Annotated in this window: 51 protein-coding genes, 2 tRNA genes and 3 pseudogenes; 33 read left to right on the top strand and 23 right to left on the bottom strand. The window is 59.4% G+C overall.

Features of this window, described 5'->3' with window-relative positions; genetic code table 11:
• Positions 1–82: 82 nt before the first annotated feature.
• Both hemH and GTU76_RS26000 read right to left on the bottom strand, forming a co-directional pair.
• On the bottom strand, positions 83–1,108 hold the full coding sequence (gene hemH, locus GTU76_RS26005; RefSeq protein WP_016987199.1) for a ferrochelatase: 1,026 nt from the start codon (positions 1,106–1,108) through the stop codon (positions 83–85).
• Positions 1,109–1,121: 13 nt separating this feature from the next.
• The gene (locus tag GTU76_RS26000) at positions 1,122–2,024 is read right to left on the bottom strand and encodes a TIGR01777 family oxidoreductase (RefSeq protein ID WP_016987200.1); all 903 of its coding nucleotides are present in this window, start codon (positions 2,022–2,024) and stop codon (positions 1,122–1,124) included.
• 197 nt (positions 2,025–2,221) lie between these two features.
• Between GTU76_RS26000 and GTU76_RS25995 the strand changes: the two genes are divergently transcribed.
• From GTU76_RS25995 to GTU76_RS25940, 12 genes are all read left to right on the top strand, one after another.
• Positions 2,222–3,208: an NAD(P)/FAD-dependent oxidoreductase gene (locus GTU76_RS25995; RefSeq protein WP_180699939.1), complete on the top strand. Its 987-nt coding sequence runs from the start codon at positions 2,222–2,224 to the stop codon at positions 3,206–3,208.
• Positions 3,205–3,420: a TIGR02450 family Trp-rich protein gene (locus tag GTU76_RS25990; RefSeq protein ID WP_016987202.1), complete on the top strand. Its 216-nt coding sequence runs from the start codon at positions 3,205–3,207 to the stop codon at positions 3,418–3,420. The genes GTU76_RS25995 and GTU76_RS25990 overlap by 4 nt, the downstream gene beginning before the upstream one ends.
• Before the next feature lie 219 nt (positions 3,421–3,639).
• Entirely contained in the window at positions 3,640–4,602 is a 963-nt protein-coding gene (locus GTU76_RS25985; RefSeq protein WP_016987203.1) for a YbgA family protein, read from the top strand.
• Positions 4,602–5,543, top strand: a complete 942-nt coding sequence (locus tag GTU76_RS25980) for a MerR family transcriptional regulator (protein WP_016987204.1) — start codon at positions 4,602–4,604, stop codon at positions 5,541–5,543. The genes GTU76_RS25985 and GTU76_RS25980 overlap by 1 nt, the downstream gene beginning before the upstream one ends.
• A gap of 20 nt (positions 5,544–5,563) precedes the next feature.
• Positions 5,564–7,009 carry a deoxyribodipyrimidine photo-lyase gene (gene phrB / locus GTU76_RS25975; RefSeq protein ID WP_180699938.1) on the top strand — a complete coding sequence of 482 codons (1,446 nt, stop codon included), beginning with the start codon at positions 5,564–5,566 and terminating at the stop codon, positions 7,007–7,009.
• Positions 7,002–7,424 (top strand): nuclear transport factor 2 family protein, encoded by a 423-nt coding sequence (locus GTU76_RS25970; RefSeq protein ID WP_016987206.1) that lies wholly within the window; start codon positions 7,002–7,004, stop codon positions 7,422–7,424. Before phrB ends, GTU76_RS25970 begins: the two co-directional genes overlap by 8 nt.
• Positions 7,421–8,203: an SDR family NAD(P)-dependent oxidoreductase gene (locus GTU76_RS25965; RefSeq protein WP_016987207.1), complete on the top strand. Its 783-nt coding sequence runs from the start codon at positions 7,421–7,423 to the stop codon at positions 8,201–8,203. Before GTU76_RS25970 ends, GTU76_RS25965 begins: the two co-directional genes overlap by 4 nt.
• Positions 8,200–9,447, top strand: a complete 1,248-nt coding sequence (locus tag GTU76_RS25960; protein WP_016987208.1) for an NAD(P)/FAD-dependent oxidoreductase — start codon at positions 8,200–8,202, stop codon at positions 9,445–9,447. Before GTU76_RS25965 ends, GTU76_RS25960 begins: the two co-directional genes overlap by 4 nt.
• Entirely contained in the window at positions 9,444–10,259 is an 816-nt protein-coding gene (locus GTU76_RS25955; RefSeq protein WP_180699937.1) for a DUF1365 domain-containing protein, read from the top strand. Before GTU76_RS25960 ends, GTU76_RS25955 begins: the two co-directional genes overlap by 4 nt.
• A complete protein-coding gene (locus GTU76_RS25950; protein ID WP_180699936.1) occupies positions 10,246–11,511 on the top strand; it encodes an SAM-dependent methyltransferase in 1,266 nt (421 codons plus the stop codon). The genes GTU76_RS25955 and GTU76_RS25950 overlap by 14 nt, the downstream gene beginning before the upstream one ends.
• On the top strand, positions 11,504–11,995 hold the full coding sequence (locus GTU76_RS25945; RefSeq protein WP_016987211.1) for a DUF2878 domain-containing protein: 492 nt from the start codon (positions 11,504–11,506) through the stop codon (positions 11,993–11,995). The genes GTU76_RS25950 and GTU76_RS25945 overlap by 8 nt, the downstream gene beginning before the upstream one ends.
• A 53-nt stretch (positions 11,996–12,048) precedes the next feature.
• Entirely contained in the window at positions 12,049–12,354 is a 306-nt protein-coding gene (locus GTU76_RS25940; protein ID WP_180699935.1) for a YkgJ family cysteine cluster protein, read from the top strand.
• 132 nt (positions 12,355–12,486) lie between these two features.
• Here the strand turns inward: GTU76_RS25940 and GTU76_RS25935 are convergent, their stop codons facing one another.
• The 6 genes from GTU76_RS25935 to hemA all read right to left on the bottom strand — a co-directional run bounded on the left by GTU76_RS25935 (position 12,487) and on the right by hemA (position 17,847).
• On the bottom strand, positions 12,487–13,005 hold the full coding sequence (locus tag GTU76_RS25935; protein WP_093441419.1) for an acyloxyacyl hydrolase: 519 nt from the start codon (positions 13,003–13,005) through the stop codon (positions 12,487–12,489).
• A 112-nt stretch (positions 13,006–13,117) separates the two neighbouring features.
• Positions 13,118–13,909, bottom strand: a complete 792-nt coding sequence (murI, locus tag GTU76_RS25930) for a glutamate racemase (protein WP_016987214.1) — start codon at positions 13,907–13,909, stop codon at positions 13,118–13,120.
• Positions 13,902–14,657, bottom strand: a complete 756-nt coding sequence (locus GTU76_RS25925) for a molybdopterin-synthase adenylyltransferase MoeB (protein WP_134177944.1) — start codon at positions 14,655–14,657, stop codon at positions 13,902–13,904. Before GTU76_RS25925 ends, murI begins: the two co-directional genes overlap by 8 nt.
• Complete coding sequence (gene prmC / locus GTU76_RS25920; RefSeq protein ID WP_016987216.1) at positions 14,651–15,481, bottom strand: peptide chain release factor N(5)-glutamine methyltransferase; 831 nt, start codon at positions 15,479–15,481, stop codon at positions 14,651–14,653. The genes GTU76_RS25925 and prmC overlap by 7 nt, the downstream gene beginning before the upstream one ends.
• Positions 15,482–16,564: a peptide chain release factor 1 gene (prfA, locus tag GTU76_RS25915; protein WP_180699934.1), complete on the bottom strand. Its 1,083-nt coding sequence runs from the start codon at positions 16,562–16,564 to the stop codon at positions 15,482–15,484.
• On the bottom strand, positions 16,561–17,847 hold the full coding sequence (gene hemA / locus GTU76_RS25910; RefSeq protein WP_007951716.1) for a glutamyl-tRNA reductase: 1,287 nt from the start codon (positions 17,845–17,847) through the stop codon (positions 16,561–16,563). The genes prfA and hemA overlap by 4 nt, the downstream gene beginning before the upstream one ends.
• Before the next feature lie 182 nt (positions 17,848–18,029).
• Between hemA and GTU76_RS25905 the strand changes: the two genes are divergently transcribed.
• The 8 genes from GTU76_RS25905 (at position 18,030) to ychF (ending at position 24,952) form a co-directional block, all read left to right on the top strand.
• A complete protein-coding gene (locus GTU76_RS25905; protein WP_180699933.1) occupies positions 18,030–19,754 on the top strand; it encodes a tetratricopeptide repeat protein in 1,725 nt (574 codons plus the stop codon).
• Between the two features lie 3 nt (positions 19,755–19,757).
• Entirely contained in the window at positions 19,758–20,375 is a 618-nt protein-coding gene (gene lolB, locus GTU76_RS25900) for a lipoprotein insertase outer membrane protein LolB (protein ID WP_016987219.1), read from the top strand.
• 3 nt (positions 20,376–20,378) lie between these two features.
• The gene (ispE, locus tag GTU76_RS25895) at positions 20,379–21,230 is read left to right on the top strand and encodes a 4-(cytidine 5'-diphospho)-2-C-methyl-D-erythritol kinase (protein WP_016987220.1); all 852 of its coding nucleotides are present in this window, start codon (positions 20,379–20,381) and stop codon (positions 21,228–21,230) included.
• Positions 21,231–21,266: 36 nt separating this feature from the next.
• Positions 21,267–21,341 (top strand) — tRNA-Gln (locus tag GTU76_RS25890).
• Positions 21,342–21,386: 45 nt separating this feature from the next.
• Positions 21,387–22,328 carry a ribose-phosphate pyrophosphokinase gene (locus GTU76_RS25885; protein ID WP_003171603.1) on the top strand — a complete coding sequence of 314 codons (942 nt, stop codon included), beginning with the start codon at positions 21,387–21,389 and terminating at the stop codon, positions 22,326–22,328.
• Between the two features lie 142 nt (positions 22,329–22,470).
• Positions 22,471–23,073 carry a 50S ribosomal protein L25/general stress protein Ctc gene (locus GTU76_RS25880; RefSeq protein WP_016987221.1) on the top strand — a complete coding sequence of 201 codons (603 nt, stop codon included), beginning with the start codon at positions 22,471–22,473 and terminating at the stop codon, positions 23,071–23,073.
• Between the two features lie 171 nt (positions 23,074–23,244).
• Entirely contained in the window at positions 23,245–23,829 is a 585-nt protein-coding gene (pth, locus tag GTU76_RS25875) for an aminoacyl-tRNA hydrolase (RefSeq protein ID WP_008079560.1), read from the top strand.
• Positions 23,830–23,851: 22 nt separating this feature from the next.
• Entirely contained in the window at positions 23,852–24,952 is a 1,101-nt protein-coding gene (ychF, locus tag GTU76_RS25870; RefSeq protein WP_007912904.1) for a redox-regulated ATPase YchF, read from the top strand.
• A 185-nt stretch (positions 24,953–25,137) separates the two neighbouring features.
• On the opposite strand, the gene GTU76_RS25865 is transcribed toward ychF, so the two are convergent.
• On the bottom strand, positions 25,138–26,355 hold the full coding sequence (locus tag GTU76_RS25865; RefSeq protein ID WP_180699932.1) for an MFS transporter: 1,218 nt from the start codon (positions 26,353–26,355) through the stop codon (positions 25,138–25,140).
• A gap of 333 nt (positions 26,356–26,688) precedes the next feature.
• Here GTU76_RS25865 and GTU76_RS25860 point away from each other — a divergent pair, with 333 nt between their 5' ends.
• Positions 26,689–28,746: a methyl-accepting chemotaxis protein gene (locus GTU76_RS25860; protein WP_180699931.1), complete on the top strand. Its 2,058-nt coding sequence runs from the start codon at positions 26,689–26,691 to the stop codon at positions 28,744–28,746.
• A 115-nt stretch (positions 28,747–28,861) separates the two neighbouring features.
• Positions 28,862–28,938, top strand: a tRNA-Met gene (locus GTU76_RS25855).
• A gap of 68 nt (positions 28,939–29,006) precedes the next feature.
• Here GTU76_RS25855 and GTU76_RS25850 read toward each other — a convergent pair.
• Together GTU76_RS25850 and GTU76_RS25845 are read right to left on the bottom strand one after the other, a co-directional pair.
• Entirely contained in the window at positions 29,007–29,483 is a 477-nt protein-coding gene (locus GTU76_RS25850) for a helix-turn-helix domain-containing protein (protein WP_016985650.1), read from the bottom strand.
• 283 nt (positions 29,484–29,766) lie between these two features.
• Positions 29,767–30,876 carry a DUF2817 domain-containing protein gene (locus GTU76_RS25845; protein ID WP_016985649.1) on the bottom strand — a complete coding sequence of 370 codons (1,110 nt, stop codon included), beginning with the start codon at positions 30,874–30,876 and terminating at the stop codon, positions 29,767–29,769.
• A gap of 267 nt (positions 30,877–31,143) precedes the next feature.
• On the opposite strand from GTU76_RS25845, the gene ggt reads away from it, so the two are divergent.
• Entirely contained in the window at positions 31,144–32,976 is a 1,833-nt protein-coding gene (gene ggt, locus GTU76_RS25840; RefSeq protein ID WP_180699930.1) for a gamma-glutamyltransferase, read from the top strand.
• A 396-nt stretch (positions 32,977–33,372) separates the two neighbouring features.
• A complete protein-coding gene (locus tag GTU76_RS25835) occupies positions 33,373–33,741 on the top strand; it encodes a DUF6124 family protein (RefSeq protein WP_180699929.1) in 369 nt (122 codons plus the stop codon).
• A gap of 91 nt (positions 33,742–33,832) precedes the next feature.
• On the opposite strand, the gene GTU76_RS25830 is transcribed toward GTU76_RS25835, so the two are convergent.
• The 3 genes and pseudogenes from GTU76_RS25830 to GTU76_RS30655 all read right to left on the bottom strand — a co-directional run.
• A complete protein-coding gene (locus GTU76_RS25830; RefSeq protein ID WP_180699928.1) occupies positions 33,833–34,432 on the bottom strand; it encodes a flavin reductase family protein in 600 nt (199 codons plus the stop codon).
• Positions 34,433–34,598: 166 nt separating this feature from the next.
• Positions 34,599–35,036: pseudogene (locus GTU76_RS30660) on the bottom strand (methyl-accepting chemotaxis protein); the annotation flags it as partial.
• A 102-nt stretch (positions 35,037–35,138) separates the two neighbouring features.
• Positions 35,139–35,825, bottom strand: a pseudogene (locus tag GTU76_RS30655) (PAS domain-containing protein); the annotation flags it as partial.
• 329 nt (positions 35,826–36,154) lie between these two features.
• On the opposite strand from GTU76_RS30655, the gene GTU76_RS25820 reads away from it, so the two are divergent.
• On the top strand, positions 36,155–37,525 hold the full coding sequence (locus GTU76_RS25820) for a GntT/GntP/DsdX family permease (protein ID WP_180699927.1): 1,371 nt from the start codon (positions 36,155–36,157) through the stop codon (positions 37,523–37,525).
• A gap of 39 nt (positions 37,526–37,564) precedes the next feature.
• Here the strand turns inward: GTU76_RS25820 and GTU76_RS25815 are convergent, their stop codons facing one another.
• Positions 37,565–38,878 (bottom strand): MFS transporter, encoded by a 1,314-nt coding sequence (locus tag GTU76_RS25815; protein ID WP_016983597.1) that lies wholly within the window; start codon positions 38,876–38,878, stop codon positions 37,565–37,567.
• A 342-nt stretch (positions 38,879–39,220) separates the two neighbouring features.
• On the opposite strand from GTU76_RS25815, the pseudogene GTU76_RS25810 reads away from it, so the two are divergent.
• A pseudogene (locus tag GTU76_RS25810) lies at positions 39,221–40,637 on the top strand (short-chain fatty acid transporter).
• 36 nt (positions 40,638–40,673) lie between these two features.
• Here GTU76_RS25810 and GTU76_RS25805 read toward each other — a convergent pair.
• Both GTU76_RS25805 and GTU76_RS25800 read right to left on the bottom strand, forming a co-directional pair.
• Positions 40,674–41,018 carry a HepT-like ribonuclease domain-containing protein gene (locus tag GTU76_RS25805; RefSeq protein ID WP_180699926.1) on the bottom strand — a complete coding sequence of 115 codons (345 nt, stop codon included), beginning with the start codon at positions 41,016–41,018 and terminating at the stop codon, positions 40,674–40,676.
• The gene (locus GTU76_RS25800; RefSeq protein WP_026000487.1) at positions 41,015–41,305 is read right to left on the bottom strand and encodes a nucleotidyltransferase family protein; all 291 of its coding nucleotides are present in this window, start codon (positions 41,303–41,305) and stop codon (positions 41,015–41,017) included. Before GTU76_RS25800 ends, GTU76_RS25805 begins: the two co-directional genes overlap by 4 nt.
• A gap of 147 nt (positions 41,306–41,452) precedes the next feature.
• Between GTU76_RS25800 and GTU76_RS25795 the strand changes: the two genes are divergently transcribed.
• From GTU76_RS25795 to GTU76_RS25785, 3 genes are all read left to right on the top strand, one after another.
• Positions 41,453–43,153, top strand: coding sequence for an acid phosphatase (locus tag GTU76_RS25795; RefSeq protein WP_180699925.1), 1,701 nt, complete (start codon positions 41,453–41,455; stop codon positions 43,151–43,153).
• A 120-nt stretch (positions 43,154–43,273) separates the two neighbouring features.
• On the top strand, positions 43,274–44,446 hold the full coding sequence (locus GTU76_RS25790; RefSeq protein WP_016983593.1) for a hypothetical protein: 1,173 nt from the start codon (positions 43,274–43,276) through the stop codon (positions 44,444–44,446).
• 178 nt (positions 44,447–44,624) lie between these two features.
• Positions 44,625–45,149: an SET domain-containing protein-lysine N-methyltransferase gene (locus tag GTU76_RS25785; RefSeq protein WP_180699924.1), complete on the top strand. Its 525-nt coding sequence runs from the start codon at positions 44,625–44,627 to the stop codon at positions 45,147–45,149.
• Between the two features lie 8 nt (positions 45,150–45,157).
• Here GTU76_RS25785 and can read toward each other — a convergent pair whose 3' ends face one another.
• Positions 45,158–45,802 carry a carbonate dehydratase gene (gene can, locus GTU76_RS25780; RefSeq protein WP_007912954.1) on the bottom strand — a complete coding sequence of 215 codons (645 nt, stop codon included), beginning with the start codon at positions 45,800–45,802 and terminating at the stop codon, positions 45,158–45,160.
• A gap of 141 nt (positions 45,803–45,943) precedes the next feature.
• Between can and GTU76_RS25775 the strand changes: the two genes are divergently transcribed.
• Positions 45,944–46,348, top strand: a complete 405-nt coding sequence (locus tag GTU76_RS25775; RefSeq protein WP_016983591.1) for a hypothetical protein — start codon at positions 45,944–45,946, stop codon at positions 46,346–46,348.
• A gap of 129 nt (positions 46,349–46,477) precedes the next feature.
• Here GTU76_RS25775 and rimI read toward each other — a convergent pair whose 3' ends face one another.
• Both rimI and GTU76_RS25765 read right to left on the bottom strand, forming a co-directional pair.
• Positions 46,478–46,930, bottom strand: a complete 453-nt coding sequence (gene rimI / locus GTU76_RS25770; protein ID WP_016983590.1) for a ribosomal protein S18-alanine N-acetyltransferase — start codon at positions 46,928–46,930, stop codon at positions 46,478–46,480.
• Positions 46,923–47,672 (bottom strand): energy transducer TonB, encoded by a 750-nt coding sequence (locus GTU76_RS25765; protein WP_180699949.1) that lies wholly within the window; start codon positions 47,670–47,672, stop codon positions 46,923–46,925. The genes rimI and GTU76_RS25765 overlap by 8 nt, the downstream gene beginning before the upstream one ends.
• 232 nt (positions 47,673–47,904) lie before the next feature.
• On the opposite strand from GTU76_RS25765, the gene mksB reads away from it, so the two are divergent.
• From mksB to mksF, 3 genes are read left to right on the top strand one after another with little or no spacing between them, the layout of a single operon-like run.
• Positions 47,905–49,182, top strand: a complete 1,278-nt coding sequence (mksB, locus tag GTU76_RS25760) for an Mks condensin complex protein MksB (RefSeq protein ID WP_175553206.1) — start codon at positions 47,905–47,907, stop codon at positions 49,180–49,182.
• On the top strand, positions 49,172–49,873 hold the full coding sequence (gene mksE / locus GTU76_RS25755; protein ID WP_016983587.1) for an Mks condensin complex protein MksE: 702 nt from the start codon (positions 49,172–49,174) through the stop codon (positions 49,871–49,873). Before mksB ends, mksE begins: the two co-directional genes overlap by 11 nt.
• Entirely contained in the window at positions 49,870–52,710 is a 2,841-nt protein-coding gene (gene mksF / locus GTU76_RS25750) for an Mks condensin complex protein MksF (protein WP_180699923.1), read from the top strand. Before mksE ends, mksF begins: the two co-directional genes overlap by 4 nt.
• A 184-nt stretch (positions 52,711–52,894) precedes the next feature.
• Here mksF and GTU76_RS25745 read toward each other — a convergent pair whose 3' ends face one another.
• From GTU76_RS25745 to GTU76_RS25735, 3 genes are read right to left on the bottom strand one after another with little or no spacing between them, the layout of a single operon-like run.
• Positions 52,895–55,198, bottom strand: a complete 2,304-nt coding sequence (locus tag GTU76_RS25745) for a PqiB family protein (RefSeq protein WP_175553204.1) — start codon at positions 55,196–55,198, stop codon at positions 52,895–52,897.
• Positions 55,191–55,814 (bottom strand): paraquat-inducible protein A, encoded by a 624-nt coding sequence (locus tag GTU76_RS25740; RefSeq protein WP_016983584.1) that lies wholly within the window; start codon positions 55,812–55,814, stop codon positions 55,191–55,193. Before GTU76_RS25740 ends, GTU76_RS25745 begins: the two co-directional genes overlap by 8 nt.
• The gene (locus GTU76_RS25735; RefSeq protein WP_175553203.1) at positions 55,801–56,460 is read right to left on the bottom strand and encodes a paraquat-inducible protein A; all 660 of its coding nucleotides are present in this window, start codon (positions 56,458–56,460) and stop codon (positions 55,801–55,803) included. Before GTU76_RS25735 ends, GTU76_RS25740 begins: the two co-directional genes overlap by 14 nt.
• Positions 56,461–56,673: the final 213 nt, after the last annotated feature.

The raw sequence follows: 56,673 nt of genomic DNA, 5'->3' as shown, positions 1-56,673 counted from the left end.
TGACAGATAGCTAACGCGAGCAGGCTCACTCCTACAAGGTCAACGCAATACCTGTAGGAGTGAGCCTGCTCGCGATTTGCTTTTAGAGGGCCAGCGGCGCTCGTTCGCAGAGGGTTGCCAACGCCTTAGCCCATTGCCGGTCGTCATTCAGGCACGGCACCAGCACCAACTCCTCCCCCCCCGCTTCGCGGAACTGTTCCTTGCCGCGATCGCCAATCTCTTCCAGCGTCTCGATGCAATCGGCGACAAACGCCGGGCACATCACCAGAATCTTCTTCACGCCGTTTTTCGCCAGCTCATCCAGGCGCGCTTCGGTGTACGGTTCGATCCACTTGGCCCGGCCCAGCCGCGACTGAAACGACACCGACCATTTGCCATCCGGCAGGCCCATGCGCTCCGCGAACAACGCCGCTGTACGCAGGCATTGCGCGCGATAACAGGTGGCCAATACCGCAGGCGAAGCGTTCTTGCAGCAGTCTTCATTCTTGAAGCAATGATTGCCGGTCGGATCGAGTTTGGTCAGGTGCCGCTCAGGCAAACCGTGGAAGCTCAGCAGCAAGTGATCGTAATCCTGTTGCAGATGCGGCCTGGCGCTTTCGACCAACGCATCGAGGTATTCCGGCTGATCGTAGAAGGGTTGCAGCACCGACAATTGCACATCGAGCTTGTTCTGCCGGATCACCCGTTTCGCTTCTTCGATCACCGTGGTTGTGGTGCTGTCGGCGAACTGTGGATACAGCGGCGCCAGCGTGATGCGCTTGTGCCCCGCCGCGACCAGTTTCAGCAAACAGGTTTCAATCGAAGGCTCACCGTAGCGCATCGCCAACTCGACCGGGCCGTGGCTCCACTGCGCGGTCATCTGCTGTTGCAGGCGACGGCTGAGCACCACCAGCGGTGAACCCTCCTGCCACCAGATCGAGGCATAGGCGTGGGCCGATTGCTCGGGGCGCTTGATCAGGATCAGCGACACCAACAGACGCCGCACCGGCCATGGCAGGTCGATCACGTACGGGTCCATCAGGAATTGATTGAGGTAGCTGCGCACATCGGCCACCGAGGTGGAGGCCGGGGAACCCAGGTTGACCAGAAGCAAGGCGTGATCGGTCATGCAACGTCCTATTTCAGAGGCGGCTGGAGAGATCATCCAGGGCCGCGCGTAAATCCGTGAACTGGAAAGTGAAACCCGCTTCCAGCAAGCGTGCCGGCATAGCCTTCTGGCCGCCGAGCAACAACAAAGACATTTCGCCGAGGCCGACTTTCAGCGCCAGCGTCGGCATCGGCATGAACGCCGGGCGGTGCAACACGCTGCCCAGCGTTTTGGCAAATTCGCGATTGCGCACCGGTTGCGGCGCGCAGGCATTATAAGGACCAGCGGCCTGCTCGCGGTGCAGAAGAAAATCAATCAGGGCGATTTGATCGTTGATATGAATCCACGGCATCCACTGCCGACCATTGCCCAAAGGCCCGCCCAGCCCGAGTTTGAACGGCAGCAATAACCGCGACAAAAAGCCGCCCTCGGCCGACAGCACCAGACCCGTTCGCACCAGTACCACACGGATGCCCTGCGCTTCGGCGCGCAGTGCGGTTTCCTCCCAGGCGATGCACAACTGGCTGGCGAAATCGTCGATCACCGGCGGCGATTCTTCGGTCAACTCGCGCTCACCGCCATCGCCGTACCAGCCGATTGCCGATCCGGAAATCAGCAATGCCGGTTTCTGCGCGCGGGTTTCGAGCCAGGCCAACAGCGTCTCTGTCAGCGTGATACGGCTGCTCCACAGCAACGCTTTGCGGCGATGGGTCCATGGCCGATCGGCAATCGGCGCGCCGGCCAGATTGATGATCGCGTCCACAGGTTCCTCGCCGAGATCTTCCAGGCGCGCGATGCCGCGCACCTGTGCACCGCAAATCTTCGCGACTTTCTCCGGCTTGCGGCTCCACACCGTCAAGCGATGTCCCTGCCCCAACCAGTGTCGGCAGAGCTGACGTCCTATCAAACCAGTACCGCCGGTCAGCAATATGTGCATGACATCTTCCTCGCGTGGCGTTTAACCCGGATCACTAGTCTATTTTTATAAGCAGGGATCTTTTCTATCGGGCAGGCTCTATTGTTTAACCATAGGCCAAGCTGTCAGAACGAGAACGCTAGAAGTTATACCAAAAAACAAAATTGTACAGGTTTCATCCACGGCGTAGTCTGTACAGAAAGGTAAACGAGGCCCCTATGACTGTACCTATCGCAATCATCGGCACCGGCATCGCCGGGCTCTCCGCCGCCCAGGCTCTGACAGAGACAGGGCATACCGTGCAATTGTTCGATAAAAGTCGCGGCAGCGGCGGACGCATGTCGAGCAAGCGCAGCGACGCTGGCTCGCTGGACATGGGCGCGCAGTATTTCACTGCTCGCGACCGCCGCTTCGTCACTGAAGTGCAGCGTTGGCAAAGCCTGGGCTGGGTCGCCGAGTGGACGCCGCAGCTCTACACCTATCAGGGCGGGCAGCTGAATCTGTCGCCGGACGAGCAGACCCGCTGGGTCGGGACGCCGCGCATGAGCGCCATCACTCGTGGCCTGCTCAACGGCCTGGAAGTGCACTTTGCCTGCCGCATCACCGAGGTCTATCGCGGTGAAGAACATTGGCATTTGCAGGACGCCGAAGGTTTCACTCACGGGCCGTTCAGCCACGTCGTGATCGCCACGCCGGCGCCGCAAGCAACTGCCTTGCTGGCCGCGGCACCGAAGCTCGCCGGCGCGGCTGCCGGAGTGAAAATGGAGCCGACCTGGGCCGTTGCCCTCGCTTTCGAGACACCGCTGGATACACCCATCGAAGGTTGCTTCGTGCAAGACAGCCCACTCGACTGGCTGGCGCGCAACCGCAGCAAACCGGGGCGCGACAACACCCTCGACACCTGGGTGCTGCATGCCACCAGCGCGTGGAGCCGGCAACACATCGACTTGTCCAAGGAAGCGGTGATCGAGCAACTGCACGGTGCCTTTGCCGAGTTGCTGCACAGCGCCATGCCCGCGCCAACCTTCAGCCTCGCCCACCGCTGGCTCTACGCACGTCCCGCAACAGGCCACGAATGGGCGACGCTGGCCGATGCCGATCTGGGCCTCTACGCCTGCGGCGACTGGTGCCTGTCCGGGCGCGTCGAAGGCGCTTGGCTCAGTGGCCAGGAAGCTGCGCGACGTTTGCACGAACACCTGCAATGAACCGCATCAATCCGCGTAAATTGCTGCTGTCGAAATGGACAGCAGCACAGCCGCAGAATCGTGAAAAACATTTTCTGGTGACCGAGTTGTTCCGTGATGAGGAAGGCACGGTGCTGGCGGTTGAGTTGCAGGCGGTGTTGACCAAGCGTGCTGAGCGCCTCGATTGGCAGACACTACAGAACAACGCCGAATGGCTGCAGGGCTGGAAGTAAATACCGTCCCCTGTGGGAGCGAGCTTGCTCGCGAAGGCGGTGTGTCAATCAATGCATTTGTTGAATGTTAATGCGTATTCGCGAGCAAGCTCGCTCCCACAGTGAACGGCGTTCAATCCAAAAAGTTATACAAATCATTTGACTTGTACACCCATGAATCTATGCTGAGCAAAGTTGTACAGAGATCAACCTCTGTACAGGTATGGATTCGAGGTGCCCATGTCTGACTCTTGCGCAGCCAAACCAAAAATCGCCATCAGCGCCTGCCTGCTGGGCGCCGAGGTGCGCTACAACGGTGGACACAAGGAATCTCGCCTGTGCAGCCGCACCCTCACCGAGCATTTCGATTTTGTCCCCGTATGCCCGGAAGTGGCCATCGGCCTGGGCATCCCGCGCGAACCCATCCGCCTCGTCGGCGACGCTGAGCATCCACAAGCGGTCGGCACGGTGAACCGGGCGATCAACGTCACCCAGCCACTGGCCGAATACGGCGAGAAAATGGCCGCCGAACTCGATGACATCTGCGGCTACATCTTCATGCAGCAATCGCCGTCCTGCGGCCTGGAACGGGTCAAGGTCTACCACGCCAACGGTGCCCCGGTGAATGGCGGCGGACGCGGCATTTATGCCCAGGCGTTCTGCGCACGGCATCCGGATCTGCCCGTGGAAGAAGCCGGGCGCCTCAACGATCCGGTGCTGCGCGAGAACTTCATCACCCGCGTGTTCGCCTACAGCGAATGGCAACAAGTCCTCGCCAATGGCCTGAGCCGCCGCGCCCTCACCGAATTCCATTCGCGCTACAAATATTTGCTGATGGCGCACAACCCGCTGCAATACAAAGCACTGGGCAAACTGCTCGGCAACATGGCGCACACCGATCCCGCCGAACTCGGCCCGCGCTACTTCAGCGAACTGATGGCGGCATTGAAGAAATGCGCCACCCGTGGCACGCACTGCAACGTGCTGCTGCACATCAGCGGTTATCTGAAACAGGTAATCAGCGCCGAAGACAAACAGGAAATGCAACACGTCATCGGCCAGTACCGCCAAGGCATCGTGCCGCTGGTGGTGCCGTTGACGCTGCTCAAGCATCACTTTCGCCTCCATCCGGATTCGTACATCGCGCAACAGGTCTACCTGCAACCGCACCCGGAAAACCTCAGCCTGCGAAACGCAATCTAATGAACGACAAAATGGATACCAGCGCCCAGGAAGACCTTGGCGCGGATTTTAAAAAAGCCCTCGACGAGGGCTGGCTGCCGATTCGCGAAGTCGCTCGGCAGACCGGCGTCAATGCGATCACCCTGCGTGCGTGGGAACGCCGCTACGGGCTGGTCGTGCCGCAACGCACCCCCAAAGGTCACCGGCTGTATTCGGCCGAACACGTGCAACAGATTCTGACCATCCTCACCTGGCTCAACCGTGGTGTTGCCGTCAGTCAGGTCAAACCGCTGCTCGACACGCCACAGGCGTTCAGCGAAACGGTGGAAAACGACTGGCAGCGCTTGCGCCAGACACTGCTGGCGGCCGTCACGCAACTCAACGAACGCAGCCTCGACGACAGCGTCAATCAGGCTATGGCGCTTTATCCGCCACGCACGTTGTGCGAGCAATTGCTGATGCCGCTGCTGGCGGAACTGGAGCAGCGTTGGCAGGGCCAGTTCGGCGCGCAGATGGAACGAGTGTTCTTTTATTCGTGGTTACGCAGCAAATTCGGCACACGCATCTACCATAACAATCGTCAGTTGCATGGCGCCCCGCTGCTGTTGATCAATCATTCCGACCTGCCACTGGAACCTCACCTGTGGCTGTGCGCGTGGCTGATCAGCAGCGCCGATTGTCCGGTGCAAGTGTTTGACTGGCCGCTGCCGGCCGCCGAACTGGCGCTGGCGGTCGAACATCTGCAAGCCCGTGGCGTACTGCTGTATTCCAGCAAAGCCATGAACCTTGCGCAGTTGCCGAAACTATTGAACGGAGTCAGTTGCCCAAAAATGCTGGTCGGACCAACGGTATGCATCCACCACGCCGAGTTGTCCGTAAAAATCTCCGAGATGGCTGATGTGTTCCTGGCGGAAGATGCGCTTCTTGCGCACCAGGAACTCGTTAAGCGTGGGCTGATTTAATGGACGCCGTGAGTTCCGACATGCAATTGATCTGGCTGCGCAGCGACCTGCGCCAACATGACAACACTGCCCTCGCGGCTGCCGCAGCGCGCGGCCCGACGGTCGCCGTGTACCTGTTGAGCCCGCAGCAGTGGCTTGAGCATGACGATGCAGCGTGCAAGGTCGACTTCTGGTTGCGCAACCTGCGTGAGCTGAGCGCAAGCCTTGGCCAACTGAATATCCCGTTGCTGATTCGCACTGCAAGCCATTGGGATCAAGCCCCGGCGGAACTGCTCAAGCTCTGCCGGCAACTGAAGATAGCGGCGGTTCACGTCAATGAAGAATATGGCGTCCATGAAAGCCGTCGCGATGCAGCGGTGGCCGAAACACTGAAGGCCGAGGGCATCACGTTTCACAGCTATCTCGACCAGTTGCTGTTCAAACCCGGCAGCGTACTGACCAAGACCGAGAGTTACTTCAAGGTGTTCAGCCAGTTCCGCAAAGTCTGTTACGAACGCCTGCATCGCTCGATGCCGGCGCTGGTCAAGGCCCCAGGCAAACAAGCAAAACTAGCGATAGACAGCGACCCGATTCCCGACTCCGTCAAAGGCTTCGCCACACCGAGCCAAACCCTGCGCGATCTGTGGCCGGCCGGCGAACAGGAAGCCCGGCGCCGTCTCGACACTTTCACCGACGCGCAAATCGACTACTACCAAAGCGAACGCGACTTCCCGGCCAAGCCCGGCACCAGTCAGCTCTCGGCGTATCTCGCTGCCGGTGTGATTTCGCCACGGCAATGCCTGCACGCCGCCCTGCAAAGCAATCAGGGCGAGTTCGAGAGCGGCAAGGTCGGTGCGGTCACCTGGATCAACGAGCTGCTGTGGCGCGAGTTCTACAAACACATCCTGGTCGGCTATCCACGGGTCTCGCGGCACCGCGCGTTTCGCCCGGAAACCGAGGCCCTCGCCTGGCGTGATGCGCCGGACGATCTCGCCGCGTGGCAAGAGGCGCGCACCGGTTTGCCGATCATTGACGCGGCCATGCGCCAATTGCTCGAAACCGGCTGGATGCACAATCGCCTGCGCATGGTCGTGGCGATGTTTCTGACGAAAAACCTGCTGATCGACTGGCGCGAAGGCGAACGCTTTTTCATGCGTCACCTGATCGACGGCGATCTGGCAGCAAACAACGGTGGCTGGCAGTGGAGTTCGTCGACGGGCACCGATTCGGCGCCGTACTTCCGCATCTTCAATCCGCTGAGCCAGTCGGAAAAATTCGACAGCGAGGGCCTGTTCATCAAGCACTGGTTGCCGGAACTGGCCGACCTCAACAAAAAAGAACTGCACAACCCGGCCAACCTCGGTGGTTTGTTCGGTGCGGTGGATTATCCGTCGCCGATCGTCAACCTCAGCGACTCACGCCAACGGGCACTGGCAGCCTTCAAGAACCTGCCTGCGCGTACGTCTACAGGAGGCGACGATGAGTGAATTCCTGCGCCGCTTCGCCCGGCAATTCTCAGCGTTGAACAAAGACAACCTGCAAAGCTTGGGCGAGCTGTACAGCGATGACATTCACTTCACCGACCCGCTGCACGAGGTTCAGGGACTGGCGCAGTTACGCGACTATTTCGGCGAGCTATACGCCAACGTCAGCGAACTGCGCTTCGACTTTCATGGTTTCGACCAGATCGGCGACTGCGAAGGCTACCTGCGCTGGGTCATGAGTTATCGCCATCCGCGCCTGGCGGGTGGCCGTGTGATTCGTGTCAGCGGCTGCTCGCATCTGCTGTGGCACGACAAGGTTTATCGCCATCGGGATTACTTTGATGCCGGGGCGCTGCTGTATGAGCACTTGCCAGTATTGGGCCGGGTCATTGCCTGGCTGAAAAGGAGAATGGGATGAGTCGTACACCTCCACGGCGTTATTGGTTGACCGGGGCCAGCAGTGGCATCGGCGCCGCGCTGGCTGAAGAGATCCTGAAAACCGGTGCGCACCTGGCGGTCAGTTCCCGCCAGATCGCCCCGCTCAAGGTCTTGTCGCAACGCTATCCGGGGCAGGTATTGGTGGTGCCGGGGGATCTGACCAACAGCCAGACGGTGCGCGAAATCGGTGAGCAGATCGCCGTGGACTGGGGTTCGCTGGACTCGGTGATTCTCAACGCCGGCACTTGCGAATACGTCGATGCCAAACAGTTCGACTCCTCGATCGTCGAGCATGTGGTGCGCACCAATCTGCTCGCCAGCAGTTATTGCATCGAAGCCGCGCTGCCGCTGCTGCGCAAAGGTATCGCGCCGCACCTGATCGGCGTGGCCAGTTCGGTGACCTACTTGCCACTGCCACGGGCCGAAGCCTACGGTGCCTCGAAGGCCGGCTTGCGTTACCTGTTCGAATCGTTGCGCATCGATCTGGCCGACGAAGGCATTGAAGTCACCGTGGTCAGCCCCGGTTTTGTCGAAACTCCGCTGACCGCGAAAAACGACTTCCCCATGCCCTTGAGCTGGCCTGTGGATAAAGCCGCACGGCACATCTTCGCCAAGCTCAAGGATCGGCCATTGGAAATCGCCTTTCCGGCGCTGTTCATGGCCGCGCTGTGGCCGCTGTCGAAACTGCCGGCACGCGTCCAACTGGCGATCGGCAAGCGCATGGTGCGCAAGTCACCTCCGCTGACGGATCCGACATGAAAATCGCCATCGTCGGCAGCGGCATCGCCGGGCTTACCTGCGCCTACCTGCTCAATCGCCGCCATGAAGTCACGGTGTTCGAGGCGGGCGACTGGGTCGGTGGCCACACGCACACCGTGCCGGTGACCGTCGATGGCCGCCAATATTCGGTGGACACCGGTTTCATCGTGTTCAACGACTGGACCTACCCGAACTTCATCCGCTTGCTCGGGCAGCTCGGCGTGCCGTTCAAACCGACGGAAATGAGTTTCTCGGTGACCGACCCGGACACCGGCCTGGAATACAACGGCAACAACCTCAACAGCCTCTTCGCCCAACGCAGCAACCTGTTTTCGCCGGGATTCTGGGGCATGTTGCGCGACATCCTGCGCTTCAACAAAGAAGCCCAACGCGACCTCATCGAACTGCGCATCGCTGCTGACACCACCCTCGACGAGTACCTCAAGGCCGGCGGTTACGGCGAACGGTTCATCCTGCATTACATCGTGCCGATGGGCTCGGCGATCTGGTCGATGCCGATGGCAGAAATGCTCAACTTTCCGCTGCAGTTTTTTGTGCGATTCTTCAAGAATCACGGCTTGTTGTCGGTCAGTGATCGGCCTCAATGGCAAGTTATCGAAGGCGGCTCGAGCGCCTATATCGCACCGCTGACGGCAGCGTTCAAAGAGCGGATTCGTCTCAATTGCCCGGTAGCCCGGGTTGATCGTGACGTGCATGGCGTAGTTATCCACAGCCCGGCAGGCCTCGAACACTTCGATCAGGTGGTGTTCGCCTGCCACAGCGATCAAGCGTTGCAACTGCTGGCGGTGCCAAGCGACGCCGAACGCGCGATCCTCGGTGCCCTGCCCTACGCCGACAACGAAGTGGTGTTGCACACCGACACGCGTTTGCTACCGACACGCAAACTGGCCTGGGCGAGCTGGAATTATCGGCTCAGCGGCGCCGGCCATACCCACGCCGCCGTCACCTACGACATGAACATTCTGCAGGGCATTCAGAGCGACACCACGTTCTGCGTCAGCCTCAATCAGAGCGCCGGCATCAGCCCGGACAAAGTGCTTGCCCGTTACACCTACGCCCATCCGCAATTCAGCCTCGCGGCAGTGGCGGCACAGAATCGCTGGGGCGAACTGGATGGCGCGCAACACACGCATTATTGCGGCGCCTATTGGGCCAACGGTTTTCATGAAGACGGTGTGGTCAGCGCCTTGCGCGTGGCCGCCGCATTCGGGGAAACCTTATGAACAGCGCCCTCTACAGCGGCTGGATCGGCCATCGGCGTTTCTCGCCGCGCCGCCATGAATTCCGCTACCGGATCGGTTTGCTCTACCTCGATCTCAGTGAACAGGATGCAGTGCTTGCACTGTCGCCGCTGGCCGGGAGCAGCCGCTTTGCGCCCTTTTCGTTTCGCGAGACGGACTATCTGAAGGCATTCACTGGCCGAGGCATATGCCTGATCGATGCCGTGCGTCAGCAGGTCGGCATCGCCATCGGCCATGAACCGCAAGGCTCGATTTGCCTGCTGACCCAAGCGCGTAGCTGGGGGTTGTCGTTCAATCCGGTGAGTTTCTTTTATTGCCATGAGGCCGACGGGCAGCTGGCGGCGATTGTCTGCGAGGTCACCAACACGCCGTGGCGCGAGCGCTATCACTACGTGCTGCCGGCGCGTACGCCCGCCAACCTGCAGGATTTTCACCAGCACTTCGCCGTGGCCAAGGCCTTTCACGTTTCGCCGTTTTTGCCGCGCGACCTCGAATACCGCATGAGTTTCAGTCCCGCCGCGCAAGCCCTCGGCGTGCACATGGCCGACTGGCAGGGCGAGCACAAACTGTTCGACGCCACGCTCAATCTGCAACGCGAAAATCTTGATCGTCGCAGCCTGCATCGTTACTTGCGGCGCTTTCCGTGGATGACCGCGAAAACCGCCTTGGCGATTTACTGGCAGGCACTGCGCCTGCTGCTCAAACGCGCACCGATCTTTGCTCATCAGACTGCCGACGGCAGCTTTCAAACCGCCACTGTGCCTCCCAAGGAGCACCGCCATGAAATCCTCTAGTCTGTCGATCAGTCGGTTCAGCGCCAACAGTTTGACCGGATCGCTACTGCGCCGTGGCGTGCTGCGCCAATTGGCTCAGTTGAAAAACGGGCAACTGCTAGTGGTCGAGGATGGCGAACGGCTGATGTTCGGTACGCCCGGCAGTGCGTTGCTCGGGGAAATCCATGTGACGGATCCGGCCGTCTGGGGCATGGTCGCGGGCAACGGTTCGATTGGTGCCGGCGAAGCGTTTATCCACGGCTATTGGAGTTCGCCGGATCTGACAGCGGTGGTGCGCGTGTTCGTCAGCAATCTCGACGTGCTCGATGCCATGGAGGGCGGCCTGGCGCGCCTCGGCCGGCCGTTGGTGCAAGGCCTGCATTGGCTGAATCGCAATACGCGCAAGGGTTCGCAGAAAAACATCGCCGCGCACTACGACCTCGGTAACGACCTGTTCGAGCAGTTTCTTGATCCGACCATGATGTATTCGGCGGCGCAGTTCCTTACGCCAGAAGACAGCCTCGAACAGGCGCAGCTGAACAAACTCGAGCGGATCTGTCAGAAGCTCGCGCTCCAACCCAGCGACCATTTGCTGGAAATCGGCACCGGTTGGGGCAGCATGGCGCTCTACGCGGCGCAGAACTACGGTTGCCGCGTCACCACCACGACCCTCTCGAAAGAGCAGTACGCGTTTACCGCGCAACGCATCGAACAACTGGGTTTGCAGGATCAGGTCACGCTGCTGCTCAAGGACTACCGCGACCTGACCGGCGAATACGACAAACTGGTGTCGATCGAGATGATCGAAGCCGTCGGCCACCGCTTCCTGCCGACCTACTTCAAACAGTGCGCGCAGTTGCTCAAGAGCAACGGCCTGATGTTGATCCAGGCGATCACCATCCGCGAGCAGCGTTACGAACAGGCCAAGCGCGGCGTCGATTTCATCCAGCGCTACATCTTCCCCGGCGGCGCCCTGCCCTGCGTGCAGAAAATGCTCGAAGTGGTCAGCCGCGACACCGACATGAACCTGCTGCACATGGAAGATTTCGGCCTGCATTATGCAAAAACCCTACGCCTGTGGCACGAGAACTTCCGCCACGCCCATGGCCGTTTGAGCGAGTTGGGTTACGACGATTATTTCCTGCGTCTGTGGGAGTTTTACCTGTGTTACTGCGAAGGTGGATTCCTCGAACGCACCATCGGCACCGCGCAATTGCTGCTGGCCAAACCGGCTGCAATGACTGCGCCGCTGCTCGGGCGCTTCGATGCTTGAGCGTGTGGCCAATGCGGTGTTGTTCCAGATCGGCTGGCTGATCTGCGTACTCGGCGGCAACAGTTTGTGGCTGCTGGTGGCGCTGGCGGTGCTGGTCATCCATCTGCGCTGGATCAGCAGTTGGGCGGCTGAAGGCCGTTTGATGTTGAGCGTGGTGATTGTCGGCACGGCGGTGGACAGCGTTTTGCGCGCTTTGGGCGTGTTCGAATTTCAGGATTTGTCGCCGCTGATTCCACTGTGGCTGATGCTGTTGTGGGCGCTGCTCGCGACCACTTTGCGCCACTGCCTGGCATGGAGCGCCCGGCCGTGGTGGCTGGCGAGTTCCCTGGGTGCCGTCGGCGGCGCATTGTCGTACTACGCCGGCGGGCGGCTGGCAGGCGTGCAATTCCCCTACGGCGAGTTGCCCACCCTGATCGGCATCGGCCTGCTCTGGGCGCTGCTGTTTCCGCTGTTGCATGTGATGGCCCGGCGATTAAGCCACTGAGCGTCCGTCAGACCTTTCACACGCATGTCGACCACTGCCTTACACTGCCGGCCATGAAGACCATTCCCCACCATCAAATCACTGAACCGGCGGTCACCTGCTCCACTTGCGCGGCGTGCTGCTGTCAGCTTGAAGTCATGCTGATCACCGACACCGGCGTGCCTGATCGTTTTATCGATACCGATGAGTGGGGCGGCGAAGTGATGCTGCGTCTGGACGACGGCTGGTGCGCGGCGCTGGATCGCGACAGCATGATGTGCACGATTTACGAAAAGCGTCCGCTGATTTGCCGCGAGTTCGAGATGGGCGCGCCGGAATGCATTGAAGAACGCAAAGGCATCACGACCGCCTACCGCTGATTTTTGAGTTCACTGAAAACAACTGTGGGAGCGAGCTTGCTCGCGAAGGCGGTCTTTCATTCAACATCATCGTTGAATATGAAATAGCTTTCGCGAGCAAGCTCGCTCCCACAGGGGTGAGGCGTGTATCCGTTACAACGGCATTGTGTAATGCAGCGAGTAACTTTCTACCCCGTCGTTGTCACTGGCCAGGCCGGCGTTGGAATAGTGCGTCGCACGAATTCCGACTTCATGCCCGCCATTGAAACGCAGACCAAAACCGAAGCGGTCTTCAAACTGAAAAGAGCCGCCGAGATTATTGGATTCGTACTTGGTATTGGAGAACGCCGCGACGCCAATCCCCGCCTCCACATACGGTTTGACCGATTGACCGGCAAATTCGTAAACAAAGACCGGCGAGAACGACAGGCTGTTGTTACTGGAGGTCTTGTCGCCTTCCCAGTAAGTGTAGGCTCCGCTCCAGTAACCGGTCAGGCGACCGACATCACTCTGCAGCCAGCTCTTGTCCCAATCGAAATTCATGCCCAGGCGGTACGTCATGGTCGAATCGCTGGTGGCCCCCACCGCAAACTCAACACCTGCCGCTTGTGCAGTAAAACTTTGCCCCATCAGTGCGGCCGCAATCGCGGCCAAGCAGAATAGTCGCTTCACGTTGAAACTTCCTTTACCGGAACGATCGTTTGGTTTTCTCGATAACTCTTCGCTATAGAAGCTGGCGCCTGCTTAGAAGTTCAGCTGATTTTTTAGTTATTTCACAATTTTTTTACAAGTCGAAGTTTTGCACTTCACCAGCGTTTTGTCCGAGCAGTGGCAGGATGTTTTTAAAGTACTCAGGATCGGCGCTGGTCCAGAATCTGACCGGCTGGTTCGGGCCGGCAGCGAGCAAATCGCGCTCCGCCAAAAGCCGCTGAAGTTGCCGCGCTACAGCAGCACCGGTATCGATCAGACTGATGTCCGCAGGGATCATCGATTTGAGCATCGGCTTGAGAAAGGGATAGTGGGTGCAGCCCAGAATGATCGTGTCACAGCCGCTGGCCAACAGTGGCTCGACATAACCTTGCAGCAACTGAAGCAACTGCGCGCTGTGCAGATCGCCGCTCTCAATCAGCTCGACCAGACCGGGACATGGCTGAGTAATCACACGCACGTCAGTGGCAAAACGATCAAGCAGCGCAGCGAATTTGGCGCTCTGCAACGTGCCGGTGGTGGCGAGCACGCCGACCACACCGCTGCGGGTCGCGGCCGCCGCTGGTTTGACCGCAGGCTCCATGCCGACAATCGGCCAGTCGGGGAAATCCCGTCGTAAATCGGCGACCCCGGCAACCGTGGCCGTATTGCAGGCCAGCACCAACGCCTTGGCACCCTGCTCACGGAAAAAACCGGCCATCACGCTGCAGCGCTGGCGAATGAATTCCGGAGTTTTCTCGCCGTAGGGAATGTGCCCGCAATCGGCGACATAGAGCAATGTTTCATTGGGCAGCAAACGCTGGATTTCCGCCAGCACCGACAGGCCGCCGACACCGGAGTCGAACACGCCGATCGGCGCTTCACGCATGGCGCGAGCCACAGACGCTGCAACCTGGATCACGCTTGACGCGCAACTCACGGAAACGCGAGCCGAGGGCATCGATCAACAGCAAACGGCCCACCAGCGGTTCGCCGAAACCGACCAGCACCTTCAAGGCCTCCAGTGCCTGAAGGCTGCCGACCAGACCGACCAGCGGCCCGACCACACCCGCTTCGCTGCAGGTCAGTTCGGCTTCGCTGCCGTGCCCGTATAAACAGTGGTAGCAAGGGCTCTCGGCTCGACGCGGGTCGAACACCGACAACTGCCCTTCGAGTCGAATCGCCGCGCCGCTGACCAACGGTTTGCACGCAGCTACGCACGCAGCGTTGACGGCTTCGCGGGTGGAGAAATTATCGGAACAGTCGAGCACCAGATCCACCGCCGCCACGGCAGCAGCAAGGGAATCCTCGTCCAGTGCCTGACGGTGGGCGATCAGTTGGATTTCTGGATTGATCGCCGTCAAACGCTTGAGCGCCGAGTCGACCTTGCTCATGCCGACGCTGTCGGTGTCGTGAATGATCTGGCGTTGCAGGTTGGTCAGATCGACCGTGTCGAAATCCGCCAAGTGCAACTCACCGACACCCGCCGCTGCGAGGTACAGCGCAACCGGCGCACCGAGTCCGCCGAGGCCAACGATCAGTACACGACTGGCCTTGAGCTTCAGCTGCCCGTCGATGTCGATGTGTTGCAGCAGAATCTGCCGGCTGTAGCGCAGCAATTCCTGATCATTCAGCACGGCAGGCGCCCCAGACTGATGCGTTGATGACCGCCCAGATCGGTGCGGCTGTGGACTTCTTCGAAACCGCGCGTCAGCAGCAGATCGCGTACGGCTTCGGCTTGATCATAGCCGTGCTCGAGCATCAGCCAGCCAGCGGCCTCCAGATGAGCCGGGGCCTGATCGACGATCAAGCGCAGATCGTCGAGCCCGTCCTCACCAGCAACCAGCGCGCTGGCCGGTTCGAAGCGCACATCGCCCTCGACCAGATGCGGGTCGGTGGCGGCAATGTACGGCGGATTGCTGATGATCAACTGGAAACGCTGACCTTCAAGCGCGCTGAACCAATGGCTGCTCAGCACCGTGGCGTTGTTCAGATGCAGTCGCTGGCGATTGCGTTCGGCCAATGCCACGGCTTCAAGCACGCGATCCACCGCCGTGACTTTCCACGCCGGACGTTCGCTGGCCAAGGCCAGGGCAATCGCACCGCTACCGGTGCCAAGGTCGAGCACTTTCGCCGGGGTCGCGGGGAGCAATTCCAGCGCTGCTTCCACCAACAGTTCCGTGTCCGGGCGCGGGATCAGTGTGTGCGGTGCGACTTCCAGATCGAGTTTCCAGAAACCCTGCTGACCGAGAATGTAGGCCACCGGCTCACCGCCACGGCGGCGTTGCAGGTACTCGGCAAAGGTCAGCGCCGCTTCACTCGGCACGATGCGCTCGGGCCACGTATGCAGGAAGCTGCGCGACTTGCCCAATGCGGCGGCAAGGAGCAATTCGGCGTCCAGACGCGCGGTGGGCGAGTCCGGCAGTTCGGCGGCGCGCAACAGGCTGGCAATGATGGTCATTTATTCACCTATCGCGGCGAGTTGGTCAGCCTGGTATTCGGCCAACAACGGCTCGATCACCGCTTCAACGCCACCGGCGAGGATTTCATCCAGCGAGTACAGGGTCAGGTTGACGCGATGGTCGGTGACCCGGCCCTGGGCATAGTTGTAGGTGCGAATGCGTTCGGAACGGTCGCCCGAGCCGACCAGCAATTTACGCTCGCTGGCGATCGCGTTGGCCGCCGCTGCGGTTTGCTGATCGTTGAGTTTAGCCGCCAGCCACGCCATCGCCCGGGCACGGTTCTTGTGCTGGGAACGTTCTTCCTGACACTCAACCACGGTGCCGGTCGGTATGTGCGTGATGCGGATCGCCGAGTCGGTGGTGTTGACGTGCTGGCCACCGGCCCCGGAAGAGCGGTAAGTGTCGACGCGCAAATCCGCCGGGTTGATCTCGATGGCTTCGCGCTCGTCCGGCTCGGGCAACACCGCCACGGTGCAGGCCGACGTGTGGATGCGGCCCTGGGATTCGGTGGCGGGTACGCGTTGTACGCGGTGCGCGCCTGATTCGAATTTCAGTTTGCCGTAAACGTTGTCGCCTTCAATGCGCGCGATGACTTCTTTATAGCCACCGTGTTCGCCTTCGTTTGCCGAAAGAATCTCCACACGCCAGCCACGACGTTCGGCGTAACGCGAGTACATGCGGAACAGGTCGCCGGAAAAAATCGCCGCCTCGTCGCCACCGGTGCCGGCACGGATTTCGAGATAGACGTTGCGCCCGTCATTCGGATCCTTGGGCAGCAACATGCGCTGCAGATCGTCTTCCAGAGTGATCAGCAACTCCTTGGCTTCGCGAACTTCTTCCACGGCCATTTCACGCATGTCCGGGTCGTTGTCCTTGAGCAGCGCCTGAGCGCCTACAAGATCGCTTTGTACGCCGAGCAGCTTTTTATAGGCGTGCACGACCGGTTCGAGTTCGGCGTATTCCTTGGAATAAGCACGGAACCTGGTCTGATCGGCAATGACTTCACCGTCGCCGAGCAGCGCGGTCAGTTCCTCGAAACGGTCCTGGAGGACATCCAGCTTGTTGAGCAGTGACGCTTTCATTGCGGTTTTTTATCCGAAAAGCTATCCGGTGAGCCCTCAAGGGCAAAGAGTTCCTGGGCCATGGCCAGCGCATCGAGGCGGCCTTCGGCAGAAAGCTTTTTCAATTGCACGCTGGGCGCATGCAACAGTTTATTGGTCAGGCCACGGGCCAATTGCCCGAGCACGTCCTCGGCGTTGCCGCCGTTGGCCAGCAGGCGCAGGGCTTTTTGCAGCTCCTCGTCCCGCAGGCGTTCGCTCTGTTGACGATAGGCCTTGAGCACATCGACCGCCGCCAGCTCGCGCAGGCGTACCATGAAATCGTCGGCGCCGACCGAGACCATCTCTTCAGCGGCCTGCGCTGCACCCTGTCGACTTTTGAGGTTTTCGGCGACCACTTCGTGGAGATCGTCGACGCTATAAAGGTAAACGTCGTCCAACTCGCCGACTTCCGGCTCGATATCCCTGGGAACGGCGATGTCGACCATGAAGATCGGCTTGTGCTTGCGCAGCTTCAGCGCACTCTCGACCGCGCCCTTGCCGAGAATCGGCAACTGACTGGCGGTCGAACTGATGACGATATCGCTGCGCACCAGTTCTGCCGGGATGTCCGACAGCAGCACCGCGTGAGCGCCGAACTGTTCGGCCAGCAGACTGGCGCGCTCCAGCGTGCGGTTGGCGACGACGATGCGCTTGACCCCCAGCTCGTGCAAATGGCGGGCGACCAACGTAATGGTCTCGCCGGCGCCGATCAGCAGAGCCTGGCTGCGTTGCAAATCACTGAAAATCTGTTTGGCCAGGCTGACGGCAGCAAACGCCACTGATACCGGGTTTTCACCGATCGCGGTGTCAGTGCGCACCTGTTTGGCGGCATTGAAGGTCGCCTGAAACAGTCGCCCCAACAACGGGCCGATGGTGCCGGCCTCGCGGGCCACGGCGTAGGCCGATTTCATCTGACCGAGAATCTGCGGCTCGCCCAGCACCAGCGAGTCGAGCCCGGAGGCGACGCGCATCATGTGACGAACTGCCGCATCATCTTCATGCACATAAGCACTCGCGCGCAGCTCATCGAGGCTTAAATGGTGATAGTCGGCCAGCCAGCGCAGCACGATATCGGCAGAAAGCTGATCCTGTTCTATATAAAGCTCACTGCGATTGCAGGTGGAGAGGATCGCGGCTTCGCGGCTGTCGGTCAGTCGGCAGAGCTGCTGCAAGGCCTCCACCAGCTGTTCAGGCGTAAAAGCCACGCGCTCGCGGACGTCTACTGAAGCAGTCTTGTGGTTGATACCGAGTGCAAGGAAGGCCATTCAAGGTCGCTGATGGTGACGTGAAGCCGGCAATTGTCCTACTTCGAAAGATTCAGAACAACTACCGCTGACTATTGTCCCAATCGTCAGCCCCTATAATGGGCACAATTGAGTCTCGGTTATGTTTGGCCGAAAGCTTGTGTCATGATGATCCGACCGCAGGTTAGTCGTCCTCTTCCTATATGAATAGATCTTCCGCGTTGCTCCTCGCTTTTGTCTTCCTCAGCGGCTGCCAGGCCTTGGCTCCCGTTTCGCCGGACGGTACGCCGTCGGTTGAAGACACCACGCCCGCGCCTGAAAAGCCCAAGGTTTACAGCTCGTTCAGCGAGGAAACCGTTTTCAGCCTGTTGAGCGCCGAACTCGCCGGCCAGCGCAATCGTTTCGACATTGCCCTGGACAACTACGTGACCCAGGCCATCAACACCCAGGATCCGGGTGTGTCCGAGCGTGCGTTCCGTATCGCCGAATATCTGGGCGCCGATCAACCGGCCCTTGATACTGCGCTGATCTGGGCGAAAAACGCCCCGGACGACCTCGAAGCGCAACGCGCCGCCGCCGTGCAACTGGCGCGCGCCGGGCGTTATGACGACTCGATGGTCTATATGGAGAAGGTTCTGCAGGGCAAGGGCGATACTCACTTCGACTTCCTCGCGCTGTCGGCGGCAGATACCGATCAGGAAACCCGCAACGGTCTGATGAAAAGTTTTGACCGGTTGTTGCAACGCCATCCGAATAACAGCCAGTTGATCTTCGGCAAGGCCCTGCTCTTGCAGCAGGACGGCGACAACAAAGCCGCATTGACCCTGCTCGAAGACAATCCGCCGGATGACGGCGAGATCGCGCCGATTCTGCTGCGCGCACGCCTGCTGCAAATTCTCAACCGTGGCGACGAAGCACTGCCTCTGCTGCAAAAAAGCATCAAGAAGTACCCGGACGACAAACGCCTGCGCCTGACTTATGCGCGCATGCTGGTCGAACAGGATCGCATGGACGACGCCAAAGCCGAGTTCTCCAGCCTTGTGCAGCAATACCCGGAAGACGACGAACTGCGTTACTCGCTGGCATTGGTCTGCCTGGAAGCCAAGGCCTGGGATGAGGCCAAGGGTTACCTGGAAGACCTGATTGCTCGCGAAAGCCACGTCGATTCGGCGCACCTGAACCTGGGGCGCATTGCCGAAGAACGCAACGACCCGCAAGGCGCCCTTATCGAATACGCCCAGGTCGGCCCGGGCAACGACTATCTGCCGGCGCAGTTGCGTCAGGCCGATATCCTGATGAACAACGGCAAGACCGCTGAAGCGCAAAGCAAACTCGCCGCTCAACGCGACGAACAACCGGACTACGCGATTCAGTTGTACCTCATCGAATCGGAAACCCTGTCGGCCAATAAACAGGACGACAAAGCCTGGAAAGTATTGCAGCAAGCCTTGCTGCAATACCCGGACGATCTGAATCTGCTGTACACCCGGGCCATGCTCGCGGAAAAACGCAATGACCTGGCGCAAATGGAAAAAGACCTGCGCCTGATCATCAAGCGTGATCCGGACAACGCCATGGCGCTCAACGCTTTGGGCTACACCCTGTCCGACCGCACCACTCGCTACGCTGAAGCCAAAGCGCTGATCGAGCAGGCGCACCAGATCAACCCGGAAGACCCGGCCGTACTCGACAGCCTCGGCTGGGTGAATTACCGCTTGGGCAATCTGGATGACGCCGAGAAATATCTGCGTCAGGCGCTGGAGCGCTTCCCTGATCACGAAGTCGCCGCGCACCTGGGCGAAGTGTTGTGGACCAAGGGTAACCAGCGTGAAGCCAAACAAATCTGGGGCAAGTTCCTCAAGGATCAGCCCGACAGCACCATTCTGCGCAGCACCATCAAGCGCCTGACCGGATCCGAGACTCTTTAACTCATGTTTTTGCGCCACGTTATTGTTTTCAGCTTCATCGCCCTGCTCGCTGGCTGCTCGGGTTTTGGCACTCGTGAATCGGTCGAGGGCCACGGCAGTCCGGCTCAATGGGCCGCGAACAAACAACAGCTGACTGGCCTCGATGGCTGGCAGATCGACGGCAAGATCGGCATCCGCGCACCGAAAGATTCCGGTAGCGGCACGCTGTTCTGGCTGCAACGTCAGGATTACTACGACATCCGCTTGTCCGGCCCGCTGGGTCGCGGCGCCGCGCGACTGACCGGGCGTCCGGGCAAGGTCTCGCTGGAAGTCGCCAATCAGGGCCGCTATGAATCGCAGTCCCCGGAAGCCCTGCTCGAAGAACAGCTTGGCTGGAAACTGCCCGTGTCGAATCTGGCCTGGTGGGTACGTGGCCTGCCCGCTCCGGACAGCAAAAGTCGCCTGAACCTGGACGCCGACAGCCGTCTGGCCAACCTGGAACAGGATGGCTGGAAAGTCGAATACACCGCTTACACCGAACAGAACGGTTACTGGTTGCCGGAACGCATCAAGCTGCACGGCACTGACCTGGACGTAACGCTGGTGATCAAGACCTGGCAACCGCGCAAGTTGGGGCAATAACGCATGACCGCTGCACGCCTGACCCTGCCTTCGCCAGCCAAACTCAACCTGATGCTGCACATTCTCGGTCGCCGTGAAGACGGTTATCACGAGTTGCAGACGCTGTTTCAGTTTGTCGATTACGGCGATGAAATCACTTTTGCCGTGCGTGATGACGGTGTGATTCAACTGCACACCGAATTCGCTGGCGTGCCGCATGACAGCAACCTGATCGTGCGCGCGGCGAAAATGCTTCAGCAACAGTCTGGCTGTTCGCTCGGCATCGATATCTGGATTGATAAAGTGCTGCCCATGGGCGGCGGTATCGGTGGCGGCAGTTCGAATGCGGCGACGACTTTGCTCGGTCTGAACCATTTGTGGCAGTTGGGCTGGGACGAGGATCGCCTGGCCACGCTGGGTTTATCCCTGGGTGCCGACGTACCGGTTTTCGTCCGTGGCCATGCGGCTTTCGCCGAGGGTGTGGGCGAAAAACTGACCCCGGTCGATCCCGAAGAACCGTGGTATCTGGTGCTCGTGCCGCAAGTCTCTGTAAGTACGGCAGAAATTTTTTCAGATCCTTTGTTGACACGTAACACGCCGCCCATTAAAGTGCGCCCCGTTCCCGAGGGAAACAGTCGAAATGACTGCTTGCCGGTGGTTGCAAGGCGTTATCCAGAAGTACGTAACGCATTGGATTTGTTAGGTAAATTTACCGAAGCAAAGCTCACCGGAACTGGAAGTTGTGTGTTTGGGGGCTTCCCAAGCAAAGCTGAAGCTGATAAAGTCTCGGCCCTTCTGACAGAGACCCTTACAGGGTTTGTAGCCAAAGGCAGCAACGTTTCGATGTTGCACCGCAAGTTGCAAAGTCTGCTCTAAAGGAACCAAGTGCTCGGCACTTGATGCAACAGATACAGGGGCGTCGCCAAGCGGTAAGGCAGCAGGTTTTGATCCTGCCATGCGTTGGTTCGAATCCAGCCGCCCCTGCCATTTTCTATACTCATCCAGGTTACCCTCAGCCTCTAGGTACTGCGCGTGTCCAAGATGATGGTCTTTACGGGGAACGCTAACCCCGATCTGGCTCGGCGTGTTGTACGTCAGCTGCATATCCCTCTCGGTGACATCTCTGTCGGTAAGTTCTCCGACGGCGAAATTACTGCCGAGATCAATGAAAACGTTCGCGGTAAAGACGTTTTCATTATTCAGCCGACTTGCGCTCCGACCAACGATAACCTGATGGAACTGGTAGTGATGGCTGATGCCTTCCGCCGCTCCTCGGCTACTCGTATCACTGCTGTTATTCCTTATTTTGGTTATGCCCGTCAGGATCGCCGTCCGCGTTCCGCACGTGTGGCTATCAGCGCGAAAGTCGTTGCTGACATGCTTACCGTAGTCGGCATCGACCGTGTTCTCACGGTTGATCTGCATGCTGACCAGATTCAGGGTTTCTTCGATATTCCGGTAGATAACATCTACGGCTCCCCGGTTCTGGTGGATGACATTGAAGATCAGCGCTTCGAAAACCTGATGATCGTGTCCCCGGACATTGGCGGCGTCGTGCGTGCACGTGCTGTTGCCAAATCCCTGGGCGTGGACCTCGGGATCATCGACAAACGCCGTGAGAAAGCCAATCACTCTGAAGTGATGCATATCATCGGTGATGTCGAAGGGCGTACCTGTATTCTGGTTGATGACATGGTCGATACCGCCGGCACTCTGTGCCACGCGGCCAAGGCCTTGAAAGAGCATGGCGCAGCCAAGGTCTTTGCCTACTGCACACACCCTGTGCTGTCGGGTCGGGCCATCGAGAATATCGAAAATTCCGTGCTGGACGAGTTGGTGGTAACTAACACCATCCCGCTGTCCGCTGCAGCACAGGCCTGTGCACGTATCCGTCAACTGGATATCGCACCGGTTGTTGCCGAAGCGGTTCGCCGCATCAGCAATGAAGAATCGATCAGCGCGATGTTCCGTTAAGGGCCCTGCCCTTCGCGAAATGTCCCGTTGACGAAAAGCGCCCCGCCCCGGCATTCCTGCCGGGGCGGGGCTTTTTTGCCCATACCGTGTTTGGCGCTGGTCGCAAACGCCACTCCGGTCATGGCTATTTTGGAGATACAAAATGAACGATTTTACTCTGAATGCTGAAGTGCGTTCCGACCTGGGGAAAGGTGCGAGCCGCCGCCTGCGTCGTCTCGCCGCTCTGGTTCCAGCTGTTGTTTACGGTGGCGAAAAAGCCCCTGAATCCATCAGCATGCTGGCCAAAGAAGTTGCCAAACTGCTCGAAAACGAAGCGGCTTACAGCCACGTTATCGAACTGAACGTTGGCGGCAAAAAGCAGAACGTCATCATCAAAGCTCTGCAACGTCACCCGTCCAAGGGTCACGTTCTGCACGCTGACTTCGTACGCGTCGTAGCCGGTCAGAAACTGACCGCTATCGTGCCTGTGCACTTTGTCGGTGAAGAAGCTCCGGTCAAGAAAGGCGGCGAGATCTCGCACGTCCTGAACGAAATCGAAGTAACTTGCCTGCCGAAAGATCTGCCTGAGTTCATCGAAGTCGACCTGTCGGCTCTGGAAATCGGCGCAATCGTCCACCTGTCCGACCTCAAAGCCCCTAAAGGCGTTGAGTTCGTTGCACTGGCTCACGGTGACGACAAAGCTGTTGCAAACGTACACGCTCCACGCGTTGCTCCAGAAGCTACCGAAGAAGGCGCAGCAGAGTAATTCACTCTGTTCAGCCTGAGTGAGCAAGTAACATCGCGGACTGGAACGTAGCGAGAAAGCGGGCGAGAACGCGGAGTTTACATCCATGGTAAATGAGCATTTTTCGTCCACTTTCGCCGCTTTCCCTGATCGCGGCGATGTTACTCACCACTCAAAGGAAGGGCCCCTATCGTGACTGCCATCAAACTGATCGTTGGCCTGGGAAATCCAGGCGCCGAATACGACCAGACCCGGCATAACGCAGGGGCCCTTTTTGTTGAGCGCATCGCCCACGCACAGAATGTGAATCTTGTGGCCGATCGCAAATATTTTGGCCTGACCGGGCGCTATTCGCATCAGGGTCAGGATGTTCGTCTGCTGATTCCCACCACTTACATGAACCGCAGCGGCCAGGCCGTGGCGGCACTCGCCGGATTCTTCCGCATCAAGCCTGAAGAAATCCTCGTGGCGCATGACGAACTCGACTTGCCTCCGGGCGTTGCCAAGCTCAAGCAGGGCGGCGGCCATGGCGGTCACAACGGGTTGCGCGACATCATTGCGCAACTGGGCAATCAGAATACGTTCTACCGCCTGCGGCTTGGCATTGGCCACCCGGGCGTCGCCAGTATGGTTTCAAATTTCGTCCTGGGTCGTGCGCCACGCGCCGAACAGGAAAAACTCGATGCCAGCATCGACTTTGCCCTCGGCGTGCTGCCGGATATCCTCGCCGGTGAATGGAACCGCGCGATGAAAAACCTGCACAGCCAGAAGGCCTGACTCTACTCCGAGGGGAAACACCATGGGATTCAATTGCGGCATCGTCGGCCTGCCTAACGTCGGCAAGTCCACCCTGTTCAACGCCCTGACCAAATCCGGTATCGCGGCCGAGAACTTCCCCTTCTGCACCATCGAGCCGAACAGCGGCATCGTGCCGATGCCGGATCCGCGTCTGGAAGCCCTGGCGGCCATCGTCAATCCGAAGCGCATCCTGCCGACCACCATGGAATTCGTCGACATCGCGGGCCTGGTAGCCGGCGCCTCGAAAGGTGAAGGCCTGGGCAACAAGTTCCTCGCCAACATCCGCGAAACCGACGCGATCGCTCACGTCGTGCGCTGCTTCGAAGACGAAAACGTGATCCACGTTTCCAACAGCGTCGACCCGAAGCGCGATATCGAAATCATCGACCTGGAACTGATCTTCGCCGACCTCGACAGCTGCGAGAAACAACTGCAAAAAGTCGCGCGCAATGCCAAGGGCGGTGACAAGGACGCAGTCGTTCAGAAAGCTCTGCTGGAGCAATTGATCGCGCACTTCACCGAAGCCAAGCCGGCGCGCAGCCTGATGAAGAACATGAGCGCCGACGAAAAAGCGGTGATCAAGGGCTTTCACCTGCTGACCACCAAACCGGTCATGTACATCGCCAACGTCGCTGAAGACGGTTTCGAGAACAACCCGCACCTGGACGTGGTTCGCGCCATCGCCGAAGAAGAAGGCGCCATGGTTGTTCCGGTCTGCAACAAGATCGAAGCAGAAATCGCCGAGCTCGATGACGGTGAAGAGAAGGACATGTTCCTCGAGGCCCTGGGCCTGGAAGAGCCTGGCCTGAACCGCGTGATCCGCGCCGGCTACGAAATGCTGCACCTGCAGACCTACTTCACCGCCGGTGTCGAAGAAGTCCGCGCCTGGACCGTCAAAGTCGGTGCCACCGCACCACAAGCTGCTGGCGTGATCCACACCGACTTCGAGAAAGGCTTCATCCGCGCCGAAGTGATCGCCTACAACGACTTCATCCAGTACAAGGGCGAAGCCGGTACCAAAGAAGCCGGTAAATGGCGTCTGGAAGGCAAGGATTACATCGTCAAGGACGGTGACGTAATGCACTTCCGCTTCAACGTGTAAGCGTTGCGCCCAAGAAAAAGCCGCGTTTGATACGCGGCTTTTTTGTGCCTGAAATATTTTCCGCCGCACCACCAACCCCGTGTAGGAGTGAGCCTGCTCGCGATAGCGTTCTATCAGCTACAGATGTGCTGACTGACACACCGCTATCGCGAGCAGGCTCACTCCTACAATGGGAAATGTGTGAATCAGGCCTTTTTGGTGCGCGGCAAGAAGATCGCCAACACCCCAAACAACGGCAAGAACGAGCACAGGAAATACACGTACTCGATCCCGTGCACATCCGCCAGATGCCCCAGCAGCGCCGCGCCAATCCCGCCAAAACCAAACATCAAACCGAAGAACACCCCGGCAATCATCCCGACATTGCCCGGCACCAGTTCCTGCGCGTACACCACAATCGCCGAGAACGCCGAGGCCAGAATGAAGCCGATCACCACGCTGAGGACGCTGGTCCAGAACAGATCGACGTGAGGCATCAGCAGCGTGAACGGTGCCACGCCGAGGATCGAAAACCAGATCACCGCTTTACGGCCGATCTTGTCACCGATCGGCCCGCCGAAGAACGTCCCCGCCGCCACTGCACCGAGGAACAGGAACAGGTGCAACTGCGAACTGGCCACCGACAGGTCGAACTTCTCGATCAGGTAGAACGTGAAGTAACTGGTCAGACTGGCCATGTAGAAATACTTCGAAAACACCAACAGCCCCAACACCACCAACGCACTGGTCACCCTGCCCTTCGACAGCCCGTGAGTCGCGGCCTGACCGGCCTTGAGCTTGAACAGGTTCAAGTGATGGGCATACCAGCGACTGATGCGGTACAGCACGAACAGCGCAAACACTGCGAACAAGCCGAACCACGCCACATTGGCTTGACCGAACGGAATGATGATCGCCGCCGCCAGCAACGGGCCGAACGCGGAACCGGCGTTACCGCCCACCTGGAAAGTCGATTGCGCCAGACCAAAGCGTCCGCCCGAGGCCAGCCGGGCAATCCGCGAGGCTTCAGGGTGGAACGTCGAGGAACCAATACCGATCAGCGCCGCCGCCAGTAGAATCAACGGGAAACTGCCGACCATCGACATCATCACGATGCCAATCAGCGTACAGATCGAACCGGCCGGCAACAGCCACGGTTTCGGGTGCCGATCGGTGTGGTAACCGACCCACGGCTGCAAGAGCGAGGCGGTCAGTTGAAAGGTCAGGGTGATCAGGCCGACCTGAGTAAACGTCAGGCCGTAATTGGCCTTGAGCATCGGATAGATCGATGGCAAAACCGACTGAATCAGGTCGTTGATCAAATGCGCCAGCGCCACTGCGCCGATGATACGCATCACCAAAGGACTGCTTTGCGGAGCAGCGGGCGCCGAGGCAGCGGCGTTCTGAACGTTGCTGATAGCCATGGAAGTTTCCGGACAGCAGATGGGTGCACACAGGCAGGTGCGTCAATGTGCCATTTTTCAGTGCGTCAGCGCCATCCCCTTAGCCAGCTAACTAACTGACTGACCGTCGACAGCAAGGTGATAGCGCAACGCCATGGTCTGAATCTTGCCTTGCTCTATCCCTTGAACGCGGCGTCCTTACAAAGGGCACCGACAATGGGAAGTTTCGCTACAGAGCCGGCCTACAGAGCGGGCGAGAGTGAACTTTCGAGGCCTTTTAGCAGGGCACAACATCCAGGTCGCACGACCGCGATGCACGCCATTGGTGCGTGGTGTCCAGAGGAGTCATGGGGCATGCAGGCTTTCCTTTCACCGGGGATCAAATTGCTGGGGCGGTTTGGCTTCGCAGGTAAATTCCAGTTGTTGTTTCTGCTGTTCATTCTGCCGCTGGCGGGTAGCCTGTTGATGATCGGCCAGGACTATCGCGACAAACTCAATCTGATTTCCGGCGAACGTGCCGGTGTGCGCCAGTTGCTCGCGCTGGATGCGCTGGACAACCTGCTCGCCGCCCAACGTGACCGCGCTGCCCGTTGGCGCGCCACCGAAACCAATCGCCAACCAACACCTGCCACGCTCGCCGCCATGAGCGCGTTCGACGCAGTGCAACCGGCAGTTCTGCAAGCCACCACAGATTTGGGCAACGCGTTGAAAAACGAAGGTGCCGAAGGCGAAACCCTCACCCGCTTTCAAGCGCTGCAAACTGCATTGAACGGTCTGGATTCGAAAAGCCTCAGCGGTGTCGGTTGGTGGCCGGACGGTTACGACCGCTTCACCAACGCCCTCAGCGCCCTGCAAGCGTTGCGCGAGCAGATCGTCATGGACAACCGCCTGACCCTCGCGCCGTGGCTGGAAACCTACCTGCTGACGCAAATCTCCACGCAGCACGCGCCGGACCTGATCGAACGCGTCGGCCGCCTCGCTGCGGTCGGTCAGGCCTCGGTCGTCTCTGGCCAATTCACCCTGCAAAGCCGTTTGCAGTTGCGCGATCTGCGCAGCCGCATCGGCGATGCCCGCGAGCAACTGGTCAAAACCGCCACGCTGCTCGAAGCACGCCTGCCGAAAGATCAGCAGAACTGGGCCAGCCAATATCATGACAGCCTGAAACGACTTGATAGCGGCCTGAAGGTGCTGGATGACGGCGTGTTCGGCGGCAGCATCACGCTCAAACCGGACGACTTTGAACGCAACCTCGATGCCCTGCTGACCGACCTCGCCGCCCTGCGCCAGCAGTCGCTGGTGTCGCTGGACCAACGACTGGATGCCTACCACAGCTCGGCGATCCGTCAGTTCATTATCGTTGCAGCCATTTTCGGCTGCCTGCTGCTCGCGGCGCTGTATCTGTTTATCTGCCTGCAAGCCTCGATCCGCCGCAGCGCCAGCGGCATCACCCTGCTCGCTGAGGCCCTGCGCGATGGCAACCTCAGTCTGCAAGTGCCCGTCGTGGGCCGAGATGAATTGGCGGCGATCAGCACCGCACTCAACGTTGCCGTGGTGCAACTGCGCACGAGCATGCTCGGCGTTGATCACGAAACCTCACAACTGAGTCACGCCGTGCGCAGCCTCAACGAGCACTCCAGTGGCGCCCTTGGTGAAGTCGAGGCGCAGCAGTTGCAGATCAGCCAGATCGCCGCAGCTGCCACGCAGCTGGCCGCGACGTCGCAAGGCGTGGCGCAGAGTTGCGAACAGGCCTCCGGCAGCGCCCAGCACACCCGGCGCATCGCCGCCGACAGCAGCCGTGACAGCCAGCGCACCACGGCGAGTATTCAGCAGCTCAATCAGCGTTTGAATGAAACGGCTGCGGCGTTGGGTCGGGTCAGCGAGCAAGGTCAGCAGATTCAATTGGTGGTCGACACCATTCGCGGTGTTGCCGAACAGACCAATTTGCTCGCGCTCAACGCAGCTATCGAAGCCGCACGCGCGGGTGAACAAGGTCGCGGTTTTGCCGTGGTCGCCGACGAAGTGCGCAGCCTGTCACAGCGCACACAATCTTCGACAGCGCAGATTGCCGGCACCGTCGACAGCCTGCGCGCGACGGTCAACGAAGCCGTGAGCCTGATGGAAGCTGCATGCGGCCAGGCGCAAACCGATGCCGAGTCGGTGACCGGTCTCGGTGAACGCCTGGGCGAAATCGCCAGCGCCGTGCAGAGCGTCACCGACACCTTGGCGCAGATCGCCACAGCGGTTGAAGAGCAAGCGAGTACCGCAGATGAAGTCAGCGGCAATATTCAGCAGGTCGATCAGGCAGCCGTGCGTTTGCTTGAAGGCGCACGGGCGGTGAACCTCGCAGCGGACACCCTGAGTCAGGGCAGCCATGCCTTGAGCGCCAATACGGCAAGATTTCAGCTGCGTTGAGGCCCTGCCCGGCCCGGATTTTCCGGGCTGGAGGATAAGCGGTTGAAAATAAGAAGAAATATTTTAAATTTACGCTTGACGCTTTTCCATTTCAGGGGAATAATGCGCGCCACTTGGCTACATAGCTCAGTTGGTTAGAGCATAGCATTCATAATGCTGGGGTCCGGGGTTCAAGTCCCTGTGTAGCCACCAAGTACTAAAAACGGCTTACCGAAAGGTAGGCCGTTTTTTTATGCCTCGAGAAAAGTCTCGGTAATCTGTCACTTCAAAATATCCTTCTCTTCGTTGCTCGCTTTGGTCGCTGCCTGTGCGATCAGGGCGTCAAGCATCTGCGCAATAACCTTCTGCTGGACCTTCGAAAGTTCATTGATGGACTGCAGCCGTCGATACCACGTCGAGGTCAAGCTGCGTCTGGGCGTCTCCGTGTACGAGGGAACCCCGAGCAGGTCTTCAACAGGCACGCGCAGCGCAAATGCCATCTTCACCAGCGTCGTGACCGGCATGCTGCGCGTGCCCTCCTCGTAGCCCTGAAAGGTTTGCCGGGAAAGACCTAAAGCCCGTGCAAACCGCGTCTGTGTGATCTCGTGCACTGTGCGTAAGTGAGCAATGCGACTGCCCATCGCCACCAGAAAATCGCGGTCCTCATTGGAAACACTCATGACAATGGCCGACTGAAAATAGAATTGAATGGCAACGGACTTATCCCTTTCATCTGAAATCCATCCTGGAAAAAACAACAGAAAACATCCTCAGGTAAAGGCGCGTAAGTTGTCGACCTGAAAAGTCTGTAGGAGAAATGCAGAGCAACCGCCAAGCTGGAGCGAAGTACTACAGGCGCGAAATGCCTTTTCATTCGACTGAATCGGTACCGAGCGATCAGGTTGAAAAAACGCTGTAGGAAACGGGTTCGATCCAGGTATGAATTAGATCGCGCACCACAAATACAAAAAACGGCTTACCGCAAAGTGAGCCGTTTTTTGTGCCTGTGAGGAAAGTGCCGACAGCAAAGAGACTGATGATTTATTGCGAGCAGTTTTCCAACGCCGACAACCCTTTCACCCAGATCTGCCGCGTGCGCAAACCGACCATTGCACGCCAATCCGGATCAGCCGGATAGAACTGCTCCAGCAGATTCAACTTGATCGCCCGCCCCGTGGCATCCAGCGGATCACCATACAAATGCAGCCAATGGTCATCGCGCAGATGCCGATGCACATCCGGCCCCGGATACGTCCCGCACTCGATCACGAACGGCATCAACTGCACGTCCGGTAAAGCATTGAGCAACGCCTGCGAGGTGTACCCGGTAGCCGTCGCCGCGACACCGGTTTCGCTCAAGGTGTCGGCGCCGGTGTGCAGGGTGTAAAGCCATGGGCCATAAATTGCCTGGGCCTGCGCGAGTGCCGGGTAAGGCGCCTGGGTGATGGTCAGCAACATCGGATGGCCGTATTCGCCAGCGCCGGTGTGCAGGTCGAAACACATCACGGTTTCAGCGCCAGCCAGATGCTTTTCGATGATTTGATGCAAAGTGCGATTCGACCAGCTCGGCGCACGACCACCGTAAAACAGTCCGTCGGGATGGCTGTGCTGGCCGCCCTCGACAATCGACATCACCGCCGGCCAGCCGTGTTCGTTGATCTGCGCATCGAGCAAGGCATCCGCGCGTTGGCGCTCGGGGCCGCGCAAATCGGTGCAGGCGTAGATTTCATGCAGTGCGGCGTACGCGCGGTTATCCGGTAGCGGCCCGGTGAAATCCAGGTGATTGCGGTTGAGGTCGATGTTGTCTTCGTTGACCCGGCGCAACCACGCAGTGCCCCATGGGTTGATCAGGTGCACCATGACCACCGCGACATCCTTGGGCAGTGAGCCGGGTTCGAAGGTTTTCAGCCAATCGATCTGACAGTCCGAGCCGTAATAGCCCTCGACGCCGTGCGTACCGCTGAGCGCTACCAGACGACGTTTTGCCTGCGGATCGCCGAGCACGGCGACGTCGGTACTCAGGGGTTCGCCGAATGGCCCGCAACGCGGATGGGCGTACGAGGTGAGCGTGGCGCCGGCAGCATTGGCGGCGGCGATGAACTGTTCGCGTTGATCGCGGTAGCTGGATTCGGTGGGGAACTCGCTGTGCATGTTCGGCCTCTTGTGATTTTTATGCCATTACCTGTAGGAGTGAGCCTGCTCGCGATAGCGGTGGTTCAGTCAACACTGATGTTGGCCGTAATGACGCTATCGCGAGCAGGCTCACTCCTACAGGGGATGTTGGTGGTCCATAAATTTGCGATTGACCCTAGCGAACATCCGCCCTGAAAAGAAAGACAAAAATGCCCATCGGTTTGCGTCGCGACCGAGCGGTCGATAAAGTCCCTCAGACTTTTATCCCACGGACGGAGAGCCCGCGTGTTTTCAGCCTTGCCCTTGAGACGCTTTCGCCTGCCAGCCCTGACGCTGATCATCAGCGCCCTGACCCTCACCGCATGCAACGCCCCGCCCTCCTCGACCTTGCCGCTGGCACCGGAAGCTGCTTCCGGTTTCCGCACCGATCTGCAAACCCGTCACGCCAGCCAACACATGGCCGCCGCTGCCAATCCCTTGGCTGCGGAAGCCGGGCGCGAGATGCTGCGTCAGGGCGGTTCGGCGATTGATGCGGCGATTGCGATGCAAGCGGTGTTGACCCTGGTTGAGCCGCAATCTTCCGGGATCGGCGGCGGCGCAATGATCGTGTTGTGGGATGGCAAACAGGTGCGCACGTATGACGGCCGCGAAACCGCGCCGGCCGGCGCCACCGAGAAGCTGTTCTTGCGCGCCGATGGGCAACCGATGTCGTTCCCGCAGGCGCAGATCGGCGGTCGCTCGGTCGGCACGCCGGGCGTGTTGCGCGCACTGGAGATGGCGCATCAACAACACGGTCGCCTGCCGTGGGCGAAGCTGTTTGATCCAGCGATCAAACTGTCCGAGCAAGGCTTTGCGATCTCTGCGCGTTTGCACTCGCTGCTGGAATCAGATCCAGTCATCCGCCAGTCGCCTGATATGGCCAAGTATTTCCTCAACGCCGATGGCAGCGTCAAAGCCGTCGGCACACGTCTGCAAAACCCGGCGCTGGCAACAGTGCTCAAACGCATCGCCAGCGAAGGCGCGGACGCGCTGTACAAAGGCCCGATCGCCGAAGAAATCGTCGCCAAGGTGCAGGGCCACGCCAACCCCGGCAGCCTGTCGTTGAACGATCTGCAGCGCTATCAGGCCAAGGAACGTGCGCCGCTGTGCACCGATTACAAGCGCTGGCAGGTCTGCGGCATGCCGCCACCGTCGTCGGGCGGCATCGCCGTGGCGCAGATTCTCGGCACATTGCAGGCGCTGGAAACTCGCGACCCACGTCTTTCCCTGACGCCACTGAAACCGCAGAAGACCGATAAACCGGCCGGGATCGAACCGGATCCGCAAGCCGTGCATCTGATCGCCGAAGCCGAACGTCTGGCCTACGCCGACCGCGCGCAATACGTCGCCGACACCGACTTCGTGCCGGTGCCGGTCAAAGGCCTGGTCGATCCCGGATATCTCGCCAGCCGCGCCAGCCTGATCGGCGAACGCAGCATGGGCAGCGCCAAACCGGGCACGCCACCGGGTGTGCAGGTTGCCTACGCCCCGGACCGTTCGCCGCTGCGCATCTCCACCTCGCAAGTGGTCGCGGTGGATGACCTCGGCGGCGCCGTGTCGATGACCACCACCATCGAAGCCGCGTTCGGTTCGCACCTGATGGTTCAGGGCTTCTTGCTGAACAATCAGATGACCGACTTCTCGTTCATCCCCGAAGAGAACGGCCAGAAAGTTGCCAACCGCGTCGAATCTGGCAAACGTCCGCGCTCGTCGATGGCGCCAACGCTGATCTTTGATCGCCACAGCGGCGAATTCGTCGCCACGGTCGGCTCGCCCGGCGGTTCGCAAATCATCGAATACGTGGCGAAAACCACCGTCGGCCTGCTCGACTGGAACCTCGACCCGCAAAGCGCCATCAGCCTGCCCAACTTCGGCAGCCGCAACGGCCCGACCGAACTGGAACAAGGCCAGTTCAGCCCGGCGCTGATTCAGGTACTGAAAGACAAAGGGCATGCGGTCAATGAAATCGACATGACCAGCGGCACCCAGGCCATCGTGCGGGTCAAGGATGCACAGGGGAAAGCGTCGTTGGAGGGTGGCGCGGATCCACGGCGTGAAGGGGAAGCGTTGGGGGATTGAGGGTAGTACGCAAAGAGAAAAGGCTTACCGTGAGGTAGGCCTTTTGCTTAGCACACCGCGTATTTCAAATCGGGATGTTTAAAAGCTGCGAGGCAAACAGAGAACCGTCCCACAAGGTTTTCAGGTTGTCCGTCGGACGTCAGCTCTCTAGCCTGTACTCGTCGCTGCCAATTCAGTGACCGGGATTGGAAACCCCGAGTAGAACCGAGCGCACAAGCGCCTTTCATAACGTATCCTTGCGCACCTTCATGGTGTGCACTCCGTTATGGCGGCTGTGCGCGGGAGACCTTCGGGTCAACCGGGTTCTCCGTTCCCCGGGTTTCCAACCTGCGTACAGCTGCCACCTATTCGTTCGGAAACCGAATCGGCCAGCTCCTATCCTGATCGGAGAACACCATGAAAAAACCAACACCCAATCCCCCCGAAACAAACACCGACCCAACATCCCCGTACGCAACGATCGACAGCAAAAAACTCAACGAAGCGGCCGACCGCGCCCTCGACCACTACCTCAAACCGACCATTCAAATCATGGCGTCCACCCGCGTCGCTGAACCCATGTACCTCGCCAACCCGGTTTACGACACCGAATCGCTGCTGGCCAATGCCAGTGAGTCCTTGGGTTCGGTCACCGAGATGCTCAACAATTTCGCCGCCGTGCTGGATACCGCGCACCGCAAGACCGCGCTGGGTATCGCGCAAATCGTCATGCTGAGTGAGTTGGCGGTGAATCAGGCGCTGGATAACGTTCAGCCGACGGCGTAATTACTTCGACGTATAAAAAATCCGATGCCCGCAAAGGCATCGGATTTTTTTTGATTGGGCCAAAGGTCAAACATCAACGCAAAGCTATTATTCAAACCGTTAGCGTCTTGCCATCCACCGCATCACCAATCTTCAGGAAATGCCCGCCCGCCACGTGGTGCAAGGTGCGCAAACCGTCATGCCCTTCGAAATGCCAGCGCCCTTCGCTGAATACGCGTTCATCGGCGTGGGCGGCGATGACTTCGGCGAGGAACAGGTCGTATTGCTCGTGATTGCGCGGCTCCGGGAGCAAACGGCATTCAAGCCAGGCGACGCAGCCGTCGAGCAGCGGCGCTTCGACTTGTTCGCCATTGAAGGTCTGTAAGCCGTAAGCCTGAAATTTGTCTTGTCCTTGGGTTTGGGTGATGTCCAGGCCAGAGGTATTGCCGACGGTTTGCACGATGTCGGCCTGATCGACGCACGGGACGTTGAGCACGAAGGTGCCGGACGCTTCGAGCAACTGGCGGGTCCAGGTGGATTTATCGAGGACGACGGCGACTTTCGGCGGTTCGAAGTCCAATGGCATGGCCCAAGCGGCAGCCATGATGTTGCGCTGGCCGTCGTGGGCGGCGCTGACCAGCACGGTCGGCCCGTGATTGAGCAAACGGTAGGCTTTGTTCAGGGGCACCGGGCGGCGGTGGGAAGCGCTCATGGGGTCTGCTCCGGGGGAAAAGGAGCCGATTGTAGCGCTGCCACTGAAGAAACACAGAACCTGTGGGAGCGAGCCTGCTCGCGAAAGCGGTGTGTCAGTCAACAGCACTGCTAAGTGAACTGACGCCTTCGCGAGCAGGCTCGCTCCCACAATGGATCAGTGGAGATTAGTGGGAGAGTTGATTGGCGAACTGGCCGACAGCATTCACGACCTTCTGCGCACCATCCTGAATCTCGACAATCACCGTGCCCGCCTCGGCCGCCAGCGCCAGCCCCTGTTCGGCCTGAAGCTTGCCATCGGTCATCAGGGCCACGGCGTTGCGCGCCATTTCCTGGTTTTGCCGCACCACGGTGACGATCTCTTCGGTCGCCTGGCTGGTGCGCGAGGCCAGCTGTCGCACTTCGTCGGCCACCACGGCAAAACCCCGGCCCTGCTCACCGGCGCGCGCCGCCTCAATGGCAGCGTTGAGCGCCAGCAGGTTGGTCTGTTCGGCGATGCCGCTGATGGTTTTGACGATGGTACCGATCACCTGCGACTGCTCGTTCAGTGCCTCGATACCCTCACCGGCAGCCTGCATGTGCCGCGACAGATCACGCATCACATTCACCGCCTCGGTGACCACGGTGGTGCCACGTTGCGCGGTGCTGTCGGTTTGCTGCGAGGTGCTGTAGGCGATGCTGGCCGCGTCGGCGACGGCTTGCTCGCGGTTGACCTGATCGGTGATCACCGTGGCGAACTTCACCACTTTGTACAGTTTGTTGTTGGCATCGACCACAGGGTTGTAGGACGCCTCCAGCCACACCGTACGACCATGGCTGTCGACACGCTTGAAGCGGTCAGCGACGAACTCGCCATTGTTCAGACGACGCCAGAAATTCTGGTACTCGGCGCTGTTGTATTCTTCCGGAGCGCAGAACGTCCGGTGATGTTTGCCCTTGATCTGCGCCAGGCTGTATCCCATGCCGCTGAGGAAGCGATCGTTGGCGTTCAGCACGTTGCCGTTGAGGTCGAATTCGATCACAGCGGTCGAACGCACCAACGCACCGATCAGGTTTTCATGTTCACGAGAAGCTTCAATGGTGCGGGTCAGGTCGCTGGCGAACAGCGAAATGTGCTTGATCCGCCCATCCGAAGAACGTACCGGTTGCACGATCGAACGCAGCCACGCTTCTTCACCATTGCCACGCAGCAGGCGCACGGCACCGGCGAAATGTTCGCCGCGGTTCATGGCGTTTTTGAAGCGGTGATGGAATTCATCGGTTTTAACGTGGGCCGGGACGATGTCTTCAATCGCCCGACCGATCAGGTCCTGGCTCTTGTAGAGCATCTCGGTGAGGAAGTTCTGGTTGACCGACTGAATGCGCCCGTCGGGCTCAAGGGTCAGCACCAGCATCTCGCTTTCCAGGCTTTCCTTCACTTGCACAAGGCTGGAGAGTTCTTCACGAAGAGCGGCCAGCTCTTGCTTCAAGCGTTTGTTGAACATGGGGAAGTACCGATGGGCAGGATAGAAAGCGGGATGCAGCCTAACCATCGGCCTTGAAAATCTTTTCTGAAGAGCGCTCGCGACCGGTCAGTCAAAAATAATCTCGATAGGCCATCACCCCTCTCTACTTGCCTACCGGGAAGGTACAAAACCCAACGCTCTGGCCCGGCCACTTCAGGTATTCTCAAGGCAAATTGCAACAACATGTTGCAGCTATCCGCCCGATAAGGAGTCCCGTTTTGGATTTATCGACCGCTGCCTGGATGGTTCACGACACCCGCCTGATTCTCTGCTGCCTGCTGGCCATTGCGACGATCATCGTGTTGATCAGCGCCACCAAACTTCCGCCGTTTCTATCGATCCTGATTGGCACTTTCATCGCCGGTGTCGGCGCCGGTTTACCGCCCGAAGACGTGGCCAAGGCGTTCAGCAAAGGCGCCGGGGCAACTCTCGGTGAGGCTGGGATCATCATTGCGCTGGGTTCGATGCTCGGTGCACTGATGGCCGAATCAGGTGCCGCTGACCGTATTGCCTCGACCTTGCTCGGGCTGGGCAAAGGCAAGTCGCTGCCGTGGGTGATGGCGCTGGTGGCGATGGTGATTGGCCTGCCGCTGTTTTTTGAAGTGGGTCTGGTGATGATGGTGCCGATCATCTTCGTCATGGCTCGCCGTTCGGGTCAGCCGCTGTTGAGAATCGCGATTCCGGCGCTGGCCGGGATGACCACGCTGCATGCCTTGATGCCACCGCACCCCGGGCCGTTGATCGCCGTCAGCGCGTTGCATGCCGATCTTGGGCTGACCATGTTGCTCGGTTTCAGCATCGCCATTCCAGCGGTGATTCTGGCCGGGCCGCTGTACGGCAACTGGTTGTCGAAACGCATGCACGTCGATGAGCCGGCAGAGCTCGGCGCCCTGTTCAGTGCGCCGCCGAAAGCGCCGCGCCAGCCGAGTTTCGGCATGTCGCTGCTGATCATTCTGTTGCCGGTGCTGCTGATGCTCGGCAGCACCCTGGCGAAAGTCGCGATGAGCCCGGAAAGCAGCGTCGCCCTGAGCCTGAAGTTCCTTGGCGAACCGTTGGTGGCGCTGGGCATTGCAGTGATGGCGGCGGTGATCTGCCTCGGCTGGGCCAACGGCATGCCGCGTGAAGACGTCGGTGGCACCTTGCGCAAAAGCCTCGCGCCGATTGCCGTGCTGTTGCTGACCATCGGTGCTGGCGGCGGCTTGAAGCAGACCTTGCTGGATGCCGGCGTCAGCCAGACCATCAGCAAAGTCGCTGAAGGCGCGCACATGCCATACCTGTTGCTGGCCTGGCTGATCGCCGTGGCCTTGCGTCAGGCCACGGGCTCGGCGACGGTCGCGACCACGACGACGGCGGGGATTCTGGCGCCGATGATGGCGGGTCTCGCCGCAACGCAGAGTTCGTTGGTGGCGCTGGCGATTGGCGCCGGCTCGGTGTTCTTCTGCCACGTCAACGACGCCGGCTTCTGGATGGTTCGCGAGTATTTTGGCTTGCAACTGAAACAGACGATCTGGGTCTGGTCGATCCTGCAAACCATCGTCTCGGTGGTGGGCTTGATCGGGACGTTGCTGTGGTGGCACTGGCTGACGTAACGGCCTCGGCGGGTTGGCGCCGAGGCCGTTAACTCGTCTTCAGGAACAAGGCGCCACGGATTGGCTGCCGACTCGGGGCATGCGCGAGCCGAAATAGGCCGCACTGACGATGCCGACCGTGCCCATCACCGCGCAGAACATCACACAAATCCATGGGCTCCACGGCATCAGACCGATCAGCAGCAGCGGCGTGATGCTTGCCCAGGCGGCGTAGGCGATGTTGTAGGTGAAGGAAATGCCTGACACGCGAATACGCGCCGGGAACAAGCCGACCATCACCGAGGGCACCGCACCGACCACTCCGCACGCCAGACCGGCAATCGCGTACGCCATACCAATCCACTCGCCACCGCTGATCAGGCAGCCGTAAAGCACACCGATGCCCAAAGGCAGCAGCAGGCTATACAGCATGACCGTGCGCCACGCGCCAATTCGGTCGACCAGCAATCCGGCAATCACGCAGCCTATATTGAGAAACACGATGCCCAATGCACTGAGGGCGAAGGTGTGGCTGGCGGTCATGCCGAAGGTTTTCTGCATCATGGTCGGGGTGATCACTACGAACACCACCACTGCCGAGGTCAATACGCAGGTCAGCAACATCGCCGGCAACATCGCCAATCGATGCTCACGCAGTACTGTGCGCAACGGCAGTTCGACCCGCGCTTCACGCTGCGCTTCCATGGCTATGAACACCGGGGTTTCGCTCAGCCAGCGGCGCAGGTAAACGCCAATCACGCCAAACACGCCACCGAGCAGGAACGGATAGCGCCAGGCGTAATCGAGGATTTCCGCCGGGGTGAAGACTTGTGCGAGAAACGTCGCGGTCAATGCGCCGATCAGGTAACCGAAGGTCAGCCCGGCCTGCAAAAAGCCCAAGGCGTAACCGCGATGGCCGGCCGGCGCGTGCTCGGCGACAAACACCCACGCGCTCGGCACCTCACCGCCCACCGCCGCACCTTGCAGGATGCGCAGCGCCAGCAACAGCAGCGGCGCGAAATAACCGATCTGTGCATAAGTCGGCATGATCCCGATCAGCAGACACGGCAGCGCCATCATCAGAATGCTCAGGCTGAAGACTTTCTTGCGCCCCATTCGGTCGGCGAAATGCGCCATCAGGATTCCGCCCAGCGGCCGCGCCAGGTAACCGGTGACGAAAATCCCGAAGCTCTGCAGCAGGCGCAGCCATTCGGGCATTTCCGGCGGGAAGAACAACTGGCTGAGGGTCAGGGCGAAGAATACGAAAATGATGAAATCGTAAATCTCCAGCGCGCCGCCAAGGGCCGCGAGGCCGAGGGTCTTGTAGTCGGAACGGCTGAACGGCGCAGGTTTGGCCGGGAAGTGGGCAGTCATGGCAAAGAACTCGGAAACAGGCAAAAAACCAAGGCGCCCATGGTCTACGCAAATGGGCGGATGGACAACCCGTTAGACCATAGTCCCGGTTTTGCAAAACCTGCTCACAAAGCATCGGCAGTTGAATTACTGTTATTGCCTGTCCAGCGGGTTAGTCCCTGTCTCCGACAACCGAAGAAACACCTGTGGGAGCGAGCTTGCTCGCGAAGAGGCCGGTACATTCAGGATCTATGTCGACTGACCTGCCGCCTTCGCGAGCAAGCTCGCTCCCACAGGTAGGGTGTGTTTAGAGAAATCGGAAACCCGCGGACCACAATAACCATAAAAATCCGAGGTATTCCTGTGGCCGTTGATATCGAAGATAGCCGCTCCGCACGCTTTGCCCTGCGCTGTTCAAGCTTCGCCGAACGCTGGTTTCCCGACTCCTGGGTGTTCGCTGCGCTCGCCGTGATCATTGTCGCCCTGGCCACACTGGCCATGGGCGCCAAACCCACCGATGCCGCCATGGCGTTCGGTGACGGCTTCTGGAGCCTGATTCCGTTCACCATGCAAATGGCCTTCGTGGTGATTGGTGGCTACGTAGTCGCCAGCTCGCCACCCGCCGTGAAACTGATCGACCGATTGGCGCGCATCCCGAAAAACGGCCGCTCCGCTGTAGCGTGGGTGGCGTTGATTTCGATGGTCGCGTCCTTGCTCAACTGGGGCCTGTCGCTGGTGTTCGGTGGTTTGCTGGTACGCGCCCGCCCGCCGCACCGATCTGAAAATGGATTACCGCGCCGCCGGTGCTGCGGCTTATCTGGGCCTTGGCGCGGTATGGGCGTTGGGTCTGTCGTCGTCGGCCGCGCAGTTGCAAGCCAACCCCGGCAGCCTGCCGCCGTCGATTCTGTCGATCACCGGGGTGATTCCGTTCACCGAAACGATTTTCCTCTGGCAGTCCGGTGTCATGCTGCTGGCGCTGATCGTGATCTCGATCATCATCGCCTACGCCACCGCCCCCGGGCCGAACTCGGCGCGTGACGCCAAGGCCTGCGGCATCGACCCGGCCTTCAATCTGCCACCGCTGCAACCGCGCACCCGTCCAGGTGAATGGCTTGAACACAGTCCGCTGCTGATCATCGTGCTGGTGCTGCTGGCGGCGGGATGGCTGTTCCATGAGTTCTCGACCAAACCGGCGATCACCGCGATTTCCGGACTGAACACCTACAACTTCCTGTTCATCATGCTCGGCGCGTTGCTGCACTGGCGTCCGCGCAGCTTCCTCGATGCCGTCGCCCGTGCGGTGCCGACCACCACGGGCGTGCTGATTCAATTCCCGCTGTACGGTTCGATTGCCGCGCTGATGACCACGGTCAAAGGTGCCGATGCGCAGACCTTGGCGCACCACATTTCGACCTTCTTCGTCAGCATCGCCTCCCACGACACCTATGCGCTGTTGATGGGTGTGTACTCGGCGATTCTTGGCTTCTTCATTCCATCGGGAGGCGGCAAGTGGATCATCGAAGCGCCGTACGTGATGCAGGTCGCCAATGATCTGCAATATCACCTCGGTTGGGCGGTGCAGATCTACAACGCCGCCGAAGCGCTGCCTAACCTGATCAACCCGTTCTACATGCTGCCGTTGCTGGGCGTGCTGGGGTTGAAGGCGCGGGACTTGATTGGTTTCTCGTTCGTACAATTGCTGGTGCACACGCCGCTGGTGCTGCTGTTGCTGTGGGCGCTGGGAACGACATTGGCGTATACGCCGCCGGTGATGCCGTAATTTGAAGAGGTTGCACCTGCCTTAGTGCAGGTGCGATCAGTTCTGTTCGGCAGGGAGTACCGTCAATAGCTCAGGCAAAGCGACCTGAACCGTTTCCCACACTACATCCAGATTGATATCGAAGTAGCCATGAGCGATTCGATTACGCATTCCGCGCATGCTCCGCCATGGAATTTGCGGGTTCTGAGCAGTGAACTCGGGATAACGATCCATCACCTTGGTAGCCGCCTCGCCAATGATGACCAGACTCATAATGATTGCTTGCTGCGTTCGCTTGTCTTCGGCGAACTCTTCCTTATTCAGGCCTTCGACAAATATCAACGCATCGCTCGCAGCCTGCCGCATATGTTCGAGGTAATCGCCGAGCCGGTTTTCGATCATACGGGACGAGCCTGATCCAGAACCTGCTGCCGAAACTTCAGCGGTAGATCTCCTGGTGTCAGCAGATCGACAGTCACGCCTAACAGGTCCTCGAGTTCCACTTGCAGCCCACCGAGATCGAACAAAGTGGTACCGGGAAGTGGATCGACCAACAAATCCAGATCACTGCCTTCCAGATCAGTCCCCAGTGCGGCGGAGCCAAATACACGGGGATTTGCCACACGAAATCTTCCGACAACCTCACGGATGGCAACGCGTTGCAAATCAAGAGCAGTGGAAGGCTTCATGGATCACCGTAACCAGATTCATTAATGCAGCAGTCTAGCAGTGCCAAAGGACGCTAGACACCGCTCCATTTGTAACCCAACCGTCACATCCCCTTGCTAGCGTCCGCCCGAAACATACTGAAACATTTAAGCAAAACGGGCTGAGACATGAGCGACGACACAGACGGCACCGACGCACCCTCCACTGATTCCAATAACTCCGTTGACACCAGTCGCCGCCGCTTCCTCGGCGGCGTTGCGGTACTGGGTGTCGGTGCAACACTGGCCGGCTGTGGCAGCGCGGGCGATAAGCCGGGCAAACCGGTGGCGCGCCCACTGACGCCAGCCGAGCTGGACAAGGCCCTGCGCGATCAAGTGAAAACCGTGGTGGTGATCTACGCCGAGAACCGCAGTTTCAACAATCTGTTCGGTGATTTCCCCGGTGTCGAAAAACCGCTGTCAGCGCTCAAGCCCGGCGACTATCAACAACGCGATCGCGACGGCTCGCTGCTGCAAACCCTGCCGCCCGTATGGGGCGGCGTCCTGCAGATCGGCCCGCAAACCCTCGATGGCGTGACCTACCCCAGCGCCACACAGTTTCAGGAAAACCTGCCCAACGCGCCCTTCGCTCTCAAAGGCCCGAATGGCGAGGACTTGCCATTCGGTCTGGTGACCCGCGACTTGTGGCACGTGTTCTATCAGAACCAGATGCAGATCAACGGCGGCAAGAATGACGGCTTCGTCGCCTGGGCCGACTCCGGTGGCTTGACCATGGGTCACTACGCGCAGAGCCGCTATTCTCTGCGTCTATGGGACGTGGCTCAGGAGTTTGTGCTGTGCGACAACTTCTTCCAGGGTGCCTTCGGTGGCTCGTTCCTCAATCACCAATACCTGATCAGCGCCACAGCGCCGTTCTATCCAGACGCAGCCAATTCGGTGGCCAAGTCGCAGATCGCCGCACTGCAAAGCGACGATCCCGCCGATCCACGCCTCAAGCCGCTGGAACAATCCCCCGCCAGCGCGATGACCGGCCCGCCGCAGTTCGGCCCGAGTGCGCTGACCCCGGACGGCTTCGGCGTCAACACTCTTGCCCCGCCCTACTGGCCGACGTGGATTCGCGATCCGGAGCGCCCGGCGTACTCCAAAGCGGATCTGCCCAACGTCATGGTGCCGCAGACCCATGAACACATCGGCGACAAGCTGTCGAAAAAGAACATCGATTGGGCCTGGTACGCCGGCGCGTGGCAGGCGACGCTGGAGCAGTACAAGGACTCCGGCGGCATTCCGAAAATCCCCAATTTCCAGTATCACCATCAGCCGTTCAACTACTTCAAGCAGCAAGGCCCGGAGAACCCCGACGAGCGCAGTAAACGCCTGCGCGATGCCGGCCTGGGGGATGAGTCGAGCAGCAACAAATTCTTCGCCGATGCCGAAGCGGGCAAGTTGCCGGCGGTGAGTTTCTACAAACCTCAGGGCAACCTGAACATGCACGCCGGTTACGCAGATGTGGCGTCCGGGGATCGGCACATCGTGCGCGCGTTGAAAGTGCTGCGCGAAAGCCCGCAGTGGCAAAACATGGTGGTAATCGTCACGGTCGACGAGAACGGCGGTTGGTGGGATCACGTCGCACCGCCCAAGGGCGACCGCTGGGGGCCGGGGTCACGCGTGCCGGCATTGGTCGTGTCGCCGTTCGCGCGCAAAGGCACGGTGGATCACACGGTCTACGACACGGCATCGATTCTGCGGTTGATCAGCCGAGTGTTCCAGCTGGAGACCCTCGACGGCCTCAAACAACGTGACGACGCCATGATTGCCCGGGGTCAGAAACCCATGGGCGATTTGACCAACGCCTTGCATTTTCCGGCGTGAAAACCAGCCCTGTGAGTTTGCGCAAAAATCTGCCGATGACGGCTTCTCTGTCAAACGCGGCTGATCCACTATGAGGCGCCCCCGACACGCGGGGGAACCCACGCTGAAAAGGATCTGAGCATGTTCAAACTCGCAGGACTCACACTCGCCGCACTCACACTGAGCGCAGCCGCCCACGCCGATGTCGATCTGAAACTGGGCAGCACTGAACGCGTCACCCGTCTCTTCGCCTACCCCAACAACTGCAATGTGATCTGCTACCGCAACTGGACGCTGGAGCAGACCGTCACCCATTACCTGAGCCAGAGCGTGCAACGCGATGGTTATGCCAATGCCAAGGTGCTGGTAAAAACCGATAACGATCAGCTCTACGCCGAAATCACCGGCGTGCCGAAGGATTACGACAAACCCTTGTCGGCGCTGCTGGATGCGGGGGATCTGGCCTACACCGGCGCCAGCAAGCTCAACGCCGACGGCAAATGGGCCTACAGCTGGTATCTGTTCCTGCCGCTGGGCATGGCCCTGGAAAATCGTAAAAGTGTCGAGTTGCTGCACTTCCCGCCGGATTACTCGCTGACTCAGGCGCAGGATTATTTACGTTCCAATACCACCGATCGCTGGGCAACGCTGCTGACCGACAACGGCATTCCCGCCAATCAGACGCCCGCCTTCCAGACCATCATCGACATTGCCCCGATCGCTGCGCCGTCCAACGCCGGTAGCGATCTGGAAGGCGTCTATGACTACTTCAAGGATTACCAGACCACACTGGTCAAGCAGTTCAGCCAGACCAGCAGCGGCACGACGCTGCCGATGGTCGCGTTCGGCGCGCCGGTGCGCAACTGGATCAAGCAGCAATACGGGCCAACAGTGAATGTATTGGGGCTGGCGACCATCAGCCCGAGCGAAGGCGTGAAAGTGCCGGTGCTGGGCTCGAACCACCCAAGTTATATCTGGTACGCCGCTGACCCGAAGAGTTACACCGGCGACGATGCACAGGCCAAGGCTGATGCTGCTGGCCTGAAAGTCATGGGGCAGGATTTGAGCGCCGCCTGCTGGCAGGCTGGCATGGGCAGCAAACCGGGCAGCGACGCGCAGACCACTCTCAGCAGTTGCACGCAGACGTGGCAGGTCACACAGAAAGTCAAAACCTGCGAGCTGTTCTACACCTCGATTCGCAACCTGACCCCGGAGCAGGCAGCTGCCAAGTGCGCAACCACTGCGATCAAATCGCAACTGAAGCAATTGAAAGCGCCGCTGCCGGCCACCGCTATTCCCGCCCCACACCTGTAACTGCCTGTGACATTCCCGTGTCAGCCAATGCTGACGCGGGAAAGCGTCTAAATCGCCTGTCAGATCTGACAGTAGACCGGCTATACCTAATAAGACACGATTGGATCCAAACGGCAGTACTGTTGTATTGACAGGACGTCAACCCGAGGAGTCGCGAAACCTTGCGACAAGGACTGTTATGAATAGCCACGCCATGGCGCAATCGGCGCCACGCGACACTGAAGGCATCTATCCCTTCGCGGGCCTGCCCGTGCGTCTGGGGTTTCCCTCCAGCGCCGACTTCGAAATTCTTCAGGATGAGTACGGCACCCCAACGGCGGTGACGACGCGCCGTGAATTCCCGCAAACCCATCGGATGTGCCGGGTGTCCGGACAATTATTGCCCTATCGCTGCCGACAGACCCGACAACTGCTGACGGGCATCCACCTCTACGACCCGCGCTTTTGCGGATTGATCGAACACGCTTGCGACCCTAACGTGTTTCTCGACATGAGCGAGTTATGGCTGTGGGCGTTGAAAGATATCCACAGAGGTGAACGGCTGACCATGGATTACGCCGCCACTGAAGACAAACTGCTGCGCCAGTTCGCCTGTGGCTGCGGGGCCAAACGCTGTCGAGGGTGGATCACCGGTTATGACGACCCACCCAGCCTCGAAGGCCAACACTTTTTACAACGCTGGCGGCACTCGGGTTTGCGCTGACAGGCGGATTACAACGCGCCAACCGGACGCAGACGATATTGCGGTGGCAACTGCTCGAAACCACTGATGGTGGTGTTGAGACTTTTCCAGCGACCATCCTTGATGCCGTAGATACATCCGTGGATCGACAGGCTCTGCCCGCGATGCCAGGCGTTCTGGATGATGCTGGTGTGAGCGACATTGGCCACTTGCTGGATCACGTTGAGTTCGCACATGCGATCAACCTGCTCTTCTTCGGTCGGCAGCTTGGCCAGTTCTTCACGCTTTTCGTAGTACAGGTCGCGGATCGAGCGCAGCCAGCCGTCGATCAGGCCGAACTGCCGGTCCTGCATCGACGCGCGCACACCGCCACAGCCGTAGTGGCCGGTGACGAGGATGTGTTTGACCTTGAGTACGTCGACCGCGTACTGGATCACCGACAGGCAATTGAGGTCGGTGTGCAGCACGACGTTGGCGACGTTGCGGTGAACGAACAGATCGCCTGGCAACATGCCGACGATTTCGTTGGCCGGTACGCGTGCGTCGGAACAACCGATCCACAGATATTCCGGCGTTTGCTGGCGCGCCAGTTTGGCGAAGAAATCCGGGTCTTCCTTGGTGATCGCGTCAGCCCAACGCTCGTTGTTATCAATCAGGTCTTGTAAGTCATGCATGCTGTAAGGCCTCAAGAAAGATGCGCTGGTATGACAGACGACCACCCGTCGGGGTCACGCCGTCACCGCAAGTGATTTCATTGGAATTCTCGTGTGCCCGGTGAGTCCACCTAAGTAAGGCCCACAGTATGAGGAATTGCCATGACTGATTCACGACGCCCTTACGATGCCGTGCAACCGGAACCCATCGATGATAACGAAGACCGCATGGGTTCGGTGCATGAGCTGGATTTCGATGAAGACGAGCCGAGCGCGAAGATTGGTGATGAGATTCCGGAGCGTGAGCGCGAGCAGCTGATGCCGCGTGAACGGGTGCGCGAGGCAGGAATGACCGGGGCTTCAGTGAGCGATCACGAGCCGACCGACGATGACCTGAGTCCGGAAACGTTGATTCATGAAGACGGAGCGCGGGATGCCGAAGAGGCGGGGGAAGGCAATCAGGCCGATTGGGATCTGAGCATTGTCGATGAGGATGACATTGGCGGAGGCAACGGGCTGGATGAGGCGGAACTGGCGCGGCGCGATCCGCTGGATGGCAACCGCTGATCATCCGTGCCTTAGAGGACGCCTTCGCGAGCAAGCTCGCTCCCACATTGAATTAAGTCGTTCACAAATATTGTGACCTACCCAAAATCCATGTGGGAGCGAGCTTGCTCGCGAAGCTTTTGAGGAAGGTCAGTCAACCAGGGTGCAGGCCATGACCACGGCATCTTCACGCCCACCCACCGCCGGATAATAATCCCGACGCCGGCCAATCTCATTGAAGCCATAACGCTCATACAACTTGAACGCGCCCGTATTGCTGTCACGCACTTCCAGAAAACATTCCCGCGCCGAAGCCGCATACGCCCGAGACATCAGGTGCTCAAGCAGCGTCAAACCCAGCCCGCGCCCCTGATTCTCCGGTTTGATGGTGATATTGAGGAGATGCGCCTCATCCAGAATGATCTGCACCACGCCATGGCCGACCTGTTGCTCACCTTCGAACATCAGCCAGATCTGGTACTTGCCCAGCCCGTCGAGAAAGATCCCGCGAGTCCACGGATGGCTATAAGCGGCGTACTCGATTTTCAGCACGGTTTCCAGATCCGCCTCGGTCATCGGGCGGAACGATACAGCGTCACTCATTCGATTCTTTCCAACGCGCCATCAGCCGACGCATGGCTTGCCACACAGCGGCCTTGCGCTGTGGCTCTTCCATTAACAATTCCAGACCGGGAATGGCCCAGGCCGAGCCCAGACCTTCGATCTGCAATTCACGATTGAATGCTTCGGCATCCGCTTCACCGGCAAAACGCACAGCCGGCAGGCCGATCAGCCACAGGCAGGCGCACGGAGCGGCTTCCATTTGCACGGAAAGGAAACCCTGGACGAAGTCGCGCGCCGCTTCCGGGCCTTGATCCATAGTGCCGCGATTGAGCCACGGCCAGCGCACAGGCTCGCCGACGATTTGCGGTGCATCCGGCAGACCGGCGGCGCGCAGCATGTCTTTGAGCAACAGATAAGCAGGATCACGGCTCTGGAACGGTTCGCCTGTGGGTAACTCGACCAGCAGCAGGCAACGTCCGGCGCGCAGTAATTGCAGGGCGAAACGCGGTGGCGGCACCGGTGTCGGTTTGGCGACGACTGGCGTGTCGTCGGCCTCTTCTACCGGTTTGGCACCGGTGCGGGTACTCGCCAACGACGGCCGCGGCACCTCGATTTTCGTCCGTTCGACCGGACGAGCGGAAGCCGTTTGCAGCGGCGCTTCGGCTTGCGGCGCGGGCACAACCGGCGCCTCTACCTCCGGCTCGGGCATGTCCAGCAGCTCGGGCCGTGAAGGCGCGGCAAAAGGCAATTCGGTGCGCGGCAGCCAATTGACCACCTGCATGGCGTTCAAATAGGCGCGGCGGCGGGACTCGATTAGCAAGGGTCGGCCACTTGTGGATAACTGAAGTGGGCTGATTCTACCGCCCTTCGCTCAAGATCGCTTGCTGTTGATCGATAGCCTTTACCTAAGCTCTCTGCCTTAGAAAACTCGACAGCCCGTCCCGAGAGTGAATTGCATCCTTCGTGATGCAGTACAATCGCCGCTTTTCATTGCCAACCAGCCGGGCATTCCGATGATCGAACCCAAGCGCGTCTTGCGCGCCCTCGCTGAACACTGGGCACTGCTTGAGCCACTGTGTGAGCATTTCGACCAAGGCACATTGAGCCTCAACGAACTGCGCACGCAACTCGCCGCCCAACAACTGGACAGCACGCCACAGGACATTACCAGCCTGCTCGACGTGTGGATTCGTCTCGATATTCTGATTCCGGTGGCAAAAAGCCCGAATCGTTTCGAGCTGAACGCGCAGATTCACGACTTCCTCGCCTACTTGCGTCGTGAACACCGCTTGGGCCTGTGCCTGGAAATCGAAGCCTATCTGCGTCACCTCGAACGTCTGGCCGGTTACATCCAGGACGCATTCGAAGTCCGCGATGGCCACGACCTCGCCCGCCAGTTGCGCCTGCTCGACATGCGTGTCCGCGACGTGCTGAAGAAGCTCGACAACGACGAACAAGCGCTGGTGGCTGTGGCCGAACGCGCGAAGACCAGCGATCGGCAGATTCCGCTGCGTCAGCGTTACGCCGAAGTACTGGCGACGTGGGACGAATACGTCGAGCCGATGATCGATCTGGTGAACGCCGACGGCGCCTTCGAACAAGGCGTGCGCAAGGTCGAAACCGTATTGCTGAAGATGCTCAGCGAACAGCAGCGCCTCGGCCATCTGGTCGACGACGACATGCTGCTGCGCACCCACGCACGCATCCTCGAAATGCAGACCAGCGCTCAGCTGACCCTGCGCCACGCCCGCGAACTATTGCTGCCGCTGCGTGAAGAAGCGCGCCGGCACAACGCCGTGACCCGTGGTGCCGCGTTGGCCCTGGCGGCGATTCGCCGCAAAGGCATCGACGCCGTTCCGCAAGCGGCGATGCCGCTGTTCACCCGCCCGCAAAGCACTTTCCTTGGCAGTGCGAGTCAGGTCGAAGCCTACGTGTACGCCTTGGCGCGGTTCGAGCCGAAACCGGCGCGCTTCCCGAAAGCGCACAAGACCCAGAAAGGCGAAGCCCCACGCGCCCCCCGCACCGTGCGCGAGATGGTCGACCGCTGCGAAGAAGCCCTGCCGATGCCGGATCTGATGACCTGGCTGCTGGAGCAGGAACCGGACGGCGCCACCGACGAATTGCTCTACTGGTTCTCGCGCCTGTCGCGGGAAAAACGCTTCAAGCGCGAGCGTCTGGAACGCCGCGAATACCACACTCACGAGCACCAGGTCAGCCTGCGCTCCTTCGCCCTGCTCTCGGCCAGCGATAACGCCGCCGAGAATTCTGCGAGCATCCCCAATGCATCTTGATCTTTCCGAACTGTCGCAACTCGCGCCGATCTTCCGCGAGCTGTTCAAGGGTTACCACGTCAGCCGCCGCGACCCGGAGCTGTACGCGCAACTGTCGAACTTCCAGGATCAATACCGCACGCTGTTCAAGGCGCTGGGTTTTGAACTGGTCTGCGATACCCGTGGTTTCTACTACTTTGTGCCGGACATGGCCGCTGCGGCGGTGAACAAGACCGCCCAGCGTCTGGCCCTGTTCACCTTCATTCTCGTCGAGCACCTGGCCGATCAGGGTCGCGACCCGATCGCCGTGCTTGATGGCGGCAGCCTCGGCCGCGAAGAGTTGCCATCACTGCTGGAAAAATACCGCGACCTGTTCATTCAGGCCGAAGTGCAGACCGTGGAAGAACTCGAAGAAAAGATCATGCGCCGCATGACTCAACTCGGTTTCGCCAGCGAAGAAAACGGCGTGTACCGCTTCCTGCCGCCAATGCACCGTTTCCTCGACGTGTGCCTGTCGGTGCAGCAAGACCGCGATCTGGCGGCCAGCGTGCACAGCGTATTGCCGCTGCCAGCGCCGGTGCTGATCGACGAAGCGGCGGAAGCCAAATTCCTCGAAACCGACGATCCGCTTGATCTCACCGAGTTCGATGAAGAAAGCGAAGAAGACGCACTGGCCCGCGCCATTGCCGAAGAACAGGAGTCCGACGCATGAGCCAGGAACGCTACGGCATCCGCCGCTTTGCCCTTTTGAACACCGCCGGTTACAGCCTCGGCCTGTTCCCGCTGGAAGAACCGTTGTCGGTGTACGGCGCGAACAACCTCGGTAAATCGGCGTCGATCAACGCCTTGCAGTTCCCGATTCTGGCGCGCATGTCGGACATGAGTTTCGGCAAGTACAGCCTCGAACAATCGCGGCGCTTCTACTTCGCTTCCGATACCAGCTACATCCTCGTCGAAGTGAACCTGCCGCACGGCCCGCACGTGATTGGCGTGGTTGGTCGTGGCCCGGGCGGTGGTTTCGGTCACCAGTTCTTCGCCTACGCCGGCAAGCTCGACCTGGCGCATTACCAGAAAAATGACACCTGCCTGCGCCAGAAAGAGCTGTTCAGCAACCTTGAAAAAGAAGGCCTGAAAGCCTACGAACTCAAGCCTGATGAGCTGCGCCGTTTGCTGGTGGGCGGTCACACGTCGATTCCTTTGGATCTGACCCTGATCCCGCTGCGCTCCACCAGCGAGCAGAGTCTGAAGACCTTCCGCGCACTGTTCATCAACCTGCTGCACATGCGCGAAATCACTGCGGCCAAGTTGAAGCAGTTGTTCCTCGATGCCTTCGAACATAGCCTGCGTTCCGGCAGTGTCGATTACATCGCCGCGTGTGAAGAAGCCTTCCGCGACGTGCGCCGCATGGAACAGGACTACAACTCGCTGGTCGCGGCCGGCCCGTTGGTGGAAGCCTTGGCCAACGGCGTGAAACAACGCGACGTGCTGCGCGGCAAACTGCATCGCCTGTCGCCGCTGCTCGATTCTTTGCTCGGCACTTGGTCGGACTACGCCAGTGCGCGCAAGGAAGAGCTGACAATTCAGGCCGACCATTACCGTGGCGAGCAGGACAGTCTGCAAAACGATCAGCGCGGCGGCACGCAGGAGCTGATGCGTCTGGAGCGGGAAATTTCCGGCATTCAGCGCTGGCTCGGCGAATTGTCGGTACTGAAGAATCGCTTCGCGCTGGTCGATGACGTCAAAGTGCTCGAGCAACAATTGCTCGCCGCAAAAGATGCGCACGACGAACTGGCCGGTGCCTTGGCGCAATCCCGCCAGTTCAGTGCCGAAGATCTGGAAGAGCGCGTGCGCGATCTGGAAAAACGCCTGAAGTCGGTGAAACTGCAACTCGATCACGCCGACAACAACAGCTACGCGCGACTGCGCGAAGAGTTCTCGCAACAGGACGTCGAGCGTTTGATGCGCCTGTTCAACAGCGCACTGTTCAGCCTGCCGCTGGGCGAACACGGCATTACCCTCGACGACGATGGCGAGTGGGTCAAATCGGTTGAGCTGATCCTTGATGGCTTCAAAGGCGAACGCTTCGAAGTGCCGGGCCTGTCGATCGACATCTCGCACATCGAGCCACCAGCGCTGCAAGCCCTGGCTGACCGTGCCGCGTTGCGCGATCAGAAAGAGCGTCTGGAAAAAGAGCTGAAACAGCTCAAGACCCAACAGGCCGTTGCTGCTGACCGCGCCGCAAGCAAGACCCAGACTGAAGCGCTGTACCAGCAAGTGCTGGATGCGCAGAAAGCTCTGGAAGATTTCCGCCGCACCCAGACCCTGAGCGCCGAAGAAAGCGACAAGCTTGAGCAACTGGCGCAGATGGAAGGCGCGCAGGACGAACTCAAGCGCTCCAGCGACGCCTTCACCGAACGCGTCCAGCAACTGTCGGCCAAGCTGCAACTGGTCGGCCGCCAGATCGCCGATATGGAAGCCAAGCAACGCACCCTCGACGATGCGCTGCGCCGTCGTCAGTTGCTGCCAGCAGATCTGCCGTTCGGTACGCCGTTCATGGATCCGGTCGACGATTCGATGGACAACCTGCTACCGCTGCTCAACGACTATCAGGACAGCTGGCAAGGGCTGCTGCGCGCCGATGGCCAGATCGAAGCGCTGTACGCGCAGGTGCGTCTGAAAGGCGTGGCCAAGTTCGACAGCGAAGACGACATGGAGCGCCGTCTGTCGCTGCTGATCAACGCTTACGCGCACCGCACCGATGAAGCCCTGACGCTGGGCAAGGCCCGTCGTGCGGCGGTCACCGACATCGCCCGGACGCTGCGCAACATTCGCAGCGACTACGACAGCCTTGAGCATCAACTGGCGTTGTTCAACCGCGAGATCAACAAGCGTCAGGTGTCCAACCTGCAGAGCTTCCGCATCGTCCTCGCGCCGAACAAGGAAGCCCTCAAGCACATCGACCAGATCATCCACAGCGCCGGTCAGTACGAAGAAGGCGAAACCCTGTCGGTGTTCGATCTCAGCCAGAGCGCCGAGCAGGACAACAAGAACGAAGAGGCCAAGGAATATCTGGCACGGCTGGTGGCGGCAAACCACAACCAGCTCGGCCTCAAGGACTTGTTTGAGCTGGCGTTCGAGATCACCAAGGTCAACGGTCAACCGGTTATTCACACCGACATCGATGGCGCGGCGTCCAACGGCACGACCATGACCATCAAGGCGCTGACCAACATGTACTTGTTGCTGCACTTGATGGATCGCGATCAGGCCGGTCGCGTGCGTCTGCCGTACTACCTCGACGAGGCGGCGGACATCGACGAGAAGAACCAGGCAGCGTTGCTGGAAACCAGTCTGCAACTGGGCTTCGTGCCGATTCTGGCGAGTGTGAAGCCGCAGGTCTGCGCCAGTGTTGCGATCGATCTGGAAGGTGGTAGCGGCCCGGCCGGTATCTACATTGATGAGGCGGACTGGAAGTACATCCGTCGTCATGATGTGGTGAAGGCGACGGTCAATGTTGAAGCGGATGAGCCGGAGCTGGATGCGGTTTGATCAGCGTTAACTGAAGGCCAAAAAAAGGGCCGCGATCTGTCTGGATCGCGGCCCTTTTTCATGGCTTGGGATTTGTGCTGAATTGGCTGGCCCTATCGCGAGCAGGCGCACTCCTACAGTTGGAATGCGTTCCCCTGTAGGAGTGAGCCCGCTCGCGATGGCGCCACTTCAGACACCGCAGGATTTACTTACCGAGCGAAATCTTCGGCGCCCACGTCAGCCACTCATCCTCAAACTTGTCGAACAACGGGAATGTCTGCTCCGCACGCGCCGGGTTGCCCATGCGCTCACCATCCGGCGTCGCGAAGGCAATCCCGCCCTGAATCGCCGTCTCCAGCGACTCGGTGCGCACCGTCAGCCCGTTGAACAGACCGATATCAAACCCGACACCGCTGGTGTTCCAGAACCGGCTACCGCTGCGCACCAACGGCGCGTATTTCGGTTCGATCAGGATGTGCACCAACACGCGATCTGCGGTCTGGCCCAGTTCATAACCGGTGACTTTACCCACGGTAATTTCCCGGTAAGTCACCGGCACACCCGGTTTCAGCGATCCACGACGGGCAGCGCTCAATACCAGACTCAGCCCCGCCTCTTGCTTGGTGACTTCCGGCGCATTGGCCAGGGCAACGAAGTTCTTCTGCGGGCCGAGGTTCTTCGCCGCTGGTTGTACTTCGATGTATTTTCCGGTTACCAGGGTTTCCAGATTTTCTGTCTTGATCAGACCCAGCTCAGGTTTGACCACCCAGAATTGGCTGCCAATGCGGGCGATCTTCTCCGGCACTTCGGTAATCCGTGCCGTGAGGATGACCGATTGCAAGTCATCAGTCAGATCGACACTTTCAATCTTGCCGACATCCAGTCCCTTGAAGCGCACCGGGGTGCCACTGCGCAGACCATCAGCGCGATCGACTTTGATTGTCACCACCGCGCCTTTCTGATTCGCCTCATCATGGTTGGCGAACAGGCGGAAACGCGGAATACGTTTCTGCAGCGGCGCCTTGGCTTGCGGTGTCTCGAAGGCGATACCACCGGCCATCAGGGTCTGCAGCGACTCACTCTTGACCTGAATGCCACCGGTCAGTCCGCCGGTCAACGTGATGCCACTGACATTCCAGAAGCGCGTCGAGGCGTTGACCAGGTTTTCGTATTCCTTATCGATGTGCACGCCAATGACCAATTGCTTCTTGGTCTTGGAGAACTGATAGCTCTGCACCGAACCGACCTTGACCTGTTTGTACAGAATTGGACTGCCGACATCGATCGAGCCGAGGACATCGGTGAACAGCACCAGGTGCAAGCCCGGTGAGCGCAGATCCAGCGGCGGCGCCTTTGGCCGGGCCTCGAATTCGCGTTTCGGTGCCGCACCTTTATCGCCCGGGCGTACGGCGATGTAGTTACCTTTCACCAAGGCTTCCAGACCGGTGATCCCAGCCAGAGAAATCGACGGTTTAACTACCCAGAACTGCGTGCCATCGACCAGATAGTCCTCAGCCAATGGATCGAGGGTGAGCTCGGCTGTGGCACTGTTCAGGTCAGGATCAACCTTCAGCGCCTTCATGTTGCCGACTTGAATGCCTTTGTACATCACCGGTGTACGGCCAGCCTGCAGGCCTTCGAAGTCGCTGAGTTTGACCTTCACGCGGATCCCGGCAGCGGCAGCATCGAAGTCTTCGTAGAGACGGAAAGGCAGGCTGGGATCGGTCGGCGGGCTGTCCTTGCGGTTTTCCGGCGTGGCGAAGGCAATACCGCCGGCAACGATGCTGGCCAGCGATTCGCTGCGTACTTTTACGCCGGACAGGTTGGCGTCAATGCTGATGCCGCTGGCGTTCCAGAAACGCGTGTGTTTGCGTACCAGTTTGGCGTAGGTCGGCTCGATAAAGACTTTGAGTTCTACCGTGCTTTGGTCTTCAGAGAGCAGATAGCTTTTGATCTGCCCGACCTTGATCTGCTTGTAGAACACCGGGCTGCCACGGTTCAGCGAACCGAGACGATCAGCCTTGATGGTCAGGTGCAGACCGGGCTTGGCGTCCGACAGCGGCGGCTCTTCGGCCAACGCCTTGAACTTGCGCGTCGGCTCGCCTTCGCCAGGGCTGATAGCCACGTAGTTACCCGAAACCAGGGTTTCCAGACCGGTAATACCGGCCAGGGTCACGCTCGGTTTGACCAGCCAGAAGCGCGTGCTGGTCTTGAGGTATTGCTCGACGTCTTTATTCATCTCAACCGTGGCGATGACACCTTTGGAGTTGCCTTCATCGTCGAGCTTGAGCGCCTTGACCTTACCGACCGACATGCCTTTGTACATGACCTCGGTCTTGTTGGCCTGGATGCCTTCGCCACTCTCGAAGCGGATCTGAATTTCGATACCGGTTTCGGAATAGGCACGCCAGCCGAGCCAGCCACCGATGATCAGCGCGATCAGAGGCAGTACCCAAATGGCAGACCAGTTCGAAGCCGGTCGGGTTTTCGCTACGGGCAAATCAGTCATGGTCGTCGTCCGACTCCGTGTTATCCCAAATCAGTCGGGGATCGAAAGTTACTGCGGCGAGCATCGTCAGAATCACCACACTGGCGAAGGCGATGGCGCCAAGATTGGCTTCGACACTGGCAAGCCGGCCGAAGTTGACGACCGCCACGAGAATGGCGATCACAAAAATATCGAGCATCGACCAGCGGCCAATGAACTCGATAAAACGATACATCCAGATGCGCTGACGAGCGGATAACGGCTGGCGTCGTTGTACCGAAAACAACAGCAGCGCGATACCCACCAGTTTGAAAGTGGGCACGAGAATACTGGCGATAAACACCACGGCTGCGATCGGAATCATGCCGTGCTGCACCAATTGGATCACACCGGACATGATGGTGCTCGGATCACCCTGGCCCAAAGAACTGACAGTCATGATCGGCAAGACATTGGCCGGGATATAGATAATCGCGGCGGTGATCAGCAGTGCCCAGGTGCGTACGAGGCTGTTCGGACGCCGGGCGTGAACCAGCGCACCGCAGCGGGTGCAGGTTTGCTCGTCGGTATCCGCTTCCTGTTTGTTCAATTCGTGACATTCGGTACAGACCAGAATGCCCGCATCAATCGCCCGCATGAGCGTCCTCTCCTGATAACGCCTGCCAGATCTGATGCGGCGACATCACCACTTCCAGCCAGACCTGTACCAATAACAAACCGATAAAACACGCCAGGCCGAGGCCTGCGGTGATCGCTGCCATGTCAGCCAGTTTGACGATCGCCACGAGCACGCCCATGAGATAGACCTCGAGCATTCCCCAGTCTTTAAGATGGTGATAAATGCGGTAGAGCAGCAAGCCGTAACTGCGGCCGATATCGAAACGGATCGTCAGTAACACCAACAACTGGCACAGCAACTTCAGCAACGGTATGGCCATGCTGCACAGGAATACGACGATCGAAACGCCCTGCATGTCCGTATTGAACAGGCCGAGTACGCCGCTCCACACCGTATCCTGCGAAGATTGTCCGAGGATATTGAGTTGCATGATGGGTAAAAAGTTTGCCGGGATGTACAGCAGTAATGCTGCGATCACCAAGGCAAGGCTGCGCTGCACCACGTTATGACGGTGAGCGTACAGTTCGTAACCGCAGCGGGGGCAGAGCGCTTTCTCTCCGTGAGCAAGCATTGGCTTGCGCATCAGCAGGTCGCACTCGTGACAGGCCACCAAGTCTTCCAGCGGTAAATCTGACAGCCCGGGGGCGTCAACCGACTCTGACATAAAGGCTCTGGCTCCGAATAAGGTGGGGCTATTCTAGTGTTCTGATTCGAAAATAACTGTGCAAATTTGTTCGCTGTCGCGAGTAAAAAACTTTCCTGCGGGCAAAACAAAACCCCAACTGCTTTCGCAATTGGGGTTTCGGAATTTAATCTTGACGATGACCTACTCTCACATGGGGAAACCCCACACTACCATCGGCGATGCATCGTTTCA

It is taken from the genome of Pseudomonas crudilactis, from assembly GCF_013433315.1.
Lineage (GTDB): Bacteria > Pseudomonadota > Gammaproteobacteria > Pseudomonadales > Pseudomonadaceae > Aquipseudomonas > Aquipseudomonas crudilactis.
Note: the sequence above shows the minus strand (reverse complement) of the source record. Positions and strands in the feature narration are given on the sequence as shown.

What these genes read in the sequence shown, in the direction of transcription:
- can (WP_007912954.1), bottom strand. Translation starts at nt 45,802, where the DNA reads ATGCATGACTTACAAGACCTGATTGATAACAACGAGCGTTGGGCTGAC.
- GTU76_RS26000 (WP_016987200.1), bottom strand. Translation starts at nt 2,024, where the DNA reads ATGCACATATTGCTGACCGGCGGTACTGGTTTGATAGGACGTCAGCTC.
- GTU76_RS25950 (WP_180699936.1), top strand. Translation starts at nt 10,246, where the DNA reads ATGAAATCCTCTAGTCTGTCGATCAGTCGGTTCAGCGCCAACAGTTTG.
- GTU76_RS25970 (WP_016987206.1), top strand. Translation starts at nt 7,002, where the DNA reads ATGAGTGAATTCCTGCGCCGCTTCGCCCGGCAATTCTCAGCGTTGAAC.
- mksE (WP_016983587.1), top strand. Translation starts at nt 49,172, where the DNA reads ATGCATCTTGATCTTTCCGAACTGTCGCAACTCGCGCCGATCTTCCGC.
- GTU76_RS25805 (WP_180699926.1), bottom strand. Translation starts at nt 41,018, where the DNA reads ATGATCGAAAACCGGCTCGGCGATTACCTCGAACATATGCGGCAGGCT.
- GTU76_RS25960 (WP_016987208.1), top strand. Translation starts at nt 8,200, where the DNA reads ATGAAAATCGCCATCGTCGGCAGCGGCATCGCCGGGCTTACCTGCGCC.
- GTU76_RS25790 (WP_016983593.1), top strand. Translation starts at nt 43,274, where the DNA reads ATGTTCAAACTCGCAGGACTCACACTCGCCGCACTCACACTGAGCGCA.
- GTU76_RS25995 (WP_180699939.1), top strand. Translation starts at nt 2,222, where the DNA reads ATGACTGTACCTATCGCAATCATCGGCACCGGCATCGCCGGGCTCTCC.
- GTU76_RS25835 (WP_180699929.1), top strand. Translation starts at nt 33,373, where the DNA reads ATGAAAAAACCAACACCCAATCCCCCCGAAACAAACACCGACCCAACA.
- GTU76_RS25865 (WP_180699932.1), bottom strand. Translation starts at nt 26,355, where the DNA reads ATGGCTATCAGCAACGTTCAGAACGCCGCTGCCTCGGCGCCCGCTGCT.
- mksF (WP_180699923.1), top strand. Translation starts at nt 49,870, where the DNA reads ATGAGCCAGGAACGCTACGGCATCCGCCGCTTTGCCCTTTTGAACACC.
- ychF (WP_007912904.1), top strand. Translation starts at nt 23,852, where the DNA reads ATGGGATTCAATTGCGGCATCGTCGGCCTGCCTAACGTCGGCAAGTCC.
- GTU76_RS25830 (WP_180699928.1), bottom strand. Translation starts at nt 34,432, where the DNA reads ATGAGCGCTTCCCACCGCCGCCCGGTGCCCCTGAACAAAGCCTACCGT.
- GTU76_RS25740 (WP_016983584.1), bottom strand. Translation starts at nt 55,814, where the DNA reads ATGCGGGCGATTGATGCGGGCATTCTGGTCTGTACCGAATGTCACGAA.
- GTU76_RS25860 (WP_180699931.1), top strand. Translation starts at nt 26,689, where the DNA reads ATGCAGGCTTTCCTTTCACCGGGGATCAAATTGCTGGGGCGGTTTGGC.
- hemH (WP_016987199.1), bottom strand. Translation starts at nt 1,108, where the DNA reads ATGACCGATCACGCCTTGCTTCTGGTCAACCTGGGTTCCCCGGCCTCC.
- GTU76_RS25905 (WP_180699933.1), top strand. Translation starts at nt 18,030, where the DNA reads ATGAATAGATCTTCCGCGTTGCTCCTCGCTTTTGTCTTCCTCAGCGGC.
- GTU76_RS25795 (WP_180699925.1), top strand. Translation starts at nt 41,453, where the DNA reads ATGAGCGACGACACAGACGGCACCGACGCACCCTCCACTGATTCCAAT.
- GTU76_RS25745 (WP_175553204.1), bottom strand. Translation starts at nt 55,198, where the DNA reads ATGACTGATTTGCCCGTAGCGAAAACCCGACCGGCTTCGAACTGGTCT.
- GTU76_RS25735 (WP_175553203.1), bottom strand. Translation starts at nt 56,460, where the DNA reads ATGTCAGAGTCGGTTGACGCCCCCGGGCTGTCAGATTTACCGCTGGAA.
- GTU76_RS25785 (WP_180699924.1), top strand. Translation starts at nt 44,625, where the DNA reads ATGAATAGCCACGCCATGGCGCAATCGGCGCCACGCGACACTGAAGGC.
- GTU76_RS25990 (WP_016987202.1), top strand. Translation starts at nt 3,205, where the DNA reads ATGAACCGCATCAATCCGCGTAAATTGCTGCTGTCGAAATGGACAGCA.
- GTU76_RS25880 (WP_016987221.1), top strand. Translation starts at nt 22,471, where the DNA reads ATGAACGATTTTACTCTGAATGCTGAAGTGCGTTCCGACCTGGGGAAA.
- GTU76_RS25965 (WP_016987207.1), top strand. Translation starts at nt 7,421, where the DNA reads ATGAGTCGTACACCTCCACGGCGTTATTGGTTGACCGGGGCCAGCAGT.
- GTU76_RS25815 (WP_016983597.1), bottom strand. Translation starts at nt 38,878, where the DNA reads ATGACTGCCCACTTCCCGGCCAAACCTGCGCCGTTCAGCCGTTCCGAC.
- ispE (WP_016987220.1), top strand. Translation starts at nt 20,379, where the DNA reads ATGACCGCTGCACGCCTGACCCTGCCTTCGCCAGCCAAACTCAACCTG.
- GTU76_RS25955 (WP_180699937.1), top strand. Translation starts at nt 9,444, where the DNA reads ATGAACAGCGCCCTCTACAGCGGCTGGATCGGCCATCGGCGTTTCTCG.
- GTU76_RS25940 (WP_180699935.1), top strand. Translation starts at nt 12,049, where the DNA reads ATGAAGACCATTCCCCACCATCAAATCACTGAACCGGCGGTCACCTGC.
- GTU76_RS25980 (WP_016987204.1), top strand. Translation starts at nt 4,602, where the DNA reads ATGAACGACAAAATGGATACCAGCGCCCAGGAAGACCTTGGCGCGGAT.
- rimI (WP_016983590.1), bottom strand. Translation starts at nt 46,930, where the DNA reads ATGAGTGACGCTGTATCGTTCCGCCCGATGACCGAGGCGGATCTGGAA.
- hemA (WP_007951716.1), bottom strand. Translation starts at nt 17,847, where the DNA reads ATGGCCTTCCTTGCACTCGGTATCAACCACAAGACTGCTTCAGTAGAC.
- GTU76_RS25985 (WP_016987203.1), top strand. Translation starts at nt 3,640, where the DNA reads ATGTCTGACTCTTGCGCAGCCAAACCAAAAATCGCCATCAGCGCCTGC.
- lolB (WP_016987219.1), top strand. Translation starts at nt 19,758, where the DNA reads ATGTTTTTGCGCCACGTTATTGTTTTCAGCTTCATCGCCCTGCTCGCT.
- mksB (WP_175553206.1), top strand. Translation starts at nt 47,905, where the DNA reads ATGATCGAACCCAAGCGCGTCTTGCGCGCCCTCGCTGAACACTGGGCA.
- GTU76_RS25765 (WP_180699949.1), bottom strand. Translation starts at nt 47,672, where the DNA reads ATGCAGGTGGTCAATTGGCTGCCGCGCACCGAATTGCCTTTTGCCGCG.
- prmC (WP_016987216.1), bottom strand. Translation starts at nt 15,481, where the DNA reads ATGACCATCATTGCCAGCCTGTTGCGCGCCGCCGAACTGCCGGACTCG.
- prfA (WP_180699934.1), bottom strand. Translation starts at nt 16,564, where the DNA reads ATGAAAGCGTCACTGCTCAACAAGCTGGATGTCCTCCAGGACCGTTTC.
- GTU76_RS25775 (WP_016983591.1), top strand. Translation starts at nt 45,944, where the DNA reads ATGACTGATTCACGACGCCCTTACGATGCCGTGCAACCGGAACCCATC.
- GTU76_RS25845 (WP_016985649.1), bottom strand. Translation starts at nt 30,876, where the DNA reads ATGCACAGCGAGTTCCCCACCGAATCCAGCTACCGCGATCAACGCGAA.
- phrB (WP_180699938.1), top strand. Translation starts at nt 5,564, where the DNA reads ATGCAATTGATCTGGCTGCGCAGCGACCTGCGCCAACATGACAACACT.
- murI (WP_016987214.1), bottom strand. Translation starts at nt 13,909, where the DNA reads ATGCGTGAAGCGCCGATCGGCGTGTTCGACTCCGGTGTCGGCGGCCTG.
- GTU76_RS25800 (WP_026000487.1), bottom strand. Translation starts at nt 41,305, where the DNA reads ATGAAGCCTTCCACTGCTCTTGATTTGCAACGCGTTGCCATCCGTGAG.
- GTU76_RS25945 (WP_016987211.1), top strand. Translation starts at nt 11,504, where the DNA reads ATGCTTGAGCGTGTGGCCAATGCGGTGTTGTTCCAGATCGGCTGGCTG.